The 44,558-nt window shown below is 66.8% G+C and carries 42 protein-coding genes (1 of these 42 only partly in view); 31 read left to right on the top strand and 11 right to left on the bottom strand.

The window, feature by feature from the left end; genetic code table 11:
* Window positions 1-121 precede the first annotated feature (121 nt).
* Complete coding sequence (locus VL15_RS31035; RefSeq protein ID WP_048250548.1) at window positions 122-853, bottom strand: GNAT family N-acetyltransferase; 732 nt, start codon at window positions 851-853, stop codon at window positions 122-124.
* A gap of 658 nt (window positions 854-1,511) precedes the next feature.
* Here VL15_RS31035 and VL15_RS42240 point away from each other — a divergent pair.
* From VL15_RS42240 to VL15_RS31015, 5 genes are all read left to right on the top strand, one after another.
* Window positions 1,512-1,652 carry a hypothetical protein gene (locus tag VL15_RS42240; protein WP_155420330.1) on the top strand — a complete coding sequence of 47 codons (141 nt, stop codon included), beginning with the start codon at window positions 1,512-1,514 and terminating at the stop codon, window positions 1,650-1,652.
* A gap of 250 nt (window positions 1,653-1,902) precedes the next feature.
* Window positions 1,903-2,799 carry an NAD-dependent protein deacetylase gene (locus tag VL15_RS31030; protein ID WP_048250547.1) on the top strand — a complete coding sequence of 299 codons (897 nt, stop codon included), beginning with the start codon at window positions 1,903-1,905 and terminating at the stop codon, window positions 2,797-2,799.
* Window positions 2,796-3,437, top strand: a complete 642-nt coding sequence (locus tag VL15_RS31025; RefSeq protein WP_048250546.1) for a DUF938 domain-containing protein — start codon at window positions 2,796-2,798, stop codon at window positions 3,435-3,437. Before VL15_RS31030 ends, VL15_RS31025 begins: the two co-directional genes overlap by 4 nt.
* Window positions 3,438-3,534: 97 nt before the next feature.
* Window positions 3,535-4,947 carry an NADP-dependent phosphogluconate dehydrogenase gene (gndA, locus tag VL15_RS31020; protein WP_048250545.1) on the top strand — a complete coding sequence of 471 codons (1,413 nt, stop codon included), beginning with the start codon at window positions 3,535-3,537 and terminating at the stop codon, window positions 4,945-4,947.
* A gap of 199 nt (window positions 4,948-5,146) precedes the next feature.
* Entirely contained in the window at window positions 5,147-5,491 is a 345-nt protein-coding gene (locus VL15_RS31015) for a DUF4148 domain-containing protein (RefSeq protein WP_048250544.1), read from the top strand.
* A gap of 163 nt (window positions 5,492-5,654) precedes the next feature.
* Here VL15_RS31015 and VL15_RS31010 read toward each other — a convergent pair whose 3' ends face one another.
* On the bottom strand, window positions 5,655-5,972 hold the full coding sequence (locus tag VL15_RS31010; RefSeq protein ID WP_048250543.1) for a hypothetical protein: 318 nt from the start codon (window positions 5,970-5,972) through the stop codon (window positions 5,655-5,657).
* A gap of 422 nt (window positions 5,973-6,394) precedes the next feature.
* On the opposite strand from VL15_RS31010, the gene VL15_RS31005 reads away from it, so the two are divergent.
* Entirely contained in the window at window positions 6,395-7,126 is a 732-nt protein-coding gene (locus VL15_RS31005) for a peptidoglycan DD-metalloendopeptidase family protein (protein WP_048250540.1), read from the top strand.
* A 58-nt stretch (window positions 7,127-7,184) separates the two neighbouring features.
* On the opposite strand, the gene VL15_RS31000 is transcribed toward VL15_RS31005, so the two are convergent.
* Complete coding sequence (locus VL15_RS31000; RefSeq protein WP_048250539.1) at window positions 7,185-7,823, bottom strand: Pr6Pr family membrane protein; 639 nt, start codon at window positions 7,821-7,823, stop codon at window positions 7,185-7,187.
* 229 nt (window positions 7,824-8,052) lie between these two features.
* Here VL15_RS31000 and VL15_RS30995 point away from each other — a divergent pair, with 229 nt between their 5' ends.
* The 5 genes from VL15_RS30995 to VL15_RS30975 all read left to right on the top strand — a co-directional run bounded on the left by VL15_RS30995 (window position 8,053) and on the right by VL15_RS30975 (window position 13,684).
* A complete protein-coding gene (locus VL15_RS30995) occupies window positions 8,053-8,589 on the top strand; it encodes a cytochrome b (protein ID WP_048250537.1) in 537 nt (178 codons plus the stop codon).
* Window positions 8,590-8,745: 156 nt separating this feature from the next.
* Entirely contained in the window at window positions 8,746-9,114 is a 369-nt protein-coding gene (locus tag VL15_RS30990) for a DUF2946 domain-containing protein (protein WP_048250536.1), read from the top strand.
* A gap of 84 nt (window positions 9,115-9,198) precedes the next feature.
* Complete coding sequence (locus tag VL15_RS30985) at window positions 9,199-11,331, top strand: TonB-dependent copper receptor (protein WP_048250535.1); 2,133 nt, start codon at window positions 9,199-9,201, stop codon at window positions 11,329-11,331.
* Window positions 11,332-11,551: 220 nt separating this feature from the next.
* Window positions 11,552-12,646 (top strand): esterase/lipase family protein, encoded by a 1,095-nt coding sequence (locus tag VL15_RS30980; RefSeq protein ID WP_048250534.1) that lies wholly within the window; start codon window positions 11,552-11,554, stop codon window positions 12,644-12,646.
* A gap of 3 nt (window positions 12,647-12,649) precedes the next feature.
* Window positions 12,650-13,684 (top strand): lipase secretion chaperone, encoded by a 1,035-nt coding sequence (locus VL15_RS30975; RefSeq protein ID WP_048250533.1) that lies wholly within the window; start codon window positions 12,650-12,652, stop codon window positions 13,682-13,684.
* A 29-nt stretch (window positions 13,685-13,713) separates the two neighbouring features.
* On the opposite strand, the gene VL15_RS30970 is transcribed toward VL15_RS30975, so the two are convergent.
* Entirely contained in the window at window positions 13,714-15,234 is a 1,521-nt protein-coding gene (locus tag VL15_RS30970; protein ID WP_048250532.1) for a PLP-dependent aminotransferase family protein, read from the bottom strand.
* A gap of 108 nt (window positions 15,235-15,342) precedes the next feature.
* Here VL15_RS30970 and VL15_RS30965 point away from each other — a divergent pair, with 108 nt between their 5' ends.
* The 5 genes from VL15_RS30965 to VL15_RS30945 all read left to right on the top strand — a co-directional run bounded on the left by VL15_RS30965 (window position 15,343) and on the right by VL15_RS30945 (window position 21,446).
* Entirely contained in the window at window positions 15,343-16,449 is a 1,107-nt protein-coding gene (locus VL15_RS30965; RefSeq protein WP_048250530.1) for an ABC transporter ATP-binding protein, read from the top strand.
* A 77-nt stretch (window positions 16,450-16,526) separates the two neighbouring features.
* The gene (locus tag VL15_RS30960) at window positions 16,527-17,573 is read left to right on the top strand and encodes an ABC transporter substrate-binding protein (RefSeq protein WP_048250528.1); all 1,047 of its coding nucleotides are present in this window, start codon (window positions 16,527-16,529) and stop codon (window positions 17,571-17,573) included.
* A gap of 99 nt (window positions 17,574-17,672) precedes the next feature.
* Window positions 17,673-18,929: an ABC transporter permease gene (locus VL15_RS30955; RefSeq protein WP_048250561.1), complete on the top strand. Its 1,257-nt coding sequence runs from the start codon at window positions 17,673-17,675 to the stop codon at window positions 18,927-18,929.
* Between the two features lie 37 nt (window positions 18,930-18,966).
* Window positions 18,967-19,803 carry an ABC transporter permease gene (locus tag VL15_RS30950; protein WP_011355761.1) on the top strand — a complete coding sequence of 279 codons (837 nt, stop codon included), beginning with the start codon at window positions 18,967-18,969 and terminating at the stop codon, window positions 19,801-19,803.
* Between the two features lie 224 nt (window positions 19,804-20,027).
* Window positions 20,028-21,446 (top strand): MFS transporter, encoded by a 1,419-nt coding sequence (locus VL15_RS30945; RefSeq protein WP_196319643.1) that lies wholly within the window; start codon window positions 20,028-20,030, stop codon window positions 21,444-21,446.
* Window positions 21,447-21,511: 65 nt separating this feature from the next.
* Here the strand turns inward: VL15_RS30945 and VL15_RS30940 are convergent, their stop codons facing one another.
* Window positions 21,512-23,245 carry a S53 family peptidase gene (locus VL15_RS30940; RefSeq protein WP_048250527.1) on the bottom strand — a complete coding sequence of 578 codons (1,734 nt, stop codon included), beginning with the start codon at window positions 23,243-23,245 and terminating at the stop codon, window positions 21,512-21,514.
* 628 nt (window positions 23,246-23,873) lie between these two features.
* Between VL15_RS30940 and VL15_RS30935 the strand changes: the two genes are divergently transcribed.
* From VL15_RS30935 to VL15_RS30925, 3 genes are read left to right on the top strand one after another with little or no spacing between them, the layout of a single operon-like run.
* Window positions 23,874-24,197: an ArsR/SmtB family transcription factor gene (locus tag VL15_RS30935; RefSeq protein ID WP_041493622.1), complete on the top strand. Its 324-nt coding sequence runs from the start codon at window positions 23,874-23,876 to the stop codon at window positions 24,195-24,197.
* Complete coding sequence (locus tag VL15_RS30930) at window positions 24,197-24,628, top strand: SRPBCC family protein (RefSeq protein WP_048250526.1); 432 nt, start codon at window positions 24,197-24,199, stop codon at window positions 24,626-24,628. The genes VL15_RS30935 and VL15_RS30930 overlap by 1 nt, the downstream gene beginning before the upstream one ends.
* Complete coding sequence (locus VL15_RS30925) at window positions 24,625-25,053, top strand: DUF1801 domain-containing protein (protein ID WP_048250525.1); 429 nt, start codon at window positions 24,625-24,627, stop codon at window positions 25,051-25,053. Before VL15_RS30930 ends, VL15_RS30925 begins: the two co-directional genes overlap by 4 nt.
* A 91-nt stretch (window positions 25,054-25,144) precedes the next feature.
* Here VL15_RS30925 and acnA read toward each other — a convergent pair whose 3' ends face one another.
* The 5 genes from acnA to VL15_RS30900 all read right to left on the bottom strand — a co-directional run bounded on the left by acnA (window position 25,145) and on the right by VL15_RS30900 (window position 32,309).
* Window positions 25,145-27,862, bottom strand: a complete 2,718-nt coding sequence (acnA, locus tag VL15_RS30920; protein ID WP_048250524.1) for an aconitate hydratase AcnA — start codon at window positions 27,860-27,862, stop codon at window positions 25,145-25,147.
* 52 nt (window positions 27,863-27,914) lie between these two features.
* Window positions 27,915-29,366 (bottom strand): bifunctional 2-methylcitrate dehydratase/aconitate hydratase, encoded by a 1,452-nt coding sequence (locus tag VL15_RS30915; RefSeq protein WP_048250523.1) that lies wholly within the window; start codon window positions 29,364-29,366, stop codon window positions 27,915-27,917.
* A gap of 19 nt (window positions 29,367-29,385) precedes the next feature.
* Complete coding sequence (locus VL15_RS30910) at window positions 29,386-29,901, bottom strand: hypothetical protein (protein ID WP_048250521.1); 516 nt, start codon at window positions 29,899-29,901, stop codon at window positions 29,386-29,388.
* Between the two features lie 231 nt (window positions 29,902-30,132).
* Window positions 30,133-31,140 carry an HpcH/HpaI aldolase/citrate lyase family protein gene (locus VL15_RS30905; RefSeq protein ID WP_048250520.1) on the bottom strand — a complete coding sequence of 336 codons (1,008 nt, stop codon included), beginning with the start codon at window positions 31,138-31,140 and terminating at the stop codon, window positions 30,133-30,135.
* 182 nt (window positions 31,141-31,322) lie between these two features.
* Window positions 31,323-32,309 (bottom strand): malate dehydrogenase, encoded by a 987-nt coding sequence (locus tag VL15_RS30900; protein WP_048250518.1) that lies wholly within the window; start codon window positions 32,307-32,309, stop codon window positions 31,323-31,325.
* A gap of 288 nt (window positions 32,310-32,597) precedes the next feature.
* On the opposite strand from VL15_RS30900, the gene VL15_RS30895 reads away from it, so the two are divergent.
* The 7 genes from VL15_RS30895 (at window position 32,598) to gltA (ending at window position 38,523) form a co-directional block, all read left to right on the top strand.
* Complete coding sequence (locus VL15_RS30895; RefSeq protein ID WP_080971008.1) at window positions 32,598-33,422, top strand: GntR family transcriptional regulator; 825 nt, start codon at window positions 32,598-32,600, stop codon at window positions 33,420-33,422.
* Window positions 33,423-33,592: 170 nt separating this feature from the next.
* Window positions 33,593-34,009: a succinate dehydrogenase, cytochrome b556 subunit gene (gene sdhC, locus VL15_RS30890; protein ID WP_048250517.1), complete on the top strand. Its 417-nt coding sequence runs from the start codon at window positions 33,593-33,595 to the stop codon at window positions 34,007-34,009.
* A 4-nt stretch (window positions 34,010-34,013) separates the two neighbouring features.
* Window positions 34,014-34,382: a succinate dehydrogenase, hydrophobic membrane anchor protein gene (sdhD, locus tag VL15_RS30885; protein WP_034180015.1), complete on the top strand. Its 369-nt coding sequence runs from the start codon at window positions 34,014-34,016 to the stop codon at window positions 34,380-34,382.
* Window positions 34,383-34,385: 3 nt separating this feature from the next.
* Complete coding sequence (gene sdhA / locus VL15_RS30880) at window positions 34,386-36,161, top strand: succinate dehydrogenase flavoprotein subunit (RefSeq protein WP_048250516.1); 1,776 nt, start codon at window positions 34,386-34,388, stop codon at window positions 36,159-36,161.
* Window positions 36,162-36,182: 21 nt separating this feature from the next.
* On the top strand, window positions 36,183-36,884 hold the full coding sequence (locus tag VL15_RS30875; protein WP_048250514.1) for a succinate dehydrogenase iron-sulfur subunit: 702 nt from the start codon (window positions 36,183-36,185) through the stop codon (window positions 36,882-36,884).
* 11 nt (window positions 36,885-36,895) lie between these two features.
* Window positions 36,896-37,168, top strand: a complete 273-nt coding sequence (locus VL15_RS30870; protein ID WP_031400668.1) for a succinate dehydrogenase assembly factor 2 — start codon at window positions 36,896-36,898, stop codon at window positions 37,166-37,168.
* Between the two features lie 53 nt (window positions 37,169-37,221).
* Window positions 37,222-38,523 (top strand): citrate synthase, encoded by a 1,302-nt coding sequence (gene gltA / locus VL15_RS30865; RefSeq protein WP_048250513.1) that lies wholly within the window; start codon window positions 37,222-37,224, stop codon window positions 38,521-38,523.
* 91 nt (window positions 38,524-38,614) lie between these two features.
* Here the strand turns inward: gltA and VL15_RS30860 are convergent, their stop codons facing one another.
* A complete protein-coding gene (locus tag VL15_RS30860; RefSeq protein WP_048250512.1) occupies window positions 38,615-39,580 on the bottom strand; it encodes a helix-turn-helix domain-containing protein in 966 nt (321 codons plus the stop codon).
* A gap of 72 nt (window positions 39,581-39,652) precedes the next feature.
* Here VL15_RS30860 and VL15_RS30855 point away from each other — a divergent pair, with 72 nt between their 5' ends.
* The 5 genes from VL15_RS30855 to VL15_RS30835 form a co-directional block, all read left to right on the top strand.
* The gene (locus VL15_RS30855) at window positions 39,653-40,042 is read left to right on the top strand and encodes a VOC family protein (protein ID WP_048250511.1); all 390 of its coding nucleotides are present in this window, start codon (window positions 39,653-39,655) and stop codon (window positions 40,040-40,042) included.
* Between the two features lie 110 nt (window positions 40,043-40,152).
* A complete protein-coding gene (locus tag VL15_RS30850) occupies window positions 40,153-41,403 on the top strand; it encodes a DUF1479 domain-containing protein (protein ID WP_048250509.1) in 1,251 nt (416 codons plus the stop codon).
* 209 nt (window positions 41,404-41,612) lie between these two features.
* Entirely contained in the window at window positions 41,613-42,371 is a 759-nt protein-coding gene (locus VL15_RS30845; RefSeq protein WP_048250508.1) for a dimethylarginine dimethylaminohydrolase family protein, read from the top strand.
* A 98-nt stretch (window positions 42,372-42,469) separates the two neighbouring features.
* Window positions 42,470-42,934: an Lrp/AsnC family transcriptional regulator gene (locus tag VL15_RS30840; protein WP_048250506.1), complete on the top strand. Its 465-nt coding sequence runs from the start codon at window positions 42,470-42,472 to the stop codon at window positions 42,932-42,934.
* Between the two features lie 99 nt (window positions 42,935-43,033).
* Window positions 43,034-44,558: the 5' portion of an amino acid permease gene (locus VL15_RS30835; protein ID WP_048250505.1), read on the top strand. Its footprint extends 14 nt past the window's final position; 1,525 of the gene's 1,539 nt are visible here — the first part of the coding sequence; the start codon lies at window positions 43,034-43,036; its stop codon lies beyond the right edge, outside the window.

The raw sequence follows: 44,558 nt of genomic DNA, 5'->3' as shown, positions 1-44,558 counted from the left end.
GGGCGGGCGTGGTCATGTCGAATCCTGGGAGGCGGTGCAACGCGAACGCGCGGCGGTGCGTGTCCGAATGCTAACGTGTTTGCGCGAGGCGGGAGCGGGGCGGCCCGCGCCGAACCCGGCGCTACGAAATCCGCAGCGTCCTGCCGCGCAGCGCGAGGCCGAGGCGTGACGCCACGCGTTGCGACGCGCGGTTGTTGCTGTCCGTGCTGTAGAACAGCGTGCGCGTGCGAAGCGACGGCAGCCGCGACCACGCGGCGGTGACGGCTGCCGCGAGGCCGCGCCCCCGAAACGCAGGCGCCGTCGCGACACCGAGTTCCGCGCCGACGTCGGACAGCCGCGCGGCAAACGCGACCGATACGACTTCTCCGTCGACGACGGCCGCGCACCACGGCGCCCACAGATCGGCTGCGCTTCGAAAACCCATCGAGTACAGGCCTTCGGGCATTCCATGCGCGGACAGCGATTGCAGCAGTTGCCGGCCTGCGTCGCTGTCGCCGTCGATCAGCGCGATGCGCGCATCGGTGTCGAAATCGAGCGCGTGCGGCAGCGCGTAGACGAGGCCGGTATTCCAGTGCGCCACGGGCGCGAGCGTCGCGAGATAGCGTTCGAGATGCACGGGCTGCATGCGGTCCGCGAACGGCGGTTCGCTGCCGGCCACGCGCACCAGTTCGTCCGCAACGCGGGCCGGCACGTCGGCGCGTACGCCCGGCAGGTTGCCGTCCGCACATCCGCCCAGCCAGAAGCGTGGCCCGGGCGAGCAGTCGGGATCGTTCTCGCGTTCGATCCGCCTATCCGGGTGCAGCCGGAACAGCGTGCGGTAGTCGATATCCAGCCAGTCTTTTGCGTCGGGCATGCGTCGGGTATGGGTTTCCGGTCAGGCGAGGCGGCCCGCGCGAAGAGGGCAAGGCCAGGTGCCCGCGTCCGTTCGTGCGCGGGCGGCCGTTGTCGGGCGATTGTAAGACGATCGGCGGCGGCGCGCAGATGCAACGCCGCGGTGCTGGCCCGGGCCGTGCGTAAGCGGCACGGCGGCAGGTTCGGGCAGCCGGCACCGATCGGGCGGGCCGCCGTGTGCGTTTCAGTTTCGAAACGTTCGAGCTTCCTGCCGGTGCGCGATATGCGTCGACGGCGGTGTTTCGGCCCGCGCGGCCTTGCGGCATGAAGCATGGTGCGCTCCTTGCATATCTGTACGAGCCGTGAGCGCGGTCGCGGGTGCAGTGGGGCCGGCGATCGCTTCAGTGGGTCGGACAAATCGAAGACGGGGACAAGAGAATGAAAAGAGACCGAATCGCAACGTATCGTGTTGCAAACATGAATCGCCGACCTGCCGGGACATTCGCTTCGCCGTTGATCGAGGCGACGTGAGCGCGCGGCTTTCCGTTCCATCCGAGCAATCGGGTTCGTACTGAACGACGACGTGCATGTGTGACGCACGAGGCCGACCGGTGCCGGTCGGCCGTCGGGGATGAACCGTGAACGCTTGTGGATGGCCCCGGCCTGGATCCCGGATCGTCATGAAGCTGCGCGCAACGCATGTCGTCGCGTGGCGTTTTCGTTCGCGTGCCGCGCCTGGCCGCGGCGCGGCGAGCCCGAACCGGATCGTGCAGGAAAGCCGGCGGCGCAACGATGCGCGCGGCATCGCGGAACATGCGTAATTCAGGGGAGCGTTCGTCGGTCGCAGCGTGGCGGACGCCGCAAGTTTGTGCTGTCAGTTGATCCACTACCCCGATGGATCAATTGTTGAAGCGCCCATCGCCGAGTGGCGGATGGGCGTCTTTTTTTGTGCGCCGGTTGGTCGCGCGGGCCGTCGGCCCGATCGCGCGGCGTTCTGTATGATGTGCTGGCGTGCCTGGCCGCCCATGCGGGCGCACGGCCTGCCGGCGCGCCCGATCACGTGTTGCCAACATGAACGATAAAACCCTGCACGACCCCTCATCCGCTGGCGTCGATCCGGCCGCGCTCGATGCGCTGCACACGTTCGTCGAGCGTCATCCGCGCCTGCTCGTGCTGACCGGCGCGGGCATCAGCACCGATTCCGGCATTCCCGGCTATCGCGACCGCAACGGTCAATGGATGCGCTCGCCGCCGATCCAGCTCCATGAATTTCTCGGCTCCGATGCCGCGCGGCGACGCTACTGGGCGCGCAGCATGATCGGCTGGCCCGTCGTCGGCCGCGCGCAGCCGAACGGGTCGCACGTCGCGCTGGCGCGGCTCGGCGGCGCGGGCCGGATCGAGCGCCTCGTCACGCAGAACGTCGACGGCCTGCATCAGCGCGCGGGCAGCGGCGACGTGATCGAACTGCACGGCGGGATCAACGGCGTGACGTGCCTCGCATGCGGCGCGCATCATGCGCGCGCGGCGATCCAGACCGTGCTCGAAGCCGACAATCCGGAACTGCTGGGCGCGCAGGCCGAGCCGGCCGCGGACGGCGACGCGCATCTCGAATGGGCCGCGCTCGACACCTTCCGCATCCCGGCGTGCCCCGCGTGCGGCGGCCTGCTGAAGCCGGCGGTCGTGTTCTTCGGCGAGAACGTGCCGCGCGAGCGCGTCGCGCTGGCCTCGCAGGCGCTCGATGCGGCCGACGCGCTGCTCGTCGTCGGCTCGTCGCTGATGGTGTATTCCGGCTATCGCTTCTGCGTGTGGGCGCAGGCGCAGCACAAGCCGGTCGCCGCGCTCAATCTCGGCCATACGCGCGCCGATCCGATGCTGACGCTGAAGGTCGAGGCGCGCTGCGCGCCCGCGCTCGACGCGCTGACCGCGCGGCTGGGCCTCGCTGGCAGCGCACCGGAGCACGCATCGTGACCGATCAAACGCAGTTGCCCGATCCGTCCGCACGGCTGTCGGCGCCGGCGGCCGAACGCAATCGCGGGCCGATCCTCGACGTATTGCGTCGCGTGCTGCCGGCGAGCGGCAACGTGCTCGAAATCGCGAGCGGCACGGGGCAGCACGTCGTCCACTTCGCGCAGGCGCTGCCGGGCCTGCGCTGGCAGCCGAGCGATCCCGATGTGCAGGCGCGGCACTCGATCGCCGCGTGGGTCGTGCACGCGGGCCTCGCGAACGTCGCCGGGCCGCTGGCGTTCGACGTGCGCGACGCATCCTGGCCGGTCGGCGCGCTCGACGCGATCGTCTGCATCAACATGATTCACATCTCGCCGTGGGCCTGCACCGACGCGCTGTTCGCGGGCGCGTCGCGCCTGCTGCGGCCGGGCGGCGTGCTGTTCCTGTACGGGCCGTATCGCCGCGAAGGCCGGCATACGGCGCCGTCGAACGAAGCATTCGACCTGCAGTTGCGCAGCCGCGACCCGTCGTGGGGCGTGCGCGATCTCGAAACCGTCGTCGCGCTCGGCCTCGATCGCGGGCTCGACTGCATCGAGGTCGTCGAGATGCCGGCGAACAACCTGAGCGTCGTGTTCCGGCGGCTTCCACACGCGGAGCAATGACACGCAAGCGCGCATCGCCGCCGGGTTTCCACTATCCTTTCGCCTGTGCGCGCGGCCAGGTTCAGGTCGCGCCCCGTTTTTTCCGGAGAATTGACTAATGGGCAAACAAGCAATCGGTGTGATCGGGCTCGCGGTGATGGGCCGCAATCTCGCACTCAATATCGAGAGCCGCGGTTACGCGGTGTCGGTGTACAACCGCAGCCGCGAGAAAACCGACGAACTGATCGCCGAATTCCCCGGCCGCAATCTGGTGCCGACCTATACGCTCGAAGAGTTCGTCGCGTCGCTCGAAACGCCGCGCCGGATCCTGATGATGGTCAAGGCAGGCGAAGCGACCGATGCGACGATCGCATCGCTCAAGCCGCTGCTCGAGAAGGGCGACGTGCTGATCGACGGCGGCAATACGCACTTCACCGATACGATCCGCCGCAACCAGGAGCTCGCGCAATCGGGCCTGCACTTCATCGGCACCGGCGTGTCGGGCGGCGAAGAGGGCGCACTGCGCGGCCCGTCGATCATGCCCGGCGGTCAGCGCGACGCGTACGACCTGGTCGAGCCGATCCTCAAGCAGATCGCCGCGAAGGCGCCGTCGGACGGCGAGCCGTGTGTCGCGTACATGGGCCCGGACGGCGCGGGCCACTACGTGAAGATGGTCCACAACGGCATCGAATACGGCGACATGCAGCTGATCGCCGAAAGCTATTCGGTGCTGAAGGACGTCGCGGGCCTGACCAACGACGAGCTCGGCGCGGTGTACACCGAATGGAACCAGGGCGAGCTCGACAGCTACCTGATCGAGATCACGTCGAAGATCTTCGGCAAGAAGGACGAAGACACCGGCAAGCACCTCGTCGACGTGATCCTCGATCGCGCCGCGCAAAAGGGCACCGGCAAGTGGACGAGCCAGAACGCGCTGGATCTCGGCGTGCCGCTGCCGCTCATCACCGAATCGGTGTTCGCGCGCGTGCTGTCGTCGCTGAAGACCGAGCGTGTCGCGGCCAGCAAGATCCTGTCGGGCCCGGCCGCCGCGCCGTTCGACGGCGATCGCGCCGCGTTCGTCGAAGCGGTGCGCCGCGCGCTGTACCTGAGCAAGGTGATCTCGTACGCGCAGGGCTTCGCGCAACTGCGCACGGCGTCCGAAGAGTACGGCTGGAACCTCGATCTCGGGACGATCGCGAAGATCTTCCGCGCGGGCTGCATCATCCGCGCGCGCTTCCTGCAGAAGATCACGGACGCGTACGCGAAGGATCCGGCGCTCGCGAACCTGCTGCTCGATCCGTACTTCAAGGACATCGCCGCGAATTACCAGGCGTCGCTGCGCGACGTCGTGGTCGCCGCGGTGAAGGCCGGCGTACCGGTGCCGGCGTTCGCGTCGGCGGTCGCGTACTTCGACAGCTACCGTTCCGAGCGGCTGCCGGCGAACCTGGTGCAGGCGCAGCGCGACTTCTTCGGCGCGCACACGTTCGAGCGCACTGACAAGCCGGGCAGCTTCCACGCGAACTGGTCGTAACCGGCCCGCGAGAGGGCATTGTTGCGAAAATCTATTCTTTGAATAGGGTTTTTCTGTCCCGGATGCCGGCATTGTTGGCTCCGGGGAAACAGTGTTTTCGCTCTTTCATGGTTTTCCCTAGGGGACGTCGGGACTAAACTCTGTTCCATCGCTGCAGACATGGTGTGTGCGGCGGAGCAAAAAAATCCCGGAGGTAATCATGAAATCGCTGATCGCAACGTTCGCTGCAGCTGCTGTCCTCGCCGTTCCCGCCGTCTCGTTCGCCCAACAGAACGCGCCCGTCACCCGTGCACAGGTGAAGGCCGAACTGGTCGCCGTGCAACAAGCCGGCTACAAGCTGGGCAGCGACCGTACGAACTACCCGGAAGGCATCCAGGCTGCTGAAGCCCGTGTGAACCCGCAACAGAACGTCGCCGCCGCCGACACGACCGGCTATGGCGCACAACCGGCCGCCGCACAAGAATCGGGTGCTCCGGCTGCTGCAAAGACCGGCTGGCAAGTCAAGCGTATCGCTGACGGCGCGCCGATCTACAAGGGTCGTTAATGGTACGGCCGCCCAGGCGGCCGGATCCGACCCCGTAGTACAAACAGCCCGTCGTTCCGCCTCGCGGAACGACGGGCTGTTTTCGTTGGTGGCGCATGCGGCGCCGGTTCCGCGTCGCGGAACGGCGGGCTGTTTTCATTGGTGGCGCGTGCCGCGCCGGCGGTCAGTGCAGCGGGCGCGTGCCGCGCCCGATATCCCGGAACAGCGCTTCGGCCGGTTCCAGCACCTGCAGCCACGTTTCGTCGTAGCCGCTCAGCGTGTCGAGCGCGTCGCGCAGCCGCTCGATCGCGAGGACCGGCAACTCGACGCTGTGGCGCGTACCCGTCAGGTGCGCGACGCTCGCCAGCTGGACAAGCGCATCGGCCGCCTCGGCGACGTCGGTCGCGAACAGCAGATGCCGGTTGAGCAATTCGACCAGGCCGCTGGAGCCGGCGAAATCGTCGGCGTTGAGCTGCACGGAAAGAAACGTCGCGTTGTTCATGGTCATGCTCCTCGTTGTCGTTGGATCGCGCTGCGCATCACCGAGTATAGGCGGCGATCGAACGGGGGAATGTGACGGGGCCGAGATGACGGGCGAGGGCGGCGAGGCGTGCGGAAGACCCGCGACAGGCCGCCGGACGGCCCGCGCGGCGCGGTTTGCGGGCCGCCGGCACGCAGGTGCGGCGCCGCAAGATTGTTGCCGGATCAGGCACTTGTCGCGGCCCTGACCGCCACAAATGGTATCTTTGCCGGTCGGAACGACGTGAAAAAGGGGCCGGTGAGCCCGTTCGCGCCGACTCCGCTGTGGAAACTGACGGCCGCGAGAGCGGTCGGATACTGGTTGGTCCGGCCGTCCGGCCGGACATCGTGCGTCGCGCGCCGGAGGGCGGTGGGCGGCGCAACGACGCAAATCCGGGAGGACCCTTGAGAGAAACTGTTCCCATCCACGATGCGCTCGCGCGCTGGCTGCCGCAGGCGGCGCTCATCGCCGCGGCCGTCGCGTTGTCGGGCTGTACGCTGACACCGTGGACCGACAACTGGCAGCCGGCGCGTCAGTCGACCCCCATGTCGGCCGCGACGCCGGGCGTGATCGCCGGCTATTACCGCGTGAACCCGGGCGACACGCTCGCGGGCATCGCGGGCGCCTACGGGCAGCGCGTGCAGGACGTGGCCAGCTGGAACCACATGGCGCCCACCGATGCGGTGTCGCCCGGCCAGGTGCTGCGCGTCGCGCCGCCGCCGGCCGCGACGTCGCTCGGGCAGCCGTCCGCCGCCGCGCAGCCGGGCTCGCTTGCATGGCCGGCCACGGGCGTCGTCGCGACGCCGTTTACGGCCGGCAAGACGCGCGGCGTCGTGATCGCCGCATCCGGGCCCGACCATTCGGTGCGGGCCGCGGCGAACGGGCGCGTGGTTTATGCCGGGTCCGGCGTCAAGGCCTATGGCCCGCTCGTGATCCTGAAGCACGACAACGGGCTCATCACGGCCTACGGACACAACGGCAAGCTGCTCGTCAACGAAGGCGACGCGGTACGCCAGGGCCAGCCGGTCGCCGAGATGGGCACCGACCCGAGCGGCCGTTCGACGTTCGAGTTCGAAGTCCGCCAGAACGGCAAGGTCGTCGATCCGATGAACTTCCTGCCGCGCAACGGCGGCTGACCACCCGCGTCGCCACGTGTGCGCCGGGCGGCGCACACGCTCCAGCCTTCTTCCACCTTCATCCTTCCTTGAACGCCGCGGTGCCGGCCTGTCTCGCGCGATTGCCGAGCCAGCAGATGCTCAGTGCGAGCGCCGCCGCGCCGAGCGCGATCAGCGAGCACTGGATCGCGACCGGCAGGTAGCCGTGCGGCCGCGGATCGACGAACGGGTAGGGATACCAGTTCTCCAGCGCGCCGCGCACCAGCGTATAGCCGAGATAGATGACCGGAAAGCCGAGCCACGCAAACGCGCTGCGCCGCGGGATCGGCGAGCGCGGCTCCACGTACAGCCAGTCGCACAGCATGACGAGCGGCACGATCCGGTGCAGCACCCAGTTGTTGAACGCGGGCGTGACGTGGCGCGGCGCATCGAGCCGCGCGAGCAGGAGTTCGTAGACGATCGCGGTGATCAGCATATACAGCACGGCGGCACCGCGCATCGATTCGTAGCGCGCCGAGCCGGGGCGCGCGATGCGCCAGAGCCCCGCGGCCAGCATCCCGGCCGCATAGAGGCTGCTCAGTTGCGTGAAATAGCTGAGAAAGTTGCCGAGCTCGAACGCGGGCATGCCCCAGTAGCCGGCGATGCTGTGCAACGTCGTTGACACCGCGAGCAACGCGGCGGTCAGCCGGTAGGCCGCAACGAAGAACGCCTTGCTCATGATGCGCGCGCAACGTCGACACCAAAGCTTCATCGTGCCACAGCCGTTTCCGGGCGCGATGCGGATTTTCCATATGAAGGCCCCGCGCGGCGCGCGTTGACGATTCGTCCGATATTTGACCGCGCCGCGCAAAGCCGGACGCCCGTGCGGCTACAATCGTGGCAGCTTTGCCGGGCTGCCGAGCCGATTGCGGCATGCGCCCCTCCCCGCATACAACACGAGACGAAGCATGAGAAACATCCTCGCGAAACAGACGCGCTACAGCTCGCCCGCGATTTTCTTCCACTGGGTCATCTTCCTGCTGGTGGCGCTGGCCTACCTGGCCATCGAGATCCGCGGGCCGAAAGGCAGCGACAGCCGTGTGTTCTGGATGAACGTGCACCTCACCGCGGGCACCTTCGTGCTCGTGCTGTCGGTGCTGCGCGTGCTGTGGCGGGCGGTCAGCCGCGTGCCGCAAGCCATTCCGCAGGCAGTGCTGCTGCGCTGGCTCTCGAAGCTCGCGCATGTCGCGCTCTACGTGTTCATCATCGCGCAGCCGCTGCTCGGCATCATGATGATCAATATGGGCGGCAAGCCGGTATCGCTCGACTGGCTCGGCGTGTCGTTCACGCTGTTCGGGCCCGACAAGGCGCTGCGGCCGACGATCAAGGAAGCGCACGAGCTGATCGGCAACGCGTTCTACTTCGTGATCGGCCTGCATGCGCTGGCCGCGCTGTACCACCATTTCATCCGGCGCGACGACGTGCTGCGGCGCATGGCACCCTGATCGCCGCGCTTCGGACGCGCACGGCAGGCGAGGGCGCATGGTTGTGTTGACAACCATGCGCCCTCGCTGCGTTTACCGTCATGTGCGGCTGGCCATCGCGGCGAACATTCTGTAACATCTCGGCTGTTTTTACATTCCGCTTACTCGCCGCCGCGCATGCTGCACCGACATCGTCACCTGACCGCCTGGCTCGGCGTGCTCGCGATCTGGTTCGCGATCGCGGCGCCGCTGGTGTCGCAGTGGCGCGTCGCGCAGGCGGCCACGCCGGAAGCGATCGTCTGCAGTACAGAGCACGGCGCGCATCAGTCGCCCGATGCGGGCCGCACGCACGATCACGCGCTGCATCTCGATGCGTGCGGCTATTGCGGCTTCTTCGCGCACAGTCCCGCGCTCGGCGCGCCTTCCGCCGCGCCGTTCGCTTCCGTTTCCGTCGTTTCCGTTTCCGCCGCCGCGCCGCTTGCCGTCGCGGTGCGCGCCAACCGCTATCCGCGCGCGTATCCACGCGCACCGCCCGAGCGCGCCTGACGCGTTTTCTTCCGTTCTGTTCCACCGCCGATATCCGTGCGGCCCGTCGAGGCCGCGTGGAGGGCGTCACTCGGGCTTTCCATCATGACCATTTTCCAGTTGCGTGCGCCGCGAGCGTCACGCAATGCCTGTGCGCGGCGCATGCCGCGCATGCTGAAACTCACCGTTCCCGCGCTGGCCGTCGGCGCCATGGCCGCGAGCGCCGCCGCGGCCGAAACGGCGCACGCGGCCGGCGCGCCTGCTGACGACGCGGCCGCGCTGCTGCCGCCCGTCGAGGTCGTCGCGTCGCCGCTGAGGACACCGCTCGTCGTCGTCACGGATCCGAAGGCGCCGCGCCAGCCGCTGCCCGCCAGCGACGGCGCCGATTACCTGAAAACGATCCCCGGCTTCACGTCGATCCGCAGCGGCGGCACGAACGGCGACCCCGTGCTGCGCGGGATGTTCGGTTCGCGGCTGAACATCCTGGCGAACGGGATGCCGACGCTCGGCGCGTGCCCGAACCGGATGGATGCGCCGACGTCGTACATCGCACCGGAAAGCTATGACAAGGTCACCGTCGTGAAGGGGCCGCAATCCGTGCTGTATGGCCCGGGCGCGTCGGCCGGCACCGTGCTGTTCGAGCGCGTGACGCCGCGATTCGACAAACCGGGCATGCGGTTCGACGGCAGCCTCGTCGGCGGCTCGTTCGGGCGCAACGACCAGAACATCGACGTGACGGCCGGCACGCCGGACGTCTACGGCCGCGTGACCGCGAACCACGCGCATTCGCAGGACTACAAGGACGGCAACGGCAACACGGTGCCGTCGCAGTGGGACAAGTGGAACGCCGATGCGGCACTCGGCTGGACGCCCGACGACCACACGCGCGTCGAACTGACGGCCGGCACGGGTGACGGCTACGCAAAGTACGCGGGCCGCGGGATGGACGGCGCGCATTTCCGCCGCGAGACGTTCGGCCTGTCGTTCGACAAGCGGCATCTCGGCGACGTGCTCGACCGGATCGAGGCGCGCGTGTACTACAACGAAGCCGACCACGTGATGGACAACACCACGTTGCGGCAGCCCGACCCGACCAGCAGCATGCCGATGCGGATGGCGGCCGAGGTGCGGCGCCGCACGTTCGGCGCGCGCGCGGCGGCGACGTTCCGTTTCGGTGACGACTTCAAGCTCGTGACGGGTGTCGACGCGCAATCGAACCGACTCGATTCGCGCTCGGCGATGGGGGCGCAGAACTACGGCGACCAGCCGTGGGACGCGCAGGCGACGATGTGGAACGCGGGCGCGTTCGGCGAGCTGACGTGGTATGCGAGCGACGTATCGCGCGTGATCGGCGGCGCGCGCATCGACTATGCGAGCGCACGCGACAAACGCGCGACGGTGAGCGGCATGATGATGAGCAAGCCGAATCCGACCTTCGACGACGATCGCGCGCGTGTGCTGCCCAGCGGTTTCGTACGCTACGAGCGCGATCTCGCGTCGCTGCCCGTCACGTGGTACGCGGGGATCGGTCATGCGGAGCGCTACCCCGACTACTGGGAGCTGTTCTCCGCGAATCGCGGGCCGGCCGGTTCGGTCAACGCATTTTCGTCGGTGCAGCCGGAGAAGACCACGCAGCTCGACATCGGCGCGCAATACAAGAGCGATCGGTTCGACGCATGGGTGTCGGCCTATGCGGGCTACGTGCAGGACTTCATCCTGTTCAACTACAGGGTCGGCATGATGGGTCCCACCACGCAGGCAACCAACGTCAACGCGCAGATCATGGGCGGCGAAGCGGGCGTGTCGTGGCGGCCGGTTGCGCCGCTGCGCGTCGAGACGTCGCTCGCGTATGCGTGGGGGCGCAACGTGGCGAGCGGCGATCCGTTGCCGCAGATGCCGCCGCTCGAGGCGCGCATCGGGCTCGAATACACGCGCGGCGCATGGTCGGCCGGCGGCCTGTGGCGGATCGTTGCGCCGCAGCATCGTTATGCACTGAATGAGGGCAACGTGGTCGGCAAGGACTTCGGTTCGAGCGCCGGATTCGGCGTGCTGTCGCTGCATACGCAATACAACGTCAGCAAGACCGTGCAGATCTCGGTCGGCGTCGACAACGTGCTGAACAAGGCCTACACGGAGCACCTGAACCTCGCCGGCAACGCGGGCTTCGGTTATCCGGCGAACGCGCCGGTGATGGAACCGGGCCGTACCGCGTGGTTGCGCGTGAGCGCGAAGCTGTAGCGCGCGGCGCGTGTGCGTTGCAGCAAACGCGCGCACGAACGCGGCCCCGCCCGAACGGGCGGGGCGCGTCAACCGATTAGAGAACCGTGTCTAGTCAGGGCGCAAACGTTCGCGACTCGTGATTCACTCCCGCATTCGACGGTCACGGCGCACACGAGGGCGCAGCGTGCGTCGATTCGAGTTCATTCGCACCGGCAGCACAATAATCAGGAGAACATGCATGGCCAGATCGATGCGTTCCAGGGTGGTGGCAGGGGCAGTGGCATGCGCGATGAGCGTCGCACCGTTCGCGGGGATGACCGCGGCGATGACGCTCGCGACGACGCACGCGGCGATGGCGGCGAGTGCGCCCGTCGACAACTACGCGGCGACGCGTTATCCGATCATTCTCGTGCACGGGCTCACGGGCACCGACAAATACGCAGGTGTGCTCGAGTACTGGTATGGGATCCAGGAGGACCTGCAGCAGCATGGCGCGACCGTCTATGTCGCGAACCTGTCGGGCTTCCAGAGCGACGACGGCCCGAACGGGCGCGGCGAACAGTTGCTGGCCTACGTGAAGACGGTGCTCGCCGCGACGGGGGCGACCAAGGTCAACCTCGTCGGTCACAGCCAGGGCGGGCTGACGTCGCGTTATGTCGCGGCCGTCGCGCCCGATCTGGTCGCGTCGGTGACGACGATCGGCACGCCGCATCGCGGCTCCGAGTTCGCCGACTTCGTGCAGGGCGTACTCGCGTACGATCCGACCGGGCTGTCGTCGACGGTGATCGCCGCGTTCGTCAATGTGTTCGGAATCCTCACGAGCAGCAGCAACAACACGAACCAGGACGCGCTCGCTGCGCTGAAGACGCTGACGACCGCGCAGGCCGCCACGTACAACCAGAACTACCCGAGCGCGGGCCTCGGTGCGCCGGGCAGTTGCCAGACCGGCGCGCCGACGGAAACCGTCGGCGGCAACACGCATCTGTTGTATTCGTGGGCCGGCACCGCGATCCAGCCGACGATCTCCGTGTTCGGCGTCACGGGTGCGACGGATACGAGCACCATTCCGCTCGTCGATCCGGCGAATGCACTCGACCCGTCGACGCTCGCGCTGTTCGGCACCGGCACGGTGATGATCAACCGCGGTTCGGGCCAGAACGACGGAGTCGTGTCGAAGTGCAGCGCGTTGTACGGCCAGGTGCTGAGCACGAGCTACAAGTGGAACCATCTCGACGAGATCAACCAGTTGCTCGGCGTGCGCGGCGCGAATGCGGAAGATCCGGTCGCGGTGATCCGCACGCATGCGAACCGGCTGAAGCTCGCGGGCGTGTGATCGATGACGGCACGTGAAGGGCGCGCGCCGCTGGCGCGGCGCGCTGTGGTCTACGGTGTCGTGGGGCTGGCGGCGATCGCCGGCGTCGCGATGTGGAGCGGTGCGGGATGGCATCGCGGGACGGGCACGGCCGCCGAGTTGCCGGACGCGGCTGCGGCAGGCGGGGCGGCTGCCGCGCCGCCGCAGGGCGCCATGCCGGCGAGCACGGGCCTGCCGTCGTCGCTGGCCGGCTCCAGCGCGCCGCGACTGCCGCTCGATGCCGGCGGCCATCTTGCGAAGTCGCGTGTGGTGCGCGATTTCTTCGACTACTGCCTGACCGCGCAGAGCGACCTGAGCGCGGCCGCGCTCGATGCGTTCGTCGTACGCGAGATCGCCGCGCAGCTCGACGGCACGGTTGCGCAGGCCGAGGCGCTCGACGTCTGGCACCGGTACCGTGCGTATCTCGACGCGCTCGCGAAGTTGCGCGATGCCGGCGCGGTCGACAAGTCCGACCTGGGCGCGCTGCAGCTCGCGCTCGACCAGCGCGCGTCGATCGCATACCGCACGCTCGGCGACTGGAGCCAGCCGTTTTTCGGCGCGGAGCAGTGGCGGCAGCGCTACGATCTCGCGCGATTGAAGATCGCACAGGATCGCACGCTGACGGATGCGCAGAAGGCCGAGCGGCTCGCGGCGCTCGAGCAGCAGATGCCGGCCGACGAGCGCGCCGCGCAGCAGCGGGTCGACCAGCAGCGGGCCGCGATCGACCAGATCGCGCAATTGCAGAAGGGCGGCGCGACGCCCGATGCGATGCGCGCGCAACTGACGCAGACGCTCGGCCCGGAAGCCGCCGCGCGCGTCGCGCAGATGCAGCAGGACAACGCATCGTGGCAGAGCCGCTACGCGGACTATGCGGCGCAGCGTGCGCAGATCGAGTCGGCCGGCCTGTCGCCGCAGGATCGCGATGCACAGATCGCCGCGTTACGACAGCGCGTGTTCACGAAACCCGGTGAGGCCGTGCGGGCGGCATCGCTCGATCGCGGCGCGGGCAGCGCGCAGTGACGCGGGCGGCGCGCCGCGCGTGACCGGCCCTATGCCGCGCGCGTGATGTGTCGCGGCAGATGTTGCTCGATGGTATCCGCGAGCGTGTCGAACGCGGGCCCGATGCCTTCGTGCGCGACGCACGCATAGCCGAGCAGCAGGCCGCGCCGCGCGGTGTCCTGGCGGCTGTAGTAGCTGGTGAGCGGGCGCACGATCACGCCCGCATCGAACGCGCTCTGCGTGACCGCGCGATCGTCGCAGGCGTCCGGCAGGCCGAGCACCAGATGCAGGCCGGCCTCGTCGCCCATCACGGGCAGCGCGTTGCCGAAGCGCGCGCGGATCGCGTCGATCATCAGTTGCCGGCGCTCGCCGTACAGCGTGCGCATCCGCCTGACGTGCGAAGTCAGGTGACCGTCCATGATGAATTCGGCGAGCACGGCCTGCTGCATCAGCTGGCCCTCGCGATACAACTCCGACAGCCCCGTGCGGAACGTGTCGACCAGATGCTCGGGCACGACCATGTAGCCCATCCGCAGCCCCGGGAACAGCATCTTGCCGAGGCTGCCGACGTAAATCACGCGGCCGCCGTCGTCGAGCCCCTGCAACGACGCGAGCGGCCGGCTGCCATAGCGGAATTCGCTGTCGTAGTCGTCCTCGATGATCCAGCAGCGGTGCTGGCGCGCGTATTCGAGCAGCATCCGGCGCCGCGCGAGGCTCATCACCATGCCGAGCGGGTACTGATGCGACGGCGTGACGAGCACGAGGCGCGGCGGATGCTGCATGTCGCTGGCACGCGGATCGAGCCCTTCCTGGTCGACCGGCACCGGCGCGAGTGTGAGGCCGGCCGCCTGCAGTACGCTGCGCACGCCCCAGTAACACGGTTCCTCGACCCACGCGCGATCGCCGATGTCGGACAGCAGCCGCACCGCGAGATCGATCGACTGGTGAATGCCGGTGGTGATGATCACCTGGTCCGGCGAGCATTTGACCGAGCGCGCGACGCGCAGGTAATCGGCGAGCGCGCGCCGCAATGGCCGGTAGCCGCCGCCCGGCGCATAGGTCAGCAACTCGGGGTTCGCCTCCTTCCACAGCCGCGCCTGCAGGCGGCTCCACGTGCGGCTCGGAAATTCCGACACGTCCGGTACGCCCGGCATGAACGCGCCCCACTGGCGCCGCGACACCCCCGCGTGCTCGATCAATTGCCGGCCGCGCATCGACAGGCTGCCCTGTGCGTCCGGCGCCGGTTCATCTGCGTCCGTCGGCGGCGGCGCGGCGCCCGGCGCCTGGATCGCGGCGGCGTCCGGCCGCGTGTCGGCCACATAGGTGCCGCTGCCGGTCGTCGTCAGCACGTAGCCTTCGGCCGTCAGCTGGTCGTACACGTGCAGCACGGTATTGCGCGCGATCGACAGGTCCGCCGCGAGCGTGCGGGAACTGGGTAGTTTCGTTCCTGGCCCTAATTCCCCGGTCAGGATGGCTTGCTGCATCTGCTGCAGCAACTGCCGGTACATCGGCTCGGACGAGCCACGGTCGAGGCGAGCGGAGAGCCAGTCGGCGAGGATCACGGTATCCAAAGTGGTCCTACTAGTAATATTGAAATGGTTCCCTATTGTAGAACCGTGTGCGCCGTATAGTGGCTCGCATCTCAAAATCAATTGTCGCGAAGCAAGGGGACAGCCACGATGAAGTCCGATGATGTGATCGTCAGCTTTCGCGGCGTGCGGAAGACCTACGACGGCGAGACGCTGGTCGTCAAATCGCTCGACCTCGATATCCACCAGGGGGAATTCCTGACGCTGCTCGGGCCGTCGGGCTCGGGCAAGACGACCTGCCTGATGATGCTGGCCGGCTTCGAGTTTCCGACGGGCGGCGAGATTCGCCTCGACGGCGAGCTGCTGAACAACGTGCCGCCGCACAAGCGCAACATCGGCATGGTGTTCCAGAACTACGCGCTGTTTCCGCACCTGACGGTCGAGCAGAACGTCGCGTATCCGCTGACTGTGCGCAAGCTGCCGGCCGCCGAGCGCGCGGAGCGCGTCGCGCACGCGCTGAAGATGGTGCAGATGGAGCGCTTCGCGAAACGCTATCCGGCGCAGCTGTCGGGCGGCCAGCAGCAGCGTATCGCGCTGGCGCGGGCGCTCGTATTCGAGCCGAAGCTCGTGCTGATGGACGAGCCGCTCGGCGCGCTCGACAAGCAGCTGCGCGAACACATGCAATACGAACTGAAGGCGCTGCACGAAAAGCTCGGCGTGACCTTCGTGTACGTGACGCACGACCAGGGCGAGGCGCTGACGATGTCCGATCGCGTCGCCGTGTTCGACAAGGGCATCGTGCAGCAGCTCGACACCGTCGACCGCCTGTACGAATCGCCGTGCAACGAATTCGTCGCGAACTTCATCGGCGACAGCAACCGGCTGCGCGGCACCATCGCGCGCGTCGACGGCGAGTTCTGCGAGTTCCGGCTCGACGACGGCACGAAGCTCGTCGGCCGCCATATCGGCGATGCGGCCGAGGGCGCGTCGGCCGTCGCGTGTATCCGCCCCGAACGCATGAGCCTCGCCGCGCACGGCGCGAACGGGCACGCGAACGGCGCCGCCGCCAACCGGCTGAGCGGCGAGGCGCGCAGCCTCATCTATTTCGGCGATCACGTGCGCATGCGCTGCGCGCTGCCGGGCCAGGACGAATGTTTCGTGAAGGTGCCGCTCGGCACCGGCGCGCTCGACGCGTTCTCGCCCGGCGCGCCGGTCTCGCTCGCGTTCGCGCCCGAGCACCTGCGCGTGTTCGCTTGAGTATGGCTTCCCTGATTTTCCGTAGCACGTCGTCAACAACAACTGCCCACTTCCACCACGAGAGGAGAGGAACCACCATGAACCGAGCAAGCTTTACCGCGCGTCGCACCGCGCTGGCACTGGCGCTCGCCGTAGTCGGCGCATCGGCTTCGGCCGCCGAGCTCACGGTCGTCAACTTCGGCGGCGCGAACGGCGACGCGCAGAAGGCCGCGTTCAACCAGCCGTTCGAGAAGGCGACCGGCAACAAGGTCACCGCCGTGGAATACAACGGCGAGCAGGCGAAAGTGAAGGCGATGGTCGAGGCGAAGCACGTCAACTGGGACGTGGTCGAAGTCGAATCGGGCGACCTGAACCGCGGCTGCGACGAAGGGCTGTACGAGAAGCTCGACTGGTCGAAGATCGCGAAGAAGTCCGACCTGATTCCGGAATCGCCGCAGGTGTGCGGCGTCGGCTTCTTCGTGTGGTCGACGGCGCTGTCGTACAACGCGGACAAGCTGAAGTCGGCACCGACCGGCTGGGCCGATTTCTGGAACGTGAAGAAATTCCCGGGCAAGCGCGGGATGCGCAAGGGCGCGCGCTATAACCTCGAATTCGCGCTGATGGCCGACGGCGTCGCGACGAAGGACGTGTACAAGGTGCTCGGCACGAAGGCCGGCCAGGACCGCGCGTTCAAGAAGCTCGACGAACTGAAGCCGTACATCCAGTGGTGGGAAGCGGGCGCGCAGCCGCCGCAGTTCCTGGTCGCCGGCGACGTCGTGATGTCGACCGCGTACAACGGCCGCATCGACGCCGCGCAGAAGGAAGGCAAGAACCTGAAGGTGGTGTGGAACGGCAGCATCTACGACCTCGACTACTGGGCGATTCCGAAGGGCTCGCCGAACAAGGCGCTGGCCGAGCAGTACATCGCGTATTCGCTGACACCGAAGCCGCAGCAGGCGTATGCGCAGCACATCGCGTACGGCCCCGCGAACATCGCGGCGATCAAGTCGCTCGATGCCAAGACGCTTGCGAACCTGCCGAACTCGCCGGCCAACGGCAAGAGCGCGGTGCTGGAGGATATCGGCTTCTGGACCGACCACAGCGACGAGCTCGAGCAGCGTTTCACCGCGTGGGCGACGAAGTAACCGTTCAGGCATCCTGATGCAACCGGCCGCGCGGCGCGTCATTCGCGTCGCGCGGCATTCCGCCGGAGCGTGCCCGGCCGGAGAGAACCGTTGAATACGATGACGATCGCGCCTTCCTCGCCGTCGACCGCCGCGCTCAAGCGCGAGCTGAAGGCCGCCGAGGCCCGCAAGCGCACGATGGCGTTGCTGCTGGTCGCGCCGCTCGCGATTTTCCTGCTGCTGATCTTCGTCGTGCCGATCGGCACGCTGCTCACGCGCGCGGTGCAGAACCCCGAGATCGCGACCGCGCTGCCGAACACGATCGCCGCGTTGTCGGGCTGGGACCGCAAGGCGCCGCCGGCCGATGCCGCATACGTCGCGCTCGCGGCCGACATGACGAAGGTGGCCGACAGCGAGGCGATGGGCGCGCTCGCGCGGCGGCTGAACACCGAAATTCCGGGCTATCGCTCGCTCGTCGCGAAGACAGCGCGCGCGATGCCGCTAAAGGGCGACAACGACGTGGCGCTGACGCCCGCGCAGACGCGCGAGAAAATCATCGACCTCGACGCGCGCTGGGGCGACGTTGCGTACTGGCAGTCGATCGCGAAGAACGGCAGCCAGACGTCGCCGTTCTACCTGCTCGCCGCGCTCGACCACAAGCAGGACGGCTTCGGCCATCTCGTGCAGGCCGATCCCGACCAGTCGATCTACCTCGCGATCTTCGGCCGCACGTTCGTGATCGGCGTTGCCGTCACGCTGTTCGCGCTGCTGCTCGGCTATCCGCTTGCGTACTGGATCTCGACGCTGTCGGAGCGGCGCGCGAACCTCGTGATGATCCTCGTGCTGATTCCGTTCTGGACCTCGGTGCTCGTGCGCGTCGCCGCGTGGATCGTGCTGCTGCAGAGCGAAGGGCTCATCAACAAGGCGCTGATCGGCAGCGGGCTGATCTCGCATCCGCTGACGCTGCTGTTCAACCGCGTCGGCGTGTACATCTCGATGACGCACATCCTGCTGCCGTTCATGATCCTGCCGCTGTACAGCGTGATGAAGTCGATCCCGCCGACCTACCAGCGCGCGGCCGTGTCGCTCGGCAGCCACCCGTTCGCCGCGTTCTGGCGCGTGTACGTGCCGCAGACCTATCCGGGTGTCGGCGCGGGCGCGCTGCTCGTGTTCATCCTCGCGATCGGCTACTACATCACGCCCGCGCTGCTCGGCGGGCCGAACGACCAGATGGTCAGCTACTACGTCGCGTACTTCACGAACGTGACGATCAACTGGGGCATGGCGTGCGCGCTCGGCGGGCTACTGCTCGCGGCGACGCTCGTGCTGTACGCGGTGTACGGGCGCTTCACGCGCACGAACGTGAGCCTCGGCTGAGCGCCGCGCACCAGGAAACGGGAAAGGGAATCCGACCATGAAACTCGCCAGGCCGCTGTTCGCGCCGCACATGTCGTTCGTCGAGCGCGCGTGGTACGTCGCGTTGCGCGTGCTCGTCGTGCTGACGCTGCTGTACCTGATCCTGCCGGTGCTCGCGATCGTGCCGCTGTCGTTCTCGTCGAGCACGTTCCTCGTTTATCCGATCCCGGGCTTCTCGACGCGCTGGTACGAGAACCTGATCGCGTCGGACGAGTGGCGGATGGCTGCGAAGAACAGCTTCATCGTCGCGCCGTCGGCGACCGTCGTCGCGACCGTGCTCGGCACGCTCGCCGCGATCGGTCTCACGAAGGCCGACTTCCGCGGCAAGGGGCTGCTGATGGCCGTGCTGCTGTCGCCGATGATCGTGCCGGTCGTCGTGGTCGGCGTCGGCATGTACCTGTTCTTCGCGCCGCTCGGGCTCGCGAATACCTACACGGGGCTGATCGCCGCGCACGCGGCGCTCGGCGTGCCGTTCGTCGTGACGACGGTCGCCGCGACGCTGCAGGGCTTCAACCAGAACCTCGTGCGCGCGAGCCTGTCGCTCGGCGCGAATCCCGTGTCGACCTTCTTCCGCGTGACGCTGCCGGTGATCGCGCCGGGCGTGATGTCGGGCGCGCTGTTCGCGTTCGCGACGTCGTTCGACGAGGTCGTCGTCACGCTGTTCCTCGCGGGCGCCGACCAGACGACGCTGCCGCGCCAGATGTTCACGGGCATTCGCGAGAACATCAGCCCGACGATCGCCGCGCTCGCGACGATCCTGATCATCTTCTCGACGAGCCTGCTGCTCGCGCTCGAATGGCTGCGCGGCCGCAATGCGCGGCGCGCGGTGACGTGACGGCGGCTGCGGGGCGGCGCAGTTCGTTGCGCGAACAACGACGTAGCACGACGACACGCAAGCTTTCGTTTCGCTGACTGACGACGCGGCCGCCTGCACGTTCGATGCGGCTCTGCAACAATACGGTTCGCGACGGCACGCGAGCCGGTTTCACTGCATGGCACGCACGCCGCCGCGCCGCTCAATCCGCGACGCCGCGCGTCGCCCGTCAGCCGAGCCTCATTTTGTCCGAATTCGCTTCTTCCGCCGGCGCCAGCGAGCCGGCCGTCAACTGGCGCGCGATGTCCGCCGTGCTGCTGGCCGTCGCGCTCGCGACGCTCGACACCGCGATCGCGAACACCGCGCTGCCCGCGATCGCCGCCGACCTGCATGCGTCGCCGGCCGCGTCCGTGTGGATCATCAACGCATACCAGCTCGCGATGGTCGCGACGCTGCTGCCGTTCGCGTCGCTCGGCGACATCGTCGGCCACAAGCGCGTGTATATCGCCGGGCTCGCGGTGTTCACGCTTGCATCGCTCGGCTGCTCGCTCGCGTCGACGCTGCCGATGCTGACGGCCGCGCGGATCGTGCAGGGCTTCGGCGCGAGCGCGATCATGAGCGTCAACGTCGCGCTGATCCGCGGCCTGTTTCCCGCGCACCGGCTCGGGCGCGGCGTCGGCTTCAACGCGCTCGTCGTCGGTGTGTCGTTCGCGGTGGGGCCGACGATCGCGTCGCTGATCCTGTCGGTCGCCGCGTGGCCGTGGCTGTTCGCGGTGAACGTGCCGCTCGGCGTGTTCGCGCTCGCGGTGGCGATTCCGTCGCTGCCGCAGACGGCGCGCGGCAAGCATGCATTCGATCCGATTGCCGCGCTGTTCAACGTGATCACGTTCGCGTCGCTGATCTTCGCGCTTGGCGAATTCGCGCAGCGCGGGCCGCTTTCCGTCGTGTTCGCGGCGGCCGCGGTTGCGCTCGCGTTCGGCTGGCTGCTGATTCGCCGCCAGGCCGGGCACCCGGCGCCGATGCTGCCGGTCGACCTGTTTCGCCGGCCCGTGTTCACGTTGTCCGCGCTGACCGCCGTGTGCGCGTTCGCCGCGCAGGGGCTTGCGTTCGTGTCGCTGCCGTTCTATTTCGAAACCGTCCTGCATCGCAGCGCGGTCGAGACGGGGTTCCTGATGACGCCGTGGTCGGCGATCGTCGCGCTCGCCGCGCCGATCGCGGGCCGGCTGTCGGATCGTTACCCGCCGGGCCTGCTCGGCGCGATCGGGCTCGCATTGCTGAGCGCGGGCATGGTGTCGCTCGCCGCGCTGCCGGCGCTGCCGGGCGTCATCGACATCGGCTGGCGGATGATGCTGTGCGGCGCGGGTTTCGGTTTCTTCCAGTCGCCGAACCTGAAGGCGCTGATGTCGAGTGCGCCGCCCGAGCGCAGCGGCGGCGCGAGCGGGATCATCGCGACCGCGCGGCTGATCGGGCAGGCGACGGGCGCGGCGCTCGTCGCGCTGTCGTTCGGGATCGCGGGGCGCCACGGGCCGACGCTGGCGCTGATGCTCGGTGCAGGGTTCGCCGGGGCGGCGAGTGTCGCGAGCGGGTTGCGGCTGTTTGCGCCGTCGCATCGGGCCGGCGTGCCGGCCGCGCCGGAGCGCGCGAAGGAGCCCGCGGCGGAGTAGGTCAAGGGAAAGTCACGAACCGGCGCGCGACTCACTACCGTCGCGCGCCGCACTTCACACGTCGCTCAGAACCCGCCCGACTTGATCAGCTTGTTGAGGTTCGCGATATTCAGGCTGCCGAAGCCGGTCGTCAAATCCCAGCCGGTGCCCGCGGTGTAGCCATACCCCTGATAGCCGTTGTTCCCCGACACGACGTCGTAGCGCACGAGCGACGGGTTCGACGGGATCGCGCGATACAGGTTGCTGGCCGGGAAGCCGAGGCCCGTACCGTTCGCCGCGAGCAGGCGCGCCCAGAGGCCCGTGAAGATCGGCGCGGCGAGACTCGTGCCGCCGATCTGCTGCAACTGGCCATAGTTGTAGATATACGCGCCCGTGCTTTGCGCGGCGTCGAACGAGACATCCGGCAACTGACGGTTGCTGCCCGACTGCCACGACGGTGCGGGCAGGATCGTGCTGACGCCGCCGCCCGTCGCCCACAGCTTGCCGTTGCCGTCCAGGCCTTCGTTCCACACCGTTTCGTTCGAGAAGGCGCCCGACGATGTCGTGTAGAGCGTCGTGCCGCCGATCGCGAGCACGTGCGGCGACGAAGCCGGCCACGACACCGTGTAGTTCGAGCCGTCCGGATAGCCGCGGTTGTTGCACTCGTACACGCCTTCGTCGCCCGACGATACCGAGAACGTCTGGCCTTGCGCGGCGGCCGTCGTGAAGATCTGTTCCTCGGCGTCGATCGTGCCGTCCGCGTTCGCGTCGGTCTCGCACCAGCCGAGCGACACGTTGATCACCTTCGCGGTGTTGTCCGACACCGCGCGGTTGAACGCCTGCGTGAGGCCCGTGTTGCCGGCTGCGTTGAGGTCTGCCATGTAGAACACGAGCTTGCCGACCTGGCCGCCGGCCGAGCCGACGATCGACTGGCTGTCGAGATCCCATTCGCCCTGGCCGTCCTGGTCGTCGCTGTAGCTGCCGCCCGAGCCGTTGGTCTGGATGGTCTGCGTCGAGACCGTGCGGTAACCGTTGCTCGACGTGAACTGGCTCAGGTCCTGCAGCGTCTGCGATACGCCGCCGATCGTGATGATGCCGACGGTCACGCCGGCCGCGGTCGGCACGCCGGTCGCGTTGTAGAGGCCCGGGAATTCCTTCGGATAGTGGCCGGTGGCCGTGCCGGCAGCGAGCGCCTGCGGCTTCGCCACGTTGCCGACGCGCAGCATCGGCCGCGCATGCGCGACGCTCTGCAGCCCGAGCACCGAGCCGACGACGTCGCCGAGCGCGCGCGGCACCTGCGCGGTCGATGCGTTGGCGAAGCCCGAGCGGCCCGCGTACTCGAAGTGCACGAGCGACGTGTTGAATGCGGTCTTCACGGTGCCGGCCGTACCGCGCGCGGACACCAGCAGCCGGTTCGGCGCGACCTCGACGTTCACGAAGCCGCTCTTGTGCAGATAGTCGACGACCGACTTCACCTGCGCTTCGGTCGGCGCGTAGTTGGCGAGGAACTGCTCGTGCGAGATGTACTGGCGGTAGTGCGCGCTGCCGGGCCGGTTCACGTCGCGCGCCAGTTGCTTGAGCTGCGCGGCGTTGCGCAGCTTCAGGCTGACGATGACGTTGGTCGTTTCACCGGCCGCGAGTTCGAGCGACGGCGCCGCACTGCGCGCCATCAACTGCGGGCCGGTCAGAAAGGCCTTCGTATGGGTGTCGACCCAGTCCGTCGCCGCATGCGCCGCAGCGGCGGCGAACACGAGCGGTGCCACGCACGCAAAGCGGCGGGGCGACGGCAGGGGCAGGGCAAACCAGGCGTTCCTTTTCATCGGGAGTCCTTTTTAGGAGAGACGACGTTGCTGGAGCCCTCGACCCTTGTGGGGCCGCGAGCGGTGACGAGCGTAGGGCGTCGGTGCCGTTCGGGTAGCTGCCAGTTTCCATAGCTGTCAGTTCTGACATCCGCGCCTGCGCTCGCACGCGATGCGTCGTACACGCATGGGATGGCGGGCCCGGCGAACGGAACCGGTTCGCGGCACGGCGGTGCGGCAACGCACGACGTTCGCACGCACGAGTTGTTCGTTGCGACATCGGAGCGCGCGCGATCGCGGAGCGGATCGACATGCGAACGCGTGACGGGCAACCGGTCGTTGCCGTGTGCCGCGTCGCACTATGTGGTCAAACGAAGCAACACGGCAGGAACGGATTCGCGCGTGCACAAGAAAGGGGCCGGCCGATCGCAAACGTTTCCCGAACTGTGGAACAGCGCGCCGGGCAGTCTTGCAGGGGGCTTTCGGATCGCGTGCCGCGATGGCGGATTAGAGGAAACGCTCGAATTCGGAGGCGGGCATGAGCCGATGCGACGGATGCTCGAACGACGTCGTTCGCGAAATTCCGTCTTGACTTGCGCCGATCAGCGGATATCCTTCGATTCATAACCACTGGGTTATGGATTTGGACATGCAGAACGCACACGACATGCTTTTCAGGACGCTTGCCGATCCGACGCGCCGCGCGCTCTTCGAGCGGCTGTGCGCGGACGGCGAGCTGACGGTTGCCGCGCTGACGGCCCATGCGGGCGTCTCGCAGCCGGCCGTCTCGAAGCATCTCGGCGTACTGAAGCAGGCCGGGCTCGTGAGCGACCGTCACGAAGGCCGGCAGACGCACTACAGCGCGCAGCCGCAAGCGCTGGCCCCGTTGATCGACTGGACAAGCCAGATGGCCGGTTTCTGGCAGAACCGGTTCGATGCCCTCGAAGATCTGCTGAAAAGGATGGATCAGTAATGAACCAAGCCACTACCGAAACGCGCTCCGTCGTCGTCGAACGGGAACTGCCGCATCCGCCGGAGAAGATCTGGCGCGCGCTCACGCAACCGCACCTGATCGAGGCGTGGCTGATGAAGAGCGACTTCGAGCCGGTCGCGGGCCGCGCATTCAGCTTCCGCGCGGATTGGGGCTCGGTCGACTGCACGGTCCTGACGATCGAGCCGCCGCGGGCGCTGTCCTACACGTGGGCCGCGTACGGCCTCGAAAGCGTCGTCACGTGGACGCTCACGCCGACGCCGGCCGGCACGCACCTGCGCATGGAGCAGGTCGGCTTCCGCGCGGATCAGGAGCAGGCGTACCGCGGCGCGCAGCACGGTTGGGTACGGTTCTTCGAATCGCTTGAACAGGTGCTGGCACGCCCCGACGAAGGCACGGAGGCCCGCGCATGAGTACCACGGACGACCTCAATCCGTCGGCGCGCATCGACGCGCTGATCGCCGGCATCCCCGACTGGCGCGGCCCGCTCTTCGCCGATCTCCGCCAGACGATCCTCGCGGCCGCCGAAGGCATCGTCGAGGAATGGAAATGGATGGGCAGCCCCGTGTGGTCGTGCGACGGGATGATCGCGGTCGCGAACGCGCACAAGGGCAAGGTGAAGCTGACCTTCATGCACGGCGCGCATCTGCCCGATCCCGGCGCGCTGTTCAATGACGGTCTCGACGGCAATGCGCGGCGCGCGATCGACTTCTTCGAAGGCGACCGGATCGACAAGCGGGCGCTGAAGACCCTCGTGCGCGCGGCGATCGAATACAACCGCACGCATCTGAAGAAAAACGCACGGACGGGCGCGAAGGCGCGCGGCAGCGCCGCGTAGCGCGCAGGCAAAAAAAGCCCGACACGAGGTCGGGCACCAAATCGGCCGCAACCGCCGCGAGGCGGCTGCGGCACCTGCAAAAGCAGGGCGCTTACGCTGCGAGCAGCGAGCGCAGCACGAACGGCAGGATACCGCCGTGCTTGTAGTAGTCGACTTCGATCGGCGTATCGATACGCAGCAGCACCTGCACGCGCTGCGTTTCGCCGTTCTTGCGGTTGATCACGAGCGTGACGTCCTGCTGCGGCTTGAAATCGTCGCCGAGGCCTTCGATGTCGTACGTCTCGTCGCCGGTGATGCCGAGCGACTGGATGCTGTCCGAGCCCTTGAACTGCAGCGGCAGCACGCCCATGCCGACCAGGTTCGAGCGGTGGATACGCTCGAAGCTGCGTGCGATCACGGCCTTCACGCCGAGCAGTTGCGTGCCCTTCGCGGCCCAGTCGCGCGACGAGCCCGTGCCGTACTCTTCACCCGCGAACACGACGGTCGGCGTATCGGCGCCGACGTACTGCATCGCCGCGTCGTAGATCGACTGCTGTTCGCCGCTCGGCTGGTGGATCGTCAGGCCGCCTTCGACGCGCGAGCCGTCTGCCTTCGCCGGGATCATCAGGTTCTTGATCCGGACGTTCGCGAACGTGCCGCGCATCATCACGTCGTGGTTGCCGCGGCGCGAGCCGTAGCTGTTGAAGTCGGCCTTCTGCACGCCGTTTTCCTTCAGCCACTTGCCTGCCGGCGAGTCTTCCTTGATCGAGCCTGCCGGGCTGATGTGGTCGGTCGTGACCGAGTCACCGAAGATGCCCAGTGCGCGCGCGCCCTTGACCGTCGGGATCGACGCAGCCGGTTCCATCGAGAAGTCGCTGCCGAAGAACGGCGGCTCGGCGATGTACGTCGACTTCGGCCAGTCGTAGACCTGGCCCGATTCGCCCTCGATCTTGCTCCAGAGGTCGCCCTTCTTGGTCAGCTTCGCGTAGTTGTCCTCGAACTTCTTCGGATCGAGCGCGAACTTGAGCAGCGCGTGGATTTCATCGCTCGTCGGCCAGATGTCGCCGAGGTAGATGTCGCGGCCGCCCTTGCCCTTGCCGACCGGCTCGGTCATCAGGTCGCGGGTGATGTTGCCGGCGATCGCGTAGGCGACGACGAGCGGCGGCGATGCGAGGAAGTTCGCGCGGATGTTCGGGTGGATACGCGCTTCGAAGTTGCGGTTGCCCGACAGCACGGCAGCCGCGACGATATCGTTCTTCGTGATCGCTTCGTTCAGTTCCGGCGTCAGGTCGCCCGCGTTGCCGATACAGGTCGTGCAGCCGTACGCCGCGACTTCGAAACCGAGCTTGGAGAGGTAGGGCAGCAGGCCCGTCTTCGTCAGGTATTCGGTGACGATGCGCGATCCCGGCGCGAGCGAGGTCTTGATCTTCGGATCGACCGTGAGGCCGGCCTCGACCGCCTTCTTCGCGAGCAGGCCGGCGGCCAGCAGCACGCTCGGGTTCGACGTGTTCGTGCACGACGTGATCGCGGCGATCAGCACGTCGCCGTTCTTCACGTCGACGCCGTTGCTCGTCGTGTACTGCGTGTTCAGGTCGTCCGCCTTCTTCGCGAAGCCGTTGTCGGCGACCGGCTTCGAGAACAGGTCGCTGAACGTCGACTTGACGTTGCCGATCTCGATGCGGTCCTGCGGGCGCTTCGGGCCGGCCAGCGACGGTGCGACCGTCGCGAGGTCGAGCGTCACCGTCTTCGTGTAGTCGATGTCGCCGGCCTTCGGGATGCCGAACAGCTTCTGCGCCTTGAAGTAGTTTTCGAACGCGGCGATTTCCGCCTTCGTGCGGCCCGTGCCTTCGAAGTAGTCGATCGTCTTTTCGTCGACCGGGAAGAAGCCCATCGTCGCGCCGTATTCCGGCGCCATGTTGCCGATCGTTGCGCGGTCCGGCAGCGACAGCGACTTCGTGCCTTCGCCGAAGAATTCGACGAACTTGCCGACGACCTTCTCCTTGCGCAGCATTTCGGTGATCGTCAGCACCAGGTCGGTGGCCGTCACGCCTTCGCGCAGCTTGCCCTTCAGCTCGACACCGACGACGTCCGGCGTCAGGAAGTACACCGGCTGGCCGAGCATGCCGGCTTCGGCCTCGATGCCGCCGACGCCCCAGCCGACCACGCCGATGCCGTTGATCATCGTCGTGTGGCTGTCCGTGCCGACGAGGGTATCCGGGTAGTACACGGCGTCGCCGCCGTCCGCCTTCTTGTGGACGCCGCGCGCGAGGTATTCGAGGTTCACCTGGTGGACGATGCCGACGCCCGGCGGCACGACCTTGAACGTGTCGAATGCCTGCATGCCCCACTTCATGAACTGGTAGCGCTCGTTGTTGCGCTGGAATTCCAGTTTCATGTTCAGGTCGAGCGCGTCCTTCTGGCGGAAGTAGTCGATCTGGACCGAGTGATCGACGACGAGATCGACCGGGACCAGCGGCTCGATCTTCTTCGGGTTCTTGCCCGTGCGCTCCGCGACGCCGCGCATGGCCGCGATGTCGGCGAGCAGCGGCACGCCCGTGAAGTCCTGCAGCACGACCCGCGACACCACGAACGGAATCTCGTCGACGCGCTTCGCGGTCGGCTTCCAGTTCGCGAGCTGCGCGATGTGCTCTTCCGTGATTTTCTTGCCGTCGTAGTTGCGCAGCACGGACTCGAGCACGATACGGATCGACACCGGCAGGCGTTCGATCTTCGTCTTCAGCTCCTTGCCGAGTTGCGGCAGCGAGTAGAACTTGCCTTTGCCGGAACCGCTGTCGAATTCCTTGAGGGTCTTGTGGAGATTGTGGGCCATGGTGATTTTCCTGGGTTTAAGGCTAGGAAACAACGTGTCCTGTAGATGACGGCTATATCACATACAAGTCGACGTACTCATCGACCGGCATCGCTTCGAGCTTTGCCTGGTCCAGCGACACGTCGAGAATCGCTTGTTGCTGCTTTGCCGGGAAACGGCGGGCGAGGTTGGTCCGGAACTTCTCGACCAGCAGCGGGATGCCGTCCGTGCGGCGTCGCTTGTGGCCGAGCGGATACTCGACTACCACTTCGGCAAGCTTCGATCCGTCCGTGAACTCGATCGTCAGCGCATTCGCGATCGATCGCTTGTCCGGATCGTGGTAATCCTTCGTGAACTGCGGATCCTCGACGCACACGCTCTTCGCGCGCAGCGCGTCGATGCGCGGGTCCGCCGCGGCCGCATCTTCGTAGTCGGCCGCGGTCAGCCGGCCGAACAGCAGCGGCACGGCCACCATGTACTGGATGCAGTGGTCGCGGTCGGCCGGATTGGCGAGCGGGCCCTGCTTGTCGATGATGCGGATCGCGGGCGCGTGCGTGCGGATCGTGATCCGGCCGATCTCGTCGGTCGTGCGGCCCGCCGCGGCGAGCTGCGCGTGCAGCTGCAGCGCGGCCTCGGCGGCGGTTTGCGCATGGAATTCGGCGGGGAACGCGATCTTGAACAGCACGTTCTCCATCACGTAGGTGCCGTACGGGCGCTGGAAGCGGAACGGCTTCCCGTCGAACAGCACGTCGTAGAAGCCCCAGGTTTGCGCGGTGAGCGCCGACGGGTAGCCCATTTCACCCGTTTTCGCGATCAGCGCGAGGCGCACCGCGCGGGAGGTGGCGTCGCCGGCCGCCCATGATTTGCGCGAACCCGTGTTCGGCGCGTGGCGGTAGGTGCGCAGCGCGTGGCCATCGACGAACGCGTTGGACACCGCGTTGATCAGCTCGTCGCGCGTGAGCCCGAGCAGCCGGCCGACGACGGCCGTCGACGCGACCTTCACGAGCAGCACGTGGTCGAGCCCGACCGCGTTGAATGAATTCTCGAGCGCGAGGCAGCCCTGGATTTCGTGGGCCTGGATCATCGCGACCAGCACGTCGCGCATCGATAGCGGCTTCCGGCCGGCCGCGACGGCCGTGCGGGAGAGCCAGTCGGCCGTCGCCAGGATGCCGCCGAGATTGTCGGACGGATGGCCCCATTCGGCGGCGAGCCAGGTGTCGTTGAAGTCCAGCCAGCGGATCATCGCGCCGATACCGAACGCGGCCTGCACGGGATCGAGCTGGAAGGACGTGCCGGGCACCTTCGCGCCGTTCGGCACGATCGTGCCGGGCACGACGGGGCCGAGCAGCTTGGTGCAGGCAGGGTAGGACAGCGCCTCGAGTCCGCATCCGAGCGTGTCGATCAGGCAATGCCGCGCCGTCTCCAGCGCGAGCGCGCTGTCGATGCCGGCGTTCAGCACGTAGTCGACGATATCGACGAGTACCGTATCCGGAGCAGGGCGGACGTTGGAGACCGGGGCGGACATCGAGGGGCGGGGAACGCGCTTAGTTCGTTGCCGGCTTCAGCTCGTTCGACTGCGTCGGCGCCGGCGTGCCTTGGGTCATTTCCGGCGTCACGCACTCGTCCGCGAGACGCTCGCCGCCGTTTGCGTCGGAGAACAGCATCGCCTTGCTCGGGATCACGACCAGCTTGAAGCCTGCTGCCGGATCGTAGAACGTGTCGGCGCCCGTCGTCGTGGCCTGACGCGGCAGCTTGTAGTTCTTCTTCGCCCAGTGAACCGTGACGACCTGGTCGCGCTTCATGTCGCCGGCGAGATCGAACGACAGGCCTTCCTTACAGGTCCACTTCACCGCGCCGTCCGGTACCGGATCGACCTTCGCTGCGGCACGCGCCTGTGCCTTCTTGCTGCGCGGGATGATGCGCTTGGCCGGCGCCGGGCGCTTGGCCGTTGCCTTCTTCGCGGTCGTCGTGGTCGTACCCTGGGCAAACGCGCTCGGAGCCGACACCAGCATCGTGGCGGACAAGGCGCCGATGGCGGTAGCGATCAGGAGTTTCTTCATGGAGTCAGAACCTTTCGATAATCAGTTGACAAGGGCCGGCAATCGAAACTGCCGACCGGATTGAAACTGCACGCGCCCCGAAAGCGCGCAGCGGCCGCTATTTTCACCTATTTGGCCGCGCAACCATCAGGTTTTCGGGCTCCGTTACGTTTTTTGTCGTTTCGCAAACCTTTGTCCGGTTTGCGCCTCTGCGAATGCATGAAACACTTGTATCGGCGCGGCGGCGCACGCTCACGGCGTGTCGCCCGCGGCGGCCGGGCCGAACAGTGGCGCGGCCTCGGCCGGTACGGGCTGGCCGGTGGCGCGCGCGCGGCGCAGCACCGACCAGTAATAGCGATAGCTCGCGCGATCGTGCAGCGTATCACCGTGGCGCGTCGGGCCCCAGTCGGCGGCCTGCGCGGCCAGCAGGATCTCGGCGGCCAGCGCGACCTCGTCGGTGCGCGGCGCGAAGGCGTCGACGATCGGGCGGATCTGCGCGGGGTGGATGCTCCACATCCGCGTGAACGCGAATTCGTCGCGCGCGCGGCGCGCGTCGCCCGCCACGACGGCCATGTCGCGCACTTCGGTCGTCACGTTGTGCGACGGCGTCTTGCCGTGCGCGTGGCAGGCCGCGGCGATTTCCAGCTTCGCGCGGCGCACGAGCGGGTGTTCGAACTGGCCGGGCGAGCGCATCGCGGTATCGGGAATCGCGCCGTGGTGCGCGGAGACGAAGTCCATCAGCCCGAAGCTCAGCGTGCCGACCATCGGCAGCGCGGCGAGGGCGGCGGCCTGCGCGAGCGCGCCGTGCGTCTCGACCAGCACGTCGACCGGGATCGGTTGCGCGATGCCGAGCTCGCGGCGTGTGCCTTCGATGAACGCGGCCATTTCGGCCGCGTCGGCGGCGTTCGCGATCTTCGGGAGCGTGATGTAGGCGGGGGCGCGTGCGGCGCGCAGCGCGATGCGCACGTCGTCGCGCCAGTGCGGATGAGAAAAGTCGTGGATGCGTACGCCGACGCGGCCGAAGCGGTTCTCGGCGCTGCCGAGCAGTTCGGCGACGAGTTCCGCGTGCGCGGCTTCCTGGCCGACGGCGGCGCCGTCCTCGCAGTCGAACGTGATGTCGAACACGGGGCCCGTTTCGGCCTGCAGCGCGAGCGACTTGCGCATCAGCTTTTCACTGCCCGCGTAGTGATCGCAGCATGGCAGGATCGCGGGCGGGGACGCCCCGTCGTACAGCACTTGTGCAGGAGTGAGCGCGGCCATCTCTTCTACGTCAGGGAAGCGGGTCAACGTGGAGAAAATCGGATTCGGGCGCGTTCTGGGCCGATGCGCGGCGAGCGCGGGGCGGCAAAACGGGCACGGATCGGATCGGGCGGCGGGGCCGGCGGCGTGCGCCGGCCCCGCCGTGACGGGTTGCCCGGAGGCTGCCCGTCACGGTGCTGAATTTAGTTCTTCAGCAGGTGGGCGACGCCGTCGCGCTCTTCGAGCAGCTCGGCCAGCGTGCCGTCCATCTTCTCGCGCGAGAATGCGTCGATTTCGAGGCCTTCGATGCGCTTGTACTCGCCGTTTTCGCAAACGACCGGCACGCCGTAGATGATGTCTTCGGGGATGCCGTACGAGCCGTCCGACGGGATGCCCATCGTGACCCACTTGCCGTTCGTGCCGAGCACCCAGTCACGGACGTGGTCGATCGCCGCGTTGGCTGCCGACGCTGCCGACGACAGGCCGCGCGCTTCGATGATCGCCGCGCCGCGCTTGCCGACGGTCGGGATGAACGTGTCGCGGTTCCACACGTCGTCGTTGATCAGCTTCAGCATCGATTCGCCTTCGGCAGTCGCGAAGCGGAAGTCCGGGTACATCGTCGGCGAGTGGTTGCCCCACACGGCGAGCTTCTCGATCGACGCGACCGGCTTGCCCGACTTGGCGGCGAGTTGCGACAGCGCGCGGTTGTGGTCGAGGCGCAGCATGGCCGTGAAGTTCTTCTTCGGCAGATCCGGCGCCGACTTCATCGCGATGTATGCGTTCGTGTTCGCCGGGTTGCCGACGACCAGCACCTTCACGTCGCGGCTTGCGACTTCGTTCAGCGCAGCGCCCTGAACCGTGAAGATCTCGGCGTTCGCCGACAGCAGGTCCTTGCGCTCCATGCCCTTCGAGCGCGGACGTGCACCGACCAGCAGCGCGACGTCGGCATCCTTGAATGCAACCTTCGGATCGTCGGTGATCACGACGCCCGCGAGCAGCGGGAACGCGCAATCGTCGAGCTCCATCACCACGCCTTTGACGGCGGCTTGGGCTTGCGGGAGGTCGAGCAGTTGCAGGATGACCGGCTGGTCCTTGCCGAGCAGGTCGCCGTTCGCGATGCGGAACAGCAGGGAGTAAGCGATTTGACCTGCGGCGCCGGTGACGGCAACGCGCTTTGCGGGCTTAGCCATTGAAAATCTCCAGGACGGTTGAAGCGTTGGACGCTAGCGAAAACGCCATTCTATGCGCGTTGTGCGTAACGTTGCATTGAAGCAGGGCGGAGGACTCGCGATGGCAGACGCGGTGAACCTGGAGACGGCCGTGGCACGTAGCCGGGGACGCGCTCTTGCACCCGCGAACCCTTGCTCGACCGGGAGTGTAGGAGTCGTCACGCGCATTGTCAAACGGTATCATATGTCTTATATAAGACAGATGTTTTGCGGAAATTGAGTGGACGAAAAAGTGCGGTTTGTGATGAAATGCGCGCCATGACATCGAACCAGGCGAATACCGCGAATCAGACCGGCGCAGGCGGCCCAGGGCAGCCGGGCGCGGGTGATCCCGTCGCTTCGCCTGCGGCCTCTCCGTCGCCGACGTTCAGCCCGTTATACCAGCAGATTAAGTCATTGATCACGCAAAGTCTCGAAACCGGTGAATGGAAGCCGGGCGAGATTATCCCGAGTGAAGTGGAACTCGCGGCCCGTTACAAGGTGAGTCAGGGCACCGTTCGCAAGGCGATCGATGAACTGGCTGCCGAAAACCTCGTGGTCCGGCGGCAGGGCAAGGGTACTTTTGTTGCAACGCACAATGAGGATCGCGCGCAGTTTCGCTTTCTTCGTTTGCTGGCCGATGACGGTGCCGAGCATCCGCACGTGAGTCGCCTGCTCGAATGCCGGCGCCTGCGCGCGCCGGCCGAGATCGCGCGGCAGCTCGACCTGAAGCCGGCCGATCCGGTCGTGCAGGTGCGCCGCCTGCTGGAGTTCGACAGCGAGGTGACGGTGCTCGACGAGATCTGGCTGCCGGGCGCGATGTTTCGCGGGCTCACGTTCGAGCGGCTGAGCGACTACAAGGGGCCGCTCTACGCGATGTTCGAGACGGAGTTCGGCACGCGGATGATCCGCGCGACGGAGAAGATCCGCGCGGTGGCGGCGGAGCCGGCGGTCGCCGACCTGCTGCACGTGCCGGCGGGTTTTCCTTTGCTGTCGGTCGAGCGTGTGTCCTATACATACGGGGATCGGCCGGTGGAAGTGCGTCGCGGCTGGTATGTCACAACCGGGTACTACTATCAGAATGACTTGAGTTGACGATGATTCGGCTCAGGCCGAGTGCATTCGCGTTCCCCACGCTCGCGAAGCACGTTTCGGGCCGCCTTTGTTCTTGTTCGCGCAACTATCCAGAGCAGACTTTCGCTGCAGCGCGATATAAAAAGGCGCTAAAATCGCGGATTAGTGTGACAACATAGTAGGGGTCTAGCATGACTGACGCAGTAAGAAAGCCGAGGCCGGAATACCGGAACATCGGATTCAGCGATATCACGATGAAATATCGCATGCCGCTGGCAGCGACTTTGTCGATTCTCCATCGAGTCAGCGGCGCGCTGCTGTTCCTGTTCCTGCCGTTCCTGCTGTTCCTCTTCGACCAAAGCCTCACGTCAGAGCTCAGCTTCGAAGTCTTCAAGGCTTTCCTCTCCAACATCATCGTCAAGCTGATCGTCCTCGCGTTGTCGTGGGCGTTCTTCCACCATTTCTGCGCCGGCATTCGCCACCTGCTGATGGACGTCAACCACGACGCCGTCACGAAGGAAGGCGGCAAGCGGACGGCAGTCGTCGTCTTTGTCGTCTCGATCGCACTGACGATCGCCATGGCCCTCAAACTGTTCGGAGCATTCTAAGAAAATGGCAGCCAACAACCGAATCGGCTCGAAGCGCCTCGTCGTCGGCGCACATTACGGCCTGCGCGACTGGCTTGCGCAGCGTATCACCGCCACGATTATGGCGGTCTACACGGTCATTCTGCTCGTCCTGTTCTTCGGCGCGCACGACTTCTCGTACGAAGGCTGGGCATCGATCTTCTCCGCGCAATGGATGAAGCTCGCGACCTTCGTGATGCTGCTTTCCCTCTTCTACCACGCGTGGGTCGGCGTGCGCGACATCTGGATGGACTACGTGAAGCCCGTCGGTGTGCGCCTGCTGCTGCAATCGCTGACCATCGTCTGGCTGCTCGCATGTGCGGGCTACGCCGCGCAGATTCTCTGGAGAGTGTAAAGAATGGCTGCAATCAAAACTTCCCTCCCGCGTCGCAAGTTTGACGTGGTGATCGTCGGCGCGGGCGGCTCCGGCTTGCGTGCTGCGCTGCAACTGTCGCGCGCGGGCCTGTCGGTCGGCGTGCTGTCGAAGGTGTTCCCGACCCGTTCGCACACGGTGGCCGCGCAGGGCGGCATCGGTGCATCGCTCGGCAACATGAGCGAAGACAACTGGCACTTCCACTTCTACGACACGATCAAGGGCTCCGACTGGCTCGGCGACCAGGACGCGATCGAATTCATGTGCCGTGAAGCGCCGAACGTCGTGTACGAACTCGAGCACTTCGGCATGCCGTTCGACCGCAACGCGGACGGCACGATCTACCAGCGTCCGTTCGGCGGCCACACCGCGAACTACGGCGAAAAGCCGGTCCAGCGCGCTTGCGCGGCCGCCGACCGTACCGGTCACGCGCTGCTGCACACGCTGTACCAGCAGAACGTCGAGGCGAAGACGCAGTTCTTCGTCGAATGGATGGCGCTCGACCTGATCCGCGACGCGGACGGCGACGTGCTCGGCGTGACGGCCCTCGAGATGGAGACGGGTGACGTCTACATCATGGAAGGCAAGACGACGCTGTTTGCGACGGGCGGCGCAGGCCGGATCTTCGCGGCGTCGACCAACGCGTTCATCAACACCGGCGACGGCCTCGGCATGGCCGCGCGTTCAGGTTTCGCACTGCAGGACATGGAGTTCTGGCAGTTCCACCCGACCGGCGTGGCCGGCGCGGGCGTGCTGATCACCGAAGGCGTGCGCGGCGAAGGCGGTATCCTGCGCAACGCGAACGGCGAGCGCTTCATGGAGCGCTATGCGCCGACGCTGAAGGATCTGGCGCCGCGTGACTTCGTGTCGCGTTCGATGGACCAGGAAATCAAGGAAGGCCGCGGCGTCGGTCCGAACAAGGACCACGTGCTGCTCGACCTGTCGCACATCGGCGCCGAGACGATCATGAAGCGTCTGCCGTCGATCCGCGAAATCGCGCTGAAGTTTGCGAACGTCGATGCGATCAAGGAACCGATCCCGGTCGTCCCGACGATCCACTACCAGATGGGCGGCATCCCGACCAACATCCACGGTCAGGTCGTCGGCACGTCGCGCGATCACAAGGAACCGGTCAACGGCTTCTACGCAGTGGGCGAGTGCTCGTGCGTGTCCGTGCACGGCGCGAACCGCCTCGGCACGAACTCGCTGCTGGACCTCGTGGTGTTTGGCCGTGCGGCCGGCAACCACATCGTCGAGCACGTGAAGAACCAGAAGGAACACAAGCCGCTGCCGGCCGATGCGGGCGAATTCTCGCTGGCGCGCCTGAACAAGCTCGACAAGTCGACGGCGGGCGAATACACGCAGGACGTCGCGAACGACATCCGCTCGACGATGCAGAAGCACGCAGGCGTGTTCCGCACGTCCGAACTGCTGAAGGAAGGCGTCGACCAGATGGCCGGCCTGGCGGCACGCGTGGAAAACATCCACCTGAAGGACAAGTCGAAGGTGTTCAACACCGCGCGCGTCGAAGCGCTCGAGCTGGAGAACCTGATCGAAGTCGCCCGCGCGACGATGGTGTCGGCGGAAGCGCGCAAGGAAAGCCGTGGCGCGCACGCACACAGCGACTACGAACACCGCGACGACGAAAACTGGCTGCGTCACACGCTGTGGTACAGCGAAGGCGATCGCCTCGACTACAAGCCGGTTCAAATGAAGCCGCTGACGGTCGAATCCGTGCCGCCGAAGCCGCGCACGTTCTAAGCCGAGTCAAAGGAATCCGAAATGGCAAAACGCATTTTTGAAGTCTACCGCTACGATCCGGACAAGGACGCAGCGCCGCGCATGCAGACGTACGAGCTGGAGCTCGAGCACGAGCGCATGCTGCTCGATGCACTGGTCAAGCTGAAGGCACTGGACGAGACGCTGTCGTTCCGCCGTTCGTGCCGCGAAGGCGTGTGCGGTTCGGACGCGATGAACATCAACGGCAAGAACGGTCTCGCGTGCCTGACGAACCTGAACGACCTGCCGCAGAAGATCGTGCTGCGCCCGCTGCCGGGCCTGCCCGTCGTGCGCGACCTGATCGTCGACATGACGCACTTCTTCAACCAGTATCACTCGATCAAGCCGTACCTGATCAACGACGCGCCGCCGCCGGAGAAGGAACGCCTCCAGTCGCCGGAAGAGCGCGACGAGCTCGACGGCGTGTACGAGTGCATTCTGTGCGCGAGCTGCTCGACGTCGTGCCCGAGCTTCTGGTGGAACCCGGACAAGTTCGTCGGCCCGGCCGGCCTGCTGCAGGCTTACCGCTTCATCGCGGATAGCCGCGACACGGCCACCGGCGAGCGTCTCGACAACCTGGAAGACCCGTACCGTCTGTTCCGTTGCCACACGATCATGAACTGCGTCGACGTTTGCCCGAAGGGCCTGAACCCGACGAAGGCGATCGGCAAGATCAAGGAACTGATGGTTCGCCGCGCGGTTTAAGGCCGGGTGCAATGAGCGACGATTCGCATCAATCCGACCCGCACCGTCGCGCGCGCCTTCGCTGGCGCGCGCGGCGGGGTCTGCTGGAAAACGACATCATCTTCGAGCGTTTCTTCGGCAGATACGAGCATGACCTCACCGATGCAGACGTAGGCGCGTTGTCGCGCCTGCTCGATCTGAGCGACAACGACCTGATGGACTTGCTCCTCGCGCGCAAGGAACCAGAAGGCGACCTAGACAGCCCGGATATTCACCGGCTGTTGGAGATGCTGCGCAACGTGTAACACGTTACGCCCGTTATCGAATCCCGTTTCTTTATTTCGATTGAGGATGTGCCATGACTCCGTCTGATGTTAAAGCCACGCTATCGTTCAGCGACAACTCGCCGAGCGTCGAACTGCCGATCTACAAGGGCACGATGGGCCCGGACGTAATCGACATCCGCAAGCTGTACGGCCAGACCGGCAAGTTCACGTACGACCCGGGCTTCATGTCGACGGCAGCTTGTAATTCGGCGATCACGTACATCGACGGCGACAAGGGCGAACTGCTGTACCGCGGTTACCCGATCGACAACCTCGCGCAAAATGCGGACTTCCTCGAAAGCTGCTACCTGCTGCTGAAGGGCGAGCTGCCGAACGCGGCGCAGAAGAAGGAATTCGTCGACACCGTCACGAAGCACACGATGGTGCACGAGCAGATGCACTTCTTCTTCCGTGGCTTCCGCCGCGACGCGCACCCGATGGCGATCCTGGTCGCCGCGGTCGGCGCGCTGTCCGCGTTCTACCACGACTCGCTCGACATCAACGACCCGCGTCACCGCGAAGTGTCGGCGATCCGCATGATCGCGAAGCTGCCGACGCTTGTCGCGATGGCGTACAAGTACAGCATCGGCCAGCCGTTCGTGTATCCGAAGAACTCGCTGTCGTACAGCGCGAACTTCATGCACATGATGTTCTCGAACCCGTGCGAAGAGTACAAGGTCAACGACGTGCTCGTCCGCGCGCTCGACCGTATCCTGATCCTGCACGCCGACCACGAGCAGAACGCATCGACGTCGACGGTCCGTCTGGCCGGTTCGTCGGGCGCGAACCCGTTCGCATGTATCGCGGCCGGTATCGCCTGTCTGTGGGGCCCGGCGCACGGTGGTGCGAACGAAGCCGCGCTGAACATGCTCGAGCAGATCGGCTCGCCGGACAACATCCCCGAATTCATCAAGCAGGTGAAGGACAAGAATTCGGGCGTGAAGCTGATGGGCTTCGGCCACCGCGTGTACAAGAACTACGACCCGCGCGCGAAGCTGATGCGCGAAACGTGCTACGAAGTGCTGAACGAACTGGGCCTGCACGACGACCCGCTGTTCAAGCTCGCGATGCAGCTCGAGAAGATCGCGCTGGAAGACGAATACTTCGTGTCGCGCAAGCTGTACCCGAACGTCGACTTCTACTCGGGCATCGTCCAGCGCGCGCTGGGCATCCCGACGTCGATGTTCACGTGTATCTTCGCGATGGCACGTACGGTCGGCTGGATCGCACAGTGGAACGAAATGATTGCCGATCCCGAACAGAAGATTGGCCGTCCGCGCCAGCTGTTCATCGGCGATTCGCCGCGCGAAGCGAAGCCGATCAGCGCACGTTAAGTCGTGCGCGGCGCGAACGGCCGGCAGGCCGCTCGCGTCGGGCGAAACGCAACGCCACGACACCCCGACGGATCATCCCGTCGGGGTGTTTTCATTTGCGCGCCGGATCGGTGCGGCGCTCCAGCGACGGTGGCCGCGTCTCGAGCGCCGGCGCGTTGTCGTCGGGCGGGTGGCCGTGCTGCAGGAAGAACCGGCGGTATGCGCCGGGCGTGATTCCGCGTGCGGCGAGGAACTGGCGGTTGAAGTTCGCGGGATTCGGAATGCCGCAGCGCGCGGCCACGATCGCGATCGGCCAGTCGGTGCCGACGAGATGACGGCACGCGTGCGCAAGCCGCAACCGCTGCACGTAGCGGCCGACGCTTTCGCCGAGATGCCGGACGAACAGGCGCTGCAACGTGCGCTCGGACAGGTGCGCGGCAGCGGCGAGCGCGTCGATGCGCAGCGGTTCATGGAAGTGCCGGTCGATCGCGTCGAGCACGCGATCGAGGCGCTCGGCTTCGGGGGCGGCCGCGTCGGCGGGTGGTGACGTTCCGTCGCGCCGTTCGTAGGCATGGGCGGTGGCGAGCGGTTCGCCGCCGGCTTCCGCGAGGTCGGCGAGCGTGTCGAGCGCGGCCGCGAGCCGTATGCGCGGAGCAGGATCGAGCAAGCGCGGCAGCCGTGCGCGCATCGCGCGGGCCGTGTCGGTATCGAATCGCAGGCCCGGCGCCGCACGTCGCAGCAGCGAGCGTAGCGGCGCGTATTCGGGACAACAATCGGCAAGCCGCCGCACCCAGTCGCCATCGAACCAGACGACGAGCGCGACTTCGGGCGCATCGCGATCGATGCGCGCGTTCGACGACCACGTATGCGGCAGGTTAGGCGGCACGAGCACCAGATCGTCGTCCGCGTAGCGCGCGACGTGATCGCCGATGAAGCGCTGGCCGCGGCTGTTGAGCGTCAACGTCAGTTCGTATTCGGGGTGGCGATGCCATTCGAACGGGATGCGCGCGAGCTGGCGGTGATACACGCGGATCGAACAGCCGGGCGCGAACGTCACGTGCTCGTACTGCGGTTTCATCGCGGCCTCCGGGCGAGGGCGGGCACCGCGCCGTGGCATGATCGCGAGTGATCGTCACGACGGAGCGATGCCATGTTTTCACATGTTTGCGTGGGCGTCAGCGACACCGCGCGCGCCTACGATTTCTACGCGCCGCTTTTCGCGGAACTCGGGCTGCGCCTGAAGTTTCGCGAGCCGGACGGCTGGTCGGGCTGGATGCCGGCCGATACCGACCGGCCGCTGTTCTTTTTCGGCCAGCCGCTCGACGGCCGCGCGCCCGAACCGGGCAATGGCCACACGATCGCGTTCGACGCGCCGACCCGCACGCACGTCGATCGCTGCCACGCGCTCGCGCTGCGCCACGGCGGCACCTGCGAAGGGCCGCCGGGCCCGCGGCCGCACTATCACCGCGACTACTACGGCGCCTATTTTCGCGACCCGGACGGCAACAAGCTCTGCGTGGTCTGTCATCGTCCCGAGTAACGCACGGTTGTCAGGATTGTATCGATAGTTGACCGGATAGTAGTGATAGTGGCCGTGCGCTCGCCGTACGCTGACAGCACATCACGACACGCTTCAGCGAGGAGACCACGATGCAACTGACGATTGACGATCTGCCCGCCGCGATCCGCGCGGCGAAACGTGCGCTGCGCGCCGACCTGCCCGGTTACGCGGCGACGTTCCGCGAACTGGAGGGCGACATCGCGCGACAGGTCGACGCGATCCGCCGCGCGCATGCGCATGGCCATGACGTGATTCCGGTGGTGCCGTTTGCGGATATCGCGGGCGGGACCGTCGATCCGCACGCGATTGCCGCGGTCCGCACGCATGGCGCGGTCGTGATTCGCGGCGTATTCGATGCGCAGCAGGCGCGCGACTGGAACGACGAGATCGGCACGTACCTGGATTCGAACCGCTTCGCCGAGCGGTTGAATGCGCGCGCCGAGGATCGGTATTTCGGCAATCTCGCGTCGGGCAAGCCGCAGATCTACGGCGTCTACTGGTCGAAGCCGCAGGTGGCCGCGCGCCAGTCGCAGGCGCTCACGCAGGCGCGCGTGTTCCTGAACCGCCTGTGGCGGCATGCGGACGGCGTGCGCACGCACTTCGATCCCGACCGGGTGCCCGCCTATGCGGACCGGATTCGCCGCCGGCCGCCGGGTTCGACGTCGCTCGGGCTGTCGCCACATGTCGACGGCGGCTCCGTCGAGCGCTGGCTTGGCGCGAACTTCCGCCAGGTCTACCGTCACGTGCTGGCCGGCCGCTGGCGCGATTACGACCCGTTCGATGCCGCGTTCCGCCCCGACGTCGAGGAGATTCCGTCGCCGGCCGTGTGTTCGATGTTCCGCACGTTCCAGGGCTGGACCGCGCTGACGCCGCAGGGGCCCGGCGACGGGACGCTGCAGCTGATTCCGGTGGCGAACGCGATGGCCTATGTCGTGCTGCGCGCGCTACAGGACGACGTGGCCGACGACGACCTGTGCGGCGCGCGTCCCGGCCGCGCGCTGTCGATCCGGCCCGAATGGCACGCGCTGCTGCTCGATGCGCTGGTGCCGATCCCGCACATGGCGCCGGGCGACGCGGTGTTCTGGCACGGCGACGTCGTGCATGCGGTCGAGGATGCGCACCGCGGCAGCGGCGACAGCAACGTGATGTACATCGCGGCCGCGCCCGGCTGCGCGAAGAATGACGCGTACCTGCAGCGCCAGCAGGCCGCGTTTCTGCGTGGCGAGAGCCCGCCCGACTTCCCGGCCGATCATTTCGAGGTCAAATTCGACGGACGCGGCGGGGAGGGCGATCTCACGGCGCTCGGCCGCGCGCAGATGGGGTTCGGGTCAGGCGCGTAACGGGCGCGCCGCGCGCGAAAGCGGCCGTTCGCGATGCAGCGGTCGGCCGTCTGCCGAATCCGCTGCCTGCCGCATGCAATTCGACGCAATCGGCTGTCGGCGCAGCCGAAATCGACGCGAATTGCGCAATTTGGCTTCCGATAATGGTCCGGACACAACGCAGCTGCCCCGTGCCCCGCACGGGTGTGGCGATGACCATGGAGGAGTCGATGCAATTTACGCAAGCGATCGTTCGCCGTCCCGCGCCGTCCTGTGCCGCGGGCCTGACCACCGCCGAACTCGGCGCACCCGACTATGACAAGACACTCACGCAGTTCCACGCGTATTGCGACGCGCTGAGCACGCTCGGCGTCGCGCTGACCGAGCTGCCGTCGCTGGAGGCGTTCCCCGATTCGCATTTCGTCGAGGACGTCGCCGTCGTGACGCCGGAATTCGCGGTGATCACGCGCCCCGGCGCGCCCGCGCGGCGCGGCGAGACGGTGCATATCGAAGCGGCGCTCGCCGCGCATCGCGACCTGCTGCCGATGCAGGAAGGCCGTCTCGACGGCGGCGACGTGATGCTGGTCGGCAAGCGCTTCTACATCGGCCTGACGGGGCGCACCGACGCCGAAGGCATCGCCGCGTTCGAATCGCTCGTGTCGCGCTACGGCTATTCGGTCGTCGCGGTGCCGGTGGGCGCCGGCCTGCACCTGAAATCGGTCGTCAACGCGCTCGGCGACGACACGCTGCTCGTGACCGAAGCGCTGGCCGCGCATCCGGCGTTCGCCGACTATCGCCGGATCGCGATCTCGGCCGCCGACGAATACGCGGGCAACACGCTGCGCGTGAACGGCACGCTGATCACGCCGGCCGGCTATCCGCGCGTGCACGATGCGATCGCGTCGCTCGGGCTGCCGCTGCACGTGATCGACACGAGCGAGTTCCGCAAGATGGACGGCGGCCTGACCTGCCTGTCGCTGCGGTTCTAGCCGATTGGCGCGCGGCCGCTTCGGCCGGATAATGTGGCCCCCGCGCGGAAATGGAGACGTTCCGCGCACCAGCCACGACCCGACCGGAGCGAACGCGGATGACCGACAAGAAGATGCAGCTCGACAAGATCGATCTCCGGATCCTCGACATTCTGCGCACCGACGGACGGATTTCATACCGGAAGCTGTCGGAGCTCGTGAACCTCACGCCGCGGCCGTGCCAGGCGCGCGTGGAGCGACTCGAGGCGCTGGGCGTGATCGAAGGCTACCGGGCGGTGATCAAGGCGCCCCGCGCGACCAAGCCGGTCGTCGTGATCGCGCAGATCGTGCTGGCCGACCACGGTCGTTCGCAGGCGCCGTTCGAGGACGAGATGCGGGCGAATCCGGCCGTGCTCGATTGCTGGCTCGTCAGCGGCACGTTCGATTTTCTCGTGCGGCTCGCGTGCGAGGATCTCGACGAGTACCGGAGGATCGCGAACGTCTGGCTGGAAAGCCCGCGGTTCCGGATCGAAAAGATCGTGACGACGGCTGAACTGCAGGCGATCAAGCGCAGCGTCGTTTGACGCGGCCGGGAAGGTCCGGCTTCCATGCGAATGACCCGGTCAATCGATTTGTATTCCGAATCAAATTGATCGAACCGAAATCCAATCGAGGTGAAAACTATGGATGCTTTGCAAGCGGCAGCGGAGACGGCCGCACCGTCCGGGGCGACGCTCAAGCGCCGTCTGCAGGGCCGCCACATCGCGATGATCGCGATCGGCGGCTCGATCGGCACGGGGCTGTTCGTCGCGTCGGGCGCGTCGGTCGCGCAGGCGGGGCCGGGCGGTGCGATCGCCGCGTATATCGCGATCGGGATCATGGTCTACTTCGTCGTCACGGGCCTCGGCGAGATGGCGGCGCTGATGCCGGTGTCGGGCTCGTTCGCGATCTACGGCGAGAAATACGTGGACGAAGGCTTCGGCGTCGCGCTCGGCTGGACCTACTGGTACAGCTGGGCCGTGACGATCGCGATCGAGCTGGTGGCCGCGCAGATCGTGATGCGCTACTGGTTTCCCGCCGTGCCGGGCGTATGGTGGGGCGCGGCCTTCCTCGTGCTGATCTTCCTGCTGAATACGCTGTCGGTGCGCGGCTTCGGCGAATCGGAATACTGGTTCTCGCTGATCAAGGTCGTCACCGTGATCGCCTTCATCGCGGCCGGGCTGCTGATCGCGGCCGGCGTGCTCGGCAGCGGGCATCCGGTCGGCTGGCACAACTTCACGACCGGCGACGCGCCGTTCGTCGGCGGCGTGCACGCGATGATGAGCGTCGCGCTGATCGCGGGATTCTCGTTTCTCGGCACCGAGCTGGTCGGGATCACGGCCGGCGAATCGGAGAATCCGCGCAAGACGATCCCGCGCGCGGTGAAGCAGATCTTCTGGCGGATCATGCTGTTCTACGTGCTCGCGATTTTCGTGATCGGCCTGCTCGTGCCGTACACGGACCCGAACCTGCTGAAGAGCGACGTGACCGACATCGGCGTGAGCCCGTTCACGCTGGTGTTCAGTCACGCGGGCTTCGGGCTCGCCGCCGGCGCGATGAATCTCGTGATCCTGACGGCCGTGCTGTCGGCCGGCAATTCCGGCACGTACGCGGCGACGCGGATGCTGTACAACCTCGCTTCGGAAGGGCGCGCGCCGGCGATGTTCGCGACGCTGTCGCCGGGCGGCGTGCCGCGCAACGCGCTGTACGCGACGATGGCCGTCGGCGGGCTGTGCTTCCTCACGTCGCTGACCAACAACCAGAGCATCTATCTGTGGCTGCTGAATACGGTCGGCATCACGGGTTTCATCGCGTGGCTCGGCATTGCGGTCTGCCATTACCGGTTCCGCAAGGGGTTCCTGAAGCAGGGCTACCGGCTCGATCAGCTGCCGTATCGCGCGAAGTGGTTCCCGTTCGGGCCGCTGTTCGCGATCGCGATCTGCATCGTGATCTCGCTCGGGCAGGATTACCAGGCGTTCTTCGCGGCGCGCATCGACTGGATGGAGGTGCTGTCGATCTATGTGTGGATTCCGCTGTTCGTCGCGATCTGGTGGGCGTATCGCCGCGCGCGCAAGAGCCGGCTCGTGCGCTACGAGGAGATGGAGATCGGGCCGTGGCTGATGCGCTCGGTCGAGGCGATCGATGCGGCGGCGGAGCCACGCGAGCGAT

The sequence above is a fragment of the Burkholderia cepacia genome (assembly GCF_001039005.1).
GTDB classification, from domain to species: Bacteria; Pseudomonadota; Gammaproteobacteria; order Burkholderiales; family Burkholderiaceae; genus Burkholderia; species Burkholderia theae.
The sequence above is the reverse complement of the archived record's forward strand: the minus strand, read 5'-3'. Positions and strand labels throughout refer to the sequence as shown.

Bases quoted from the DNA above. Each gene is read 5' to 3' on its own strand.
- acnA (WP_048250524.1), bottom strand. From the start codon at position 27,862: ATGGCCCACAATCTCCACAAGACCCTCAAGGAATTCGACAGCGGTTCC.
- VL15_RS30905 (WP_048250520.1), bottom strand. From the start codon at position 31,140: ATGGCCGCGCTCACTCCTGCACAAGTGCTGTACGACGGGGCGTCCCCG.
- VL15_RS31010 (WP_048250543.1), bottom strand. From the start codon at position 5,972: ATGAACAACGCGACGTTTCTTTCCGTGCAGCTCAACGCCGACGATTTC.
- VL15_RS30910 (WP_048250521.1), bottom strand. From the start codon at position 29,901: ATGAAGAAACTCCTGATCGCTACCGCCATCGGCGCCTTGTCCGCCACG.
- VL15_RS30990 (WP_048250536.1), top strand. From the start codon at position 8,746: ATGCTGCACCGACATCGTCACCTGACCGCCTGGCTCGGCGTGCTCGCG.
- VL15_RS30995 (WP_048250537.1), top strand. From the start codon at position 8,053: ATGAGAAACATCCTCGCGAAACAGACGCGCTACAGCTCGCCCGCGATT.
- VL15_RS30870 (WP_031400668.1), top strand. From the start codon at position 36,896: ATGAGCGACGATTCGCATCAATCCGACCCGCACCGTCGCGCGCGCCTT.
- VL15_RS31030 (WP_048250547.1), top strand. From the start codon at position 1,903: ATGAACGATAAAACCCTGCACGACCCCTCATCCGCTGGCGTCGATCCG.
- VL15_RS30955 (WP_048250561.1), top strand. From the start codon at position 17,673: ATGACGATCGCGCCTTCCTCGCCGTCGACCGCCGCGCTCAAGCGCGAG.
- VL15_RS30960 (WP_048250528.1), top strand. From the start codon at position 16,527: ATGAACCGAGCAAGCTTTACCGCGCGTCGCACCGCGCTGGCACTGGCG.
- VL15_RS31035 (WP_048250548.1), bottom strand. From the start codon at position 853: ATGCCCGACGCAAAAGACTGGCTGGATATCGACTACCGCACGCTGTTC.
- VL15_RS30985 (WP_048250535.1), top strand. From the start codon at position 9,199: ATGACCATTTTCCAGTTGCGTGCGCCGCGAGCGTCACGCAATGCCTGT.
- VL15_RS30900 (WP_048250518.1), bottom strand. From the start codon at position 32,309: ATGGCTAAGCCCGCAAAGCGCGTTGCCGTCACCGGCGCCGCAGGTCAA.
- gndA (WP_048250545.1), top strand. From the start codon at position 3,535: ATGGGCAAACAAGCAATCGGTGTGATCGGGCTCGCGGTGATGGGCCGC.
- VL15_RS30950 (WP_011355761.1), top strand. From the start codon at position 18,967: ATGAAACTCGCCAGGCCGCTGTTCGCGCCGCACATGTCGTTCGTCGAG.
- sdhC (WP_048250517.1), top strand. From the start codon at position 33,593: ATGACTGACGCAGTAAGAAAGCCGAGGCCGGAATACCGGAACATCGGA.
- VL15_RS30845 (WP_048250508.1), top strand. From the start codon at position 41,613: ATGCAATTTACGCAAGCGATCGTTCGCCGTCCCGCGCCGTCCTGTGCC.
- VL15_RS30965 (WP_048250530.1), top strand. From the start codon at position 15,343: ATGAAGTCCGATGATGTGATCGTCAGCTTTCGCGGCGTGCGGAAGACC.
- VL15_RS30975 (WP_048250533.1), top strand. From the start codon at position 12,650: ATGACGGCACGTGAAGGGCGCGCGCCGCTGGCGCGGCGCGCTGTGGTC.
- sdhD (WP_034180015.1), top strand. From the start codon at position 34,014: ATGGCAGCCAACAACCGAATCGGCTCGAAGCGCCTCGTCGTCGGCGCA.
- VL15_RS30925 (WP_048250525.1), top strand. From the start codon at position 24,625: ATGAGTACCACGGACGACCTCAATCCGTCGGCGCGCATCGACGCGCTG.
- VL15_RS30850 (WP_048250509.1), top strand. From the start codon at position 40,153: ATGCAACTGACGATTGACGATCTGCCCGCCGCGATCCGCGCGGCGAAA.
- VL15_RS30935 (WP_041493622.1), top strand. From the start codon at position 23,874: ATGCAGAACGCACACGACATGCTTTTCAGGACGCTTGCCGATCCGACG.
- VL15_RS30875 (WP_048250514.1), top strand. From the start codon at position 36,183: ATGGCAAAACGCATTTTTGAAGTCTACCGCTACGATCCGGACAAGGAC.
- VL15_RS31015 (WP_048250544.1), top strand. From the start codon at position 5,147: ATGAAATCGCTGATCGCAACGTTCGCTGCAGCTGCTGTCCTCGCCGTT.
- VL15_RS30940 (WP_048250527.1), bottom strand. From the start codon at position 23,245: ATGAAAAGGAACGCCTGGTTTGCCCTGCCCCTGCCGTCGCCCCGCCGC.
- VL15_RS30915 (WP_048250523.1), bottom strand. From the start codon at position 29,366: ATGTCCGCCCCGGTCTCCAACGTCCGCCCTGCTCCGGATACGGTACTC.
- VL15_RS30895 (WP_080971008.1), top strand. From the start codon at position 32,598: ATGCGCGCCATGACATCGAACCAGGCGAATACCGCGAATCAGACCGGC.
- VL15_RS42240 (WP_155420330.1), top strand. From the start codon at position 1,512: ATGAAGCTGCGCGCAACGCATGTCGTCGCGTGGCGTTTTCGTTCGCGT.
- VL15_RS30855 (WP_048250511.1), top strand. From the start codon at position 39,653: ATGTTTTCACATGTTTGCGTGGGCGTCAGCGACACCGCGCGCGCCTAC.
- VL15_RS31000 (WP_048250539.1), bottom strand. From the start codon at position 7,823: ATGAGCAAGGCGTTCTTCGTTGCGGCCTACCGGCTGACCGCCGCGTTG.
- VL15_RS30840 (WP_048250506.1), top strand. From the start codon at position 42,470: ATGACCGACAAGAAGATGCAGCTCGACAAGATCGATCTCCGGATCCTC.
- VL15_RS30980 (WP_048250534.1), top strand. From the start codon at position 11,552: ATGGCCAGATCGATGCGTTCCAGGGTGGTGGCAGGGGCAGTGGCATGC.
- sdhA (WP_048250516.1), top strand. From the start codon at position 34,386: ATGGCTGCAATCAAAACTTCCCTCCCGCGTCGCAAGTTTGACGTGGTG.
- gltA (WP_048250513.1), top strand. From the start codon at position 37,222: ATGACTCCGTCTGATGTTAAAGCCACGCTATCGTTCAGCGACAACTCG.
- VL15_RS30930 (WP_048250526.1), top strand. From the start codon at position 24,197: ATGAACCAAGCCACTACCGAAACGCGCTCCGTCGTCGTCGAACGGGAA.
- VL15_RS30860 (WP_048250512.1), bottom strand. From the start codon at position 39,580: ATGAAACCGCAGTACGAGCACGTGACGTTCGCGCCCGGCTGTTCGATC.